The organism is Sphingomonas pseudosanguinis (genome assembly GCF_014196255.1).
Lineage (GTDB): Bacteria > Pseudomonadota > Alphaproteobacteria > Sphingomonadales > Sphingomonadaceae > Sphingomonas > Sphingomonas pseudosanguinis.
Genome location: NZ_JACIDH010000014.1, coordinates 1 through 55279 on the forward strand (window position 1 = coordinate 1; position 55279 = coordinate 55279).

The 55279-nt window shown below is 65.9% G+C and carries 57 protein-coding genes (1 of these 57 cut by a window edge); 41 read left to right on the forward strand and 16 right to left on the reverse strand.

Annotated features, from left to right (window positions below; genetic code table 11):
• Positions 1-470: 470 nt before the first annotated feature.
• From GGR48_RS13375 to GGR48_RS13390, 4 genes are read left to right on the forward strand one after another with little or no spacing between them, the layout of a single operon-like run.
• Complete coding sequence (locus GGR48_RS13375; protein WP_183952348.1) at positions 471-1007, forward strand: adenine phosphoribosyltransferase; 537 nt, start codon at positions 471-473, stop codon at positions 1005-1007.
• Positions 1007-1462 carry a tRNA (cytidine(34)-2'-O)-methyltransferase gene (locus tag GGR48_RS13380; RefSeq protein ID WP_183952349.1) on the forward strand — a complete coding sequence of 152 codons (456 nt, stop codon included), beginning with the start codon at positions 1007-1009 and terminating at the stop codon, positions 1460-1462. Before GGR48_RS13375 ends, GGR48_RS13380 begins: the two co-directional genes overlap by 1 nt.
• Before the next feature lie 35 nt (positions 1463-1497).
• Positions 1498-2358 carry an oxygen-dependent coproporphyrinogen oxidase gene (gene hemF, locus GGR48_RS13385; RefSeq protein ID WP_183952350.1) on the forward strand — a complete coding sequence of 287 codons (861 nt, stop codon included), beginning with the start codon at positions 1498-1500 and terminating at the stop codon, positions 2356-2358.
• A gap of 4 nt (positions 2359-2362) precedes the next feature.
• The gene (locus GGR48_RS13390) at positions 2363-2956 is read left to right on the forward strand and encodes a GNAT family N-acetyltransferase (RefSeq protein ID WP_183952351.1); all 594 of its coding nucleotides are present in this window, start codon (positions 2363-2365) and stop codon (positions 2954-2956) included.
• Here GGR48_RS13390 and GGR48_RS13395 read toward each other — a convergent pair.
• Both GGR48_RS13395 and GGR48_RS13400 read right to left on the reverse strand, forming a co-directional pair.
• Positions 2926-3663 (reverse strand): YciC family protein, encoded by a 738-nt coding sequence (locus GGR48_RS13395; RefSeq protein ID WP_206362461.1) that lies wholly within the window; start codon positions 3661-3663, stop codon positions 2926-2928. The genes GGR48_RS13390 and GGR48_RS13395 overlap by 31 nt on opposite strands.
• A gap of 23 nt (positions 3664-3686) precedes the next feature.
• On the reverse strand, positions 3687-4556 hold the full coding sequence (locus tag GGR48_RS13400; protein ID WP_183952353.1) for a DUF7847 domain-containing protein: 870 nt from the start codon (positions 4554-4556) through the stop codon (positions 3687-3689).
• Between the two features lie 164 nt (positions 4557-4720).
• Between GGR48_RS13400 and lipB the strand changes: the two genes are divergently transcribed.
• From lipB to GGR48_RS13420, 4 genes are all read left to right on the forward strand, one after another.
• Complete coding sequence (gene lipB / locus GGR48_RS13405; RefSeq protein WP_338110498.1) at positions 4721-5392, forward strand: lipoyl(octanoyl) transferase LipB; 672 nt, start codon at positions 4721-4723, stop codon at positions 5390-5392.
• A gap of 91 nt (positions 5393-5483) precedes the next feature.
• Entirely contained in the window at positions 5484-5753 is a 270-nt protein-coding gene (locus GGR48_RS13410) for a hypothetical protein (RefSeq protein WP_183952354.1), read from the forward strand.
• Between the two features lie 284 nt (positions 5754-6037).
• On the forward strand, positions 6038-6757 hold the full coding sequence (locus tag GGR48_RS13415; protein ID WP_183952355.1) for a hypothetical protein: 720 nt from the start codon (positions 6038-6040) through the stop codon (positions 6755-6757).
• Between the two features lie 199 nt (positions 6758-6956).
• On the forward strand, positions 6957-8819 hold the full coding sequence (locus tag GGR48_RS13420; RefSeq protein ID WP_183952356.1) for an ABC-F family ATP-binding cassette domain-containing protein: 1863 nt from the start codon (positions 6957-6959) through the stop codon (positions 8817-8819).
• A gap of 543 nt (positions 8820-9362) precedes the next feature.
• Here GGR48_RS13420 and GGR48_RS13425 read toward each other — a convergent pair.
• On the reverse strand, positions 9363-9641 hold the full coding sequence (locus tag GGR48_RS13425; RefSeq protein ID WP_183952357.1) for a DUF3297 family protein: 279 nt from the start codon (positions 9639-9641) through the stop codon (positions 9363-9365).
• Between the two features lie 93 nt (positions 9642-9734).
• Complete coding sequence (locus tag GGR48_RS13430) at positions 9735-10115, reverse strand: hypothetical protein (RefSeq protein WP_183952358.1); 381 nt, start codon at positions 10113-10115, stop codon at positions 9735-9737.
• A gap of 140 nt (positions 10116-10255) precedes the next feature.
• Between GGR48_RS13430 and GGR48_RS13435 the strand changes: the two genes are divergently transcribed.
• Positions 10256-10657 (forward strand): EVE domain-containing protein, encoded by a 402-nt coding sequence (locus GGR48_RS13435; RefSeq protein WP_183952359.1) that lies wholly within the window; start codon positions 10256-10258, stop codon positions 10655-10657.
• Here the strand turns inward: GGR48_RS13435 and GGR48_RS13440 are convergent.
• The 4 genes from GGR48_RS13440 to GGR48_RS13455 all read right to left on the reverse strand — a co-directional run bounded on the left by GGR48_RS13440 (position 10654) and on the right by GGR48_RS13455 (position 18189).
• Positions 10654-11472 carry a shikimate 5-dehydrogenase gene (locus tag GGR48_RS13440; RefSeq protein ID WP_183952360.1) on the reverse strand — a complete coding sequence of 273 codons (819 nt, stop codon included), beginning with the start codon at positions 11470-11472 and terminating at the stop codon, positions 10654-10656. The genes GGR48_RS13435 and GGR48_RS13440 overlap by 4 nt on opposite strands.
• 142 nt (positions 11473-11614) lie before the next feature.
• Positions 11615-12691, reverse strand: coding sequence for a sialidase family protein (locus GGR48_RS13445; RefSeq protein ID WP_183952361.1), 1077 nt, complete (start codon positions 12689-12691; stop codon positions 11615-11617).
• A 436-nt stretch (positions 12692-13127) separates the two neighbouring features.
• A complete protein-coding gene (typA, locus tag GGR48_RS13450; RefSeq protein WP_183952362.1) occupies positions 13128-14969 on the reverse strand; it encodes a translational GTPase TypA in 1842 nt (613 codons plus the stop codon).
• A gap of 259 nt (positions 14970-15228) precedes the next feature.
• Entirely contained in the window at positions 15229-18189 is a 2961-nt protein-coding gene (locus GGR48_RS13455; protein ID WP_183952363.1) for a M16 family metallopeptidase, read from the reverse strand.
• Between the two features lie 200 nt (positions 18190-18389).
• Here GGR48_RS13455 and GGR48_RS13460 point away from each other — a divergent pair, with 200 nt between their 5' ends.
• The 16 genes from GGR48_RS13460 (at position 18390) to GGR48_RS13535 (ending at position 31944) form a co-directional block, all read left to right on the forward strand.
• Positions 18390-19151: an aspartyl/asparaginyl beta-hydroxylase domain-containing protein gene (locus tag GGR48_RS13460; protein WP_183952364.1), complete on the forward strand. Its 762-nt coding sequence runs from the start codon at positions 18390-18392 to the stop codon at positions 19149-19151.
• 127 nt (positions 19152-19278) lie between these two features.
• Positions 19279-21075 carry a methyl-accepting chemotaxis protein gene (locus GGR48_RS13465; RefSeq protein WP_240456004.1) on the forward strand — a complete coding sequence of 599 codons (1797 nt, stop codon included), beginning with the start codon at positions 19279-19281 and terminating at the stop codon, positions 21073-21075.
• 106 nt (positions 21076-21181) lie between these two features.
• Positions 21182-21754 carry a NifU family protein gene (locus tag GGR48_RS13470; RefSeq protein ID WP_183952431.1) on the forward strand — a complete coding sequence of 191 codons (573 nt, stop codon included), beginning with the start codon at positions 21182-21184 and terminating at the stop codon, positions 21752-21754.
• Positions 21754-22344, forward strand: coding sequence for a malonic semialdehyde reductase (locus GGR48_RS13475; RefSeq protein WP_183952365.1), 591 nt, complete (start codon positions 21754-21756; stop codon positions 22342-22344). The genes GGR48_RS13470 and GGR48_RS13475 overlap by 1 nt, the downstream gene beginning before the upstream one ends.
• A gap of 7 nt (positions 22345-22351) precedes the next feature.
• Positions 22352-22993: a tRNA (adenosine(37)-N6)-threonylcarbamoyltransferase complex dimerization subunit type 1 TsaB gene (gene tsaB / locus GGR48_RS13480; protein WP_183952366.1), complete on the forward strand. Its 642-nt coding sequence runs from the start codon at positions 22352-22354 to the stop codon at positions 22991-22993.
• The gene (locus tag GGR48_RS13485) at positions 22993-23463 is read left to right on the forward strand and encodes a GNAT family N-acetyltransferase (protein ID WP_183952367.1); all 471 of its coding nucleotides are present in this window, start codon (positions 22993-22995) and stop codon (positions 23461-23463) included. The genes tsaB and GGR48_RS13485 overlap by 1 nt, the downstream gene beginning before the upstream one ends.
• Before the next feature lie 96 nt (positions 23464-23559).
• Positions 23560-23982 (forward strand): Fur family transcriptional regulator, encoded by a 423-nt coding sequence (locus GGR48_RS13490; protein WP_042489602.1) that lies wholly within the window; start codon positions 23560-23562, stop codon positions 23980-23982.
• On the forward strand, positions 23982-24728 hold the full coding sequence (locus GGR48_RS13495) for a lysophospholipid acyltransferase family protein (protein ID WP_183952368.1): 747 nt from the start codon (positions 23982-23984) through the stop codon (positions 24726-24728). The genes GGR48_RS13490 and GGR48_RS13495 overlap by 1 nt, the downstream gene beginning before the upstream one ends.
• A gap of 182 nt (positions 24729-24910) precedes the next feature.
• Entirely contained in the window at positions 24911-26233 is a 1323-nt protein-coding gene (gene miaB, locus GGR48_RS13500; protein ID WP_183952369.1) for a tRNA (N6-isopentenyl adenosine(37)-C2)-methylthiotransferase MiaB, read from the forward strand.
• Positions 26234-26658: 425 nt separating this feature from the next.
• On the forward strand, positions 26659-27657 hold the full coding sequence (locus GGR48_RS13505) for a PhoH family protein (protein WP_183952370.1): 999 nt from the start codon (positions 26659-26661) through the stop codon (positions 27655-27657).
• A 14-nt stretch (positions 27658-27671) separates the two neighbouring features.
• On the forward strand, positions 27672-27941 hold the full coding sequence (locus tag GGR48_RS13510) for a ribbon-helix-helix protein, CopG family (protein WP_183952371.1): 270 nt from the start codon (positions 27672-27674) through the stop codon (positions 27939-27941).
• Entirely contained in the window at positions 27938-28351 is a 414-nt protein-coding gene (locus tag GGR48_RS13515) for a PIN domain-containing protein (RefSeq protein WP_183952372.1), read from the forward strand. The genes GGR48_RS13510 and GGR48_RS13515 overlap by 4 nt, the downstream gene beginning before the upstream one ends.
• Entirely contained in the window at positions 28348-28863 is a 516-nt protein-coding gene (ybeY, locus tag GGR48_RS13520; RefSeq protein ID WP_183952373.1) for an rRNA maturation RNase YbeY, read from the forward strand. The genes GGR48_RS13515 and ybeY overlap by 4 nt, the downstream gene beginning before the upstream one ends.
• 9 nt (positions 28864-28872) lie before the next feature.
• Positions 28873-29778, forward strand: coding sequence for a hemolysin family protein (locus GGR48_RS13525; RefSeq protein WP_183952374.1), 906 nt, complete (start codon positions 28873-28875; stop codon positions 29776-29778).
• Positions 29775-30221, forward strand: coding sequence for a GNAT family N-acetyltransferase (locus GGR48_RS13530; RefSeq protein WP_183952375.1), 447 nt, complete (start codon positions 29775-29777; stop codon positions 30219-30221). The genes GGR48_RS13525 and GGR48_RS13530 overlap by 4 nt, the downstream gene beginning before the upstream one ends.
• A 394-nt stretch (positions 30222-30615) precedes the next feature.
• Positions 30616-31944 (forward strand): PQQ-dependent sugar dehydrogenase, encoded by a 1329-nt coding sequence (locus GGR48_RS13535; RefSeq protein ID WP_183952376.1) that lies wholly within the window; start codon positions 30616-30618, stop codon positions 31942-31944.
• A 16-nt stretch (positions 31945-31960) separates the two neighbouring features.
• Here GGR48_RS13535 and GGR48_RS13540 read toward each other — a convergent pair whose 3' ends face one another.
• From GGR48_RS13540 to GGR48_RS13550, 3 genes are all read right to left on the reverse strand, one after another.
• Positions 31961-32590, reverse strand: coding sequence for a LysE family translocator (locus tag GGR48_RS13540; RefSeq protein WP_183952377.1), 630 nt, complete (start codon positions 32588-32590; stop codon positions 31961-31963).
• A 186-nt stretch (positions 32591-32776) separates the two neighbouring features.
• Positions 32777-33079, reverse strand: a complete 303-nt coding sequence (locus GGR48_RS13545) for a polyhydroxyalkanoic acid system family protein (protein ID WP_183952378.1) — start codon at positions 33077-33079, stop codon at positions 32777-32779.
• Entirely contained in the window at positions 33076-33507 is a 432-nt protein-coding gene (locus GGR48_RS13550) for a VOC family protein (RefSeq protein WP_183952379.1), read from the reverse strand. Before GGR48_RS13550 ends, GGR48_RS13545 begins: the two co-directional genes overlap by 4 nt.
• 233 nt (positions 33508-33740) lie before the next feature.
• On the opposite strand from GGR48_RS13550, the gene lnt reads away from it, so the two are divergent.
• From lnt to GGR48_RS13565, 3 genes are all read left to right on the forward strand, one after another.
• Complete coding sequence (gene lnt, locus GGR48_RS13555) at positions 33741-35279, forward strand: apolipoprotein N-acyltransferase (RefSeq protein ID WP_183952380.1); 1539 nt, start codon at positions 33741-33743, stop codon at positions 35277-35279.
• Between the two features lie 41 nt (positions 35280-35320).
• Positions 35321-36520, forward strand: coding sequence for a methionine adenosyltransferase (gene metK / locus GGR48_RS13560; RefSeq protein ID WP_183952381.1), 1200 nt, complete (start codon positions 35321-35323; stop codon positions 36518-36520).
• Between the two features lie 323 nt (positions 36521-36843).
• On the forward strand, positions 36844-37992 hold the full coding sequence (locus GGR48_RS13565) for an acyltransferase family protein (protein ID WP_183952382.1): 1149 nt from the start codon (positions 36844-36846) through the stop codon (positions 37990-37992).
• Positions 37993-38015: 23 nt separating this feature from the next.
• On the opposite strand, the gene GGR48_RS13570 is transcribed toward GGR48_RS13565, so the two are convergent.
• Entirely contained in the window at positions 38016-38846 is an 831-nt protein-coding gene (locus GGR48_RS13570; RefSeq protein ID WP_183952383.1) for a formate/nitrite transporter family protein, read from the reverse strand.
• A gap of 64 nt (positions 38847-38910) precedes the next feature.
• Here GGR48_RS13570 and trmB point away from each other — a divergent pair, with 64 nt between their 5' ends.
• The 12 genes from trmB to GGR48_RS13630 all read left to right on the forward strand — a co-directional run bounded on the left by trmB (position 38911) and on the right by GGR48_RS13630 (position 51462).
• The gene (gene trmB, locus GGR48_RS13575; RefSeq protein WP_183952384.1) at positions 38911-39591 is read left to right on the forward strand and encodes a tRNA (guanine(46)-N(7))-methyltransferase TrmB; all 681 of its coding nucleotides are present in this window, start codon (positions 38911-38913) and stop codon (positions 39589-39591) included.
• 119 nt (positions 39592-39710) lie between these two features.
• Complete coding sequence (locus tag GGR48_RS13580; RefSeq protein ID WP_183952385.1) at positions 39711-40952, forward strand: tyrosine-type recombinase/integrase; 1242 nt, start codon at positions 39711-39713, stop codon at positions 40950-40952.
• A gap of 125 nt (positions 40953-41077) precedes the next feature.
• Entirely contained in the window at positions 41078-42073 is a 996-nt protein-coding gene (locus GGR48_RS13585) for a hypothetical protein (RefSeq protein WP_206362462.1), read from the forward strand.
• Positions 42074-42183: 110 nt separating this feature from the next.
• Positions 42184-42381, forward strand: coding sequence for a helix-turn-helix transcriptional regulator (locus GGR48_RS13590; protein WP_183952387.1), 198 nt, complete (start codon positions 42184-42186; stop codon positions 42379-42381).
• Positions 42382-42587: 206 nt separating this feature from the next.
• Positions 42588-42959: a hypothetical protein gene (locus tag GGR48_RS13595; protein ID WP_183952388.1), complete on the forward strand. Its 372-nt coding sequence runs from the start codon at positions 42588-42590 to the stop codon at positions 42957-42959.
• Complete coding sequence (locus GGR48_RS13600; protein ID WP_183952389.1) at positions 42956-43426, forward strand: hypothetical protein; 471 nt, start codon at positions 42956-42958, stop codon at positions 43424-43426. Before GGR48_RS13595 ends, GGR48_RS13600 begins: the two co-directional genes overlap by 4 nt.
• Positions 43423-45525, forward strand: a complete 2103-nt coding sequence (locus GGR48_RS13605) for an AAA family ATPase (RefSeq protein WP_183952390.1) — start codon at positions 43423-43425, stop codon at positions 45523-45525. Before GGR48_RS13600 ends, GGR48_RS13605 begins: the two co-directional genes overlap by 4 nt.
• Before the next feature lie 92 nt (positions 45526-45617).
• Positions 45618-45926: a hypothetical protein gene (locus tag GGR48_RS13610; protein ID WP_183952391.1), complete on the forward strand. Its 309-nt coding sequence runs from the start codon at positions 45618-45620 to the stop codon at positions 45924-45926.
• A gap of 620 nt (positions 45927-46546) precedes the next feature.
• Positions 46547-47365: a hypothetical protein gene (locus tag GGR48_RS13615; protein ID WP_183952392.1), complete on the forward strand. Its 819-nt coding sequence runs from the start codon at positions 46547-46549 to the stop codon at positions 47363-47365.
• A 71-nt stretch (positions 47366-47436) separates the two neighbouring features.
• Entirely contained in the window at positions 47437-48087 is a 651-nt protein-coding gene (locus GGR48_RS13620) for a hypothetical protein (protein WP_206362463.1), read from the forward strand.
• The gene (locus GGR48_RS13625; protein WP_338110499.1) at positions 48053-48343 is read left to right on the forward strand and encodes a D-Ala-D-Ala carboxypeptidase family metallohydrolase; all 291 of its coding nucleotides are present in this window, start codon (positions 48053-48055) and stop codon (positions 48341-48343) included. The genes GGR48_RS13620 and GGR48_RS13625 overlap by 35 nt, the downstream gene beginning before the upstream one ends.
• Positions 48343-51462: a hypothetical protein gene (locus tag GGR48_RS13630; RefSeq protein ID WP_183952395.1), complete on the forward strand. Its 3120-nt coding sequence runs from the start codon at positions 48343-48345 to the stop codon at positions 51460-51462. The genes GGR48_RS13625 and GGR48_RS13630 overlap by 1 nt, the downstream gene beginning before the upstream one ends.
• Positions 51463-51794: 332 nt before the next feature.
• On the opposite strand, the gene GGR48_RS13635 is transcribed toward GGR48_RS13630, so the two are convergent.
• From GGR48_RS13635 to GGR48_RS18460, 4 genes are all read right to left on the reverse strand, one after another.
• A complete protein-coding gene (locus tag GGR48_RS13635) occupies positions 51795-52952 on the reverse strand; it encodes a plasmid recombination protein (protein ID WP_183952396.1) in 1158 nt (385 codons plus the stop codon).
• Between the two features lie 164 nt (positions 52953-53116).
• The gene (locus tag GGR48_RS13640) at positions 53117-53356 is read right to left on the reverse strand and encodes a hypothetical protein (protein ID WP_183952397.1); all 240 of its coding nucleotides are present in this window, start codon (positions 53354-53356) and stop codon (positions 53117-53119) included.
• Between the two features lie 625 nt (positions 53357-53981).
• Positions 53982-54380: a VOC family protein gene (locus GGR48_RS13645; RefSeq protein ID WP_183952398.1), complete on the reverse strand. Its 399-nt coding sequence runs from the start codon at positions 54378-54380 to the stop codon at positions 53982-53984.
• A 256-nt stretch (positions 54381-54636) separates the two neighbouring features.
• Positions 54637-54885 carry a helix-turn-helix domain-containing protein gene (locus tag GGR48_RS18460; protein ID WP_183952399.1) on the reverse strand — a complete coding sequence of 83 codons (249 nt, stop codon included), beginning with the start codon at positions 54883-54885 and terminating at the stop codon, positions 54637-54639.
• Between the two features lie 159 nt (positions 54886-55044).
• Here GGR48_RS18460 and GGR48_RS13655 point away from each other — a divergent pair, with 159 nt between their 5' ends.
• Positions 55045-55279: the 5' portion of a hypothetical protein gene (locus GGR48_RS13655; RefSeq protein WP_183952400.1), read on the forward strand. Its footprint extends 41 nt past the window's final position; only the first 235 of its 276 coding nucleotides appear in the window; it begins with the start codon at positions 55045-55047; its stop codon lies off the right edge, out of view.

Consider the following 55279-nt stretch of genomic DNA (forward strand, 5'->3'; position numbering starts at 1 on the left):
GGCTCGCTACCCGCTTCGACCGCAACATCAAAAACTTCATGGCCGCCATCGCTCTCGCCGCAGCCGTCATCTGGTGGTTATGAGTCCGGACCCTAAATTGCCACCACCCTTCCTCCCTCCGTTCAGGCTGAGCGAAGTCGAAGCCCACGCTTCCGCCCGAGACGCAATCCCTTTTGGGAAAGGGATTCCCTTGGCCTTCGACTGCGCTCAGGCTGAACGGAGGTTGGGTATGGCGGGCCTTGCAATCGGCGCTTTTGAGAGGTGCCCCTATAAACGGCCGCCACCTCCCTCCCCTCCGTTCAGGCGGAGCGTAGTCGAAGCCTACGCCCGCTCCTGCGCCTCACGCCCATCCCTTGGCCCTCAACGCCGCCCAAGCAAACCGCAGGGCAAATACGGAAAGACCACGCAAAGGCCAGCGATCCTGCCCTACCCCCTTTACCCCCGCGCGCTGCCGGCCCATTAGGCCGCGCATGAGCGCCAATGACGATCTCAAAGCCCTGATCCGCACGATCCCGGACTTTCCCAAGCCCGGCATCCAGTTCCGCGACATCACCACCCTGCTGCTCGACCCCGGCGGCTTCGCCCTCACTATCGAGCGGATGGCCGCCGCGACGCGGGGGGACATCGACCTCGTCGCCGGGATCGAGGCGCGCGGTTTCCTGTTCGCCGCCGCGCTCGCCGCGCCACTCAAGGCCGGCGTGCTGCTGATCCGCAAGGACGGCAAGCTGCCCGGCGCGACCATCGCCGAGGATTATGCGCTTGAGTACGGCCAGGACCGGATCGCGATCCATGAGGATGCGCTGGTCCCCGGCGCGCGCGTGCTGCTGGTCGACGATCTGATCGCCACCGGCGGCACCGCGCGCGCCGCCGTCCGGCTGATCCGCAAGGCGGGCGGCGTGGTCGAACAGGCGCAGTTCCTGGTCGACCTGCCCGATCTCGGCGGCGCCGATGCCCTGCGCAAGGAAAACATCACCGTCGATGCGCTGGTGTCCTTTCCGGGGCACTGATGCGGCTCGCGCTCTATGAGCCGGACATTGCCGGCAATGTCGGTACGCTGATCCGCACCGCCGCCTGTTTCGGGGTGGCGGTCGATCTGATCGAGCCGATGGGCTTTCCCTATTCGGACCGGGCGCTGGCGCGATCGGCGATGGACTATGCCGACCGCGCCGAGGTCGTGCGGCACGCCGACTGGGCAGCCTTTCGCGCCGCGACGCGCGGCCGGATCGTGCTGGCGACCACGCTGGGCGCGATCCCCCTGCCCGAGATGCGGTTCCAACCCGACGACGTGATCCTGCTCGGCTCGGAGGGCGCCGGCGTGCCCGCCGCCGTGCATGACGCCGCCGACATCCGGGTCCGGGTGCCGATGCGCCCCGGAGTCCGATCGCTGAACGTTGCGATCACCGGCGGGATTTTGATGGCCGAGGCGCGGCGCCAGACCGGTTGGGACCAAATGCCCGGTTGACCACGTCCCCCGCCCCGGCTCAGGAACCGGGGATCATGACCAGCCGCACCCCCGACATCGCGCTCGACGCCGAGCAGGATTCCGCCCGCCTCTGGTTCGAAGCCTTACGCGACCGGATCTGCGCCGCGTTCGAGGCGATCGAGCGTGAAGCCGGGTCCGACGCCGCGTTCCAATACACCGCCTGGGACCGCACGGACCCCAGCGGCGAGGCCGGCGGCGGCGGCGTGCGCGGGGTGATGAAGGGCCGGGTCTTCGAAAAGGTCGGCGTCAATGTCTCGACCGTCGGCGGCACGTTCGAGGGGCCGTTCGCCCAGACCATTCATGGTGCGGGCGACGATCCGCGCTTCGTCGCGACCGGCATCAGCCTGGTGGCGCATATGGCCAACCCGCATGTGCCGGCGGTGCACATGAACACCCGCTTCCTGACCACGACCAAGCGCTGGTTCGGCGGCGGCGCCGACCTCAATCCGCCGCTGCCCATCGAAGAGGACACCGCCGACTTCCACGCCCGGCTGCAGGCGGCCTGCGACGCGCATGATCCGGAGCATTATCCGCGCTTCAAGGCATGGGCGGACGACTATTTCTACATTCCGCATCGCCAGGTGCATCGCGGCGTCGGCGGCATCTTCTACGATCATCTCGAAGGCGATTTCGACGCCAATTTCGCCTTCACCCGCGATGTGGGCGAGGCGTTCCTCGACATCTTCCCGCGCATCGTCCGGCGGCGCATGGGCCTGCCCTTCACCGAGGCCGATCGGGCGCAGATGCTGGCGTGGCGCGGGCGCTATGCCGAGTTCAACCTGGTCTATGATCGCGGCACACTGTTCGGGTTGAAGACCGGGGGCAATATCGATGCGATCCTGATGAGCCTGCCGCCGCTCGCCACCTGGGAGTAAGCCGGTGGCGCTGATCCCCGTCGAGTCCAGCGAGATCGCCACCATCGTCACCACGCTGGAGATGCGCGAACGGCCCCGGCCACGGCCGATGCCCGCCTCGCCGCTGTCGCTGGTCGCGTGGAAGACGCCCGATCTGGCCAAATATCGCGCGCTGTTCCAGCGGGTCGGCGCACCCTGGCTGTGGTTTTCGCGGCTGGTGATGGACGATGCGACGCTGGCGGCGATCGTCCATGATCCGGCCGTCGCGGTGTTCGCGGTGGTCGACCGCGCCGGGATCGAGGTCGGGATGCTCGAACTCGACCATCGCCAGCCGGGTCAGTGCGAGATCGGCTATTTCGGGCTGATCCCCGAGCTGGCCGGGCGGGGCCGTGGCCAATGGCTGATGGCGCAGGCGCTGATGCGCGCCTGGACCGCGCAGGTCGAGCGGGTGTGGGTGCATACCTGCACGCTGGATCACCCGGCCGCACTCGGCTTCTATCGCAAGCAGGGCTTCGTGCCGGTGTCGCGCGCGATCGAGACCTTTCCCGATCCCCGCGACCTGGGCGTGCTGCCCGAGGATGTCGCGCCTCAGATCCCCCGGCTGGCCAACCGGCGATAGGCCGCGACCGCGATCAACACCTGCGCCAGCCCGGCGGCCATGCCGGTGGCGGCCGCCCCGCCCTGCACCAGCGCCATTGCGACGGGATTGCCGCCGCTCGCCTCGATCCGGTCGCCCAGCAGCAGGAAGGGCTGCGCCGCGATCATCCCGCCCAGATAGGTGCAGCCCGCCAGCGCCGCCATCGACAGGCCCGTGCCGCGCGTCAGCACCACCGACCGCGCGATCGCCGCCAGCGCGGGCATCCGCCGCTCGGCGAACAGCACCGGGCCGACCAGCATCAGCCGGCCCGCGACATACAGCCCCGGCAGGATATAGAGCAGCATGCCCACTCCCGTGGGCAGCGCGACCAGGATCATCGCCAGCAAAAAGCGCGGCGCGACCCGCAGGCCCAGGCTCAGCGCCTGCCCCACGCTGAACCGCCCCCCGCTCAGGACCAGGGCGAACAGCGCCGCCGATCCGATCATGCCGATCGCATAGGCGGCGAAGTACCAGCCGCCATAATGGCCCGCCCAGGTGCCGACCGAATCGAACCACGCGATGGCGCGCGCGGTCGCTTCGCCCTGCCCCCCGCCCGGCGCGGGTTCGGCGGGCAGCGGCGGATCGGGCACCAGCAGGGCCACCGCCAGCGGCGGCCAGAACAGGAAGGGCGCCGCCAGGCGGATCAACAGATCGCGGTCCCGGCGGAACAGGCTCCACGCGTCCCGCAAGGTCGCAACGATAGGCAATGGCATCAGATCAGCGGTGAACCGTCCTCGGGGTGATGCGGCGCGGCCACCGGAACGCCGGCGGTCGCGACATAGAGCCGCGCGATGAACACATAGGCCATGGTCATGAAGCCGGCGGTCACGATCGATCCGACCAGACCGGTCAGCGCGAGCACCCAGGTGATCCGATCGGCCCCCAGGATCAGGCGGAAGATCAGGCCGGCCACGCCTTGCACCGCCGCCGCTGCGACGAAGAAGACGATACTGAACAGGATGGTGATGCCGATCAGCCGCCAGGTCATGCCCCTGGTCAGCGCGATCGAGCGACGAATGGCCCCCAGCCCGCGCCGTTCGTTGAGCACCACCGCATAGGTCAGCATCAACCGCGCCATCAGCCAGAAGCCCAGCACCACCAGGGTCAGCGCATACAGACCGATGAACAAGGCGGCGCCGGAGGGCAGCGGCGGCATCAGCGCGGGATTGCCCTGCGCCGCCACCGCCCGGGTGAAGTCGAAACCCGACAGGCCCAGCACGACGAGCGGCACGAACACCACCAGCGCGATGATCAGGCCCATCGCGAACGCCACGCCCAGCAGCGGCAGCAGGCGTCGGACGCCGGCGCGCGATGCCTCGGCCGAGGTCGTCGCCGGATGCGTCGCCAGCGCCATGATGGCCAGCTGCGCCCAGATGCCCAGCACGATCGCGATCAGCCCGACGAGCAAGCCCGTCGCGCTCGCGCTGGCGGACATCTGCGCCATGCTGGTCTGGGGGACCAGCAGGACCTGCAACATCGTAGGGAGGACGAAGCCGATCGCGGCAAAGGGCACGAGCATGCTTGCCCTGCCCGCCAGCACCTGTTGGGTGCTGTCCCATACCGATCCGATTCTGACGGTCATCCTTGGCCTCCCTGCCGCTTATGGCCACGACGGCGTGACCATCCCCTGTCCTGTGTCGTCGCCTTGCCTAGCCGATCCCCCCGCGCAACGCCATCACCGCCCCGGGCGACGAGCCGCGCCGCCCGCTTGCATCGCCGCCGCCCGAGGCGCAGATAGCGGGCATCGTGACCCAGCCCCCCGACATGCCCGATATCGAATGGCGCATCAGCGCCGGCCAGACCCCCTATGATCAGGCGCTTGCCGAAATGGAGGCGCGCGCCGCCGCCGTGGCGGCAGGCGAGGCGCGCGAGCTGGTCTGGCTGCTCGAACATCCGCCGGTCTATACGGCGGGGACCAGCGCCGATCCGGTCGAGCTGGTCGATCCGCGCTTTCCCGTGTTCCAGACCGGGCGCGGCGGCAAATACACCTATCACGGCCCCGGCCAGCGCACCGGCTATCTGGTGCTGGACCTCAGCAAGCGCGGGCGTGACGTGCGCCATTTCGTCCATAGCCTGGAGGCCTGGCTGATCGCCGCGCTCGCCCGGCTGGGCGTCCATGCGTTCCAGGCGGACGGGCGCGTCGGCATCTGGACGCGCGACGGCGGACCGGAGGCCAAGATCGGCGCGATCGGCGTGCGCGTGCGCCGCTGGGTGACGCTTCATGGCTTTGCGATCAACGTCGCGCCCGACCTGTCCCATTTCGGTGGGATCGTCCCGTGCGGCCTGCCCGAATTCCCGGTCACCAGCCTTTTTGCGTTAAACGGCGTCAAGTCGTTGGAAACCTTTGACGAGGCGCTGGCGTTCACCTTTCCGGCCTTTCTCGACAGCCTCCATCCGGTCGGACAAAACGAGGCTTGAGGACCGGGCGGTATCCGATTAATGTCCACCCCGATTTGGGTATTAAGGGCCAGCAAGCCGTTCCAAATCCTAAATATCAAGGGAGCTTCCAATGCGTGCAATCATCTCCAAGGTCCTGATGGGCTCGGTCATCGCCGGCGCGGCGCTCGCGGTTTCGGCTTGCGGCTCGAAGACCGAGAACACCACCGACGCGAACATGGTCACCGACATGAACGCGACCGAAGGCATGGACACCACCACCGACAACATGACCGCCGTCGACGGCACCATGAACGGTGGCATGATGGCCAACGACACCATGGGCAACGACATGATGATGTCGAACGACACCATGATGACCAACATGTCGAACGCCATGTAATCATCGTCGGGGTCATTCCCACGATGAAGGGGCCGTCCGGGCGACCGGGCGGCCCCTTTTTCTTGCGGCGCGGCCGGCCATGAATATCACCCAAGGGGGTCCTGATCCTGCGGCATCGGCCGATCCCTCCACCTCTTGCGAACGTCCTGATCTCGTTACTTTTCGAGAACGATGGCGCATGCGGAGATTGTAGAATCGGTGACGATTTTCATTGGGTCGCACCCCGAAAAGCGTTATGTTTCGGGACGCTTTTCGAAGCCCTACGGGGGAAGGATCACATAGAGATGAAGGTGGTGCGTACCGCGCTGGCGGCCGGCGTGGCGTTTTGGGGGATGGGTGCCGCCGCACCCGCATCGGCGCAATTCTTCCTGCAGCCCTATAACTTCCAGGGAAAGCCCGTTCGCGGCGACGAACCCGGCATCGGTCAGCCCCTGCCGGGCGCGACGCCGGCGGAGCTGCGCGCGGGCGTGCTGTGGAACATGCGCTCGGCGCTGAACGTCGCGGCGCTGCAATGCCAGTTCGAACCCATGCTGTCCTCGGTGGTGAACTATAACGCCATCCTGAAGGACCATGATTCCGAGCTGAAGGGCGCGTTCGACACGCTGGGCGCCTATTTCAAGCGGACCAGCAAGACGCCGCGCGAGGGCCAGATGGCCCTCGACCAATATGGCACGCGCACCTATTCCAGCTTCTCGTCGGTCGCGGGCCAGCTCGGCTTCTGCACGACGGCGGGTTCGATCGCGCATCAGGCGGTCTTCACCCCGCGCGGCCATCTGGGCGAGCTGGCGGTCGACCGGATGCAGGAACTGCGCAACAGCCTGGTCCCCTATGGCGAGCAGCGCTTCCCGCGTTATGTCGGCCGCGAACAGCGGTTCAACGTGACGATGCCGCGCCTGGATGCGCTGTGCTGGAACAAGAAGGCCGAATGGGTGCCCAAGAAGTGCGGCGCGCAGAACTGGCCGCCCGCCGGAACCGCCGCCGCGACCAGCATCGCGGCACGCTGAACGCCAATCCTCCCCAAGCTGTGCTTGGGGAGGGGGACCGCCGCGAAGCGGTGGTGGAGGGGCAGGAACGTCGGCGGGGGCATGAACCCCAGCGGCCGTGACACCCCTCCGTCAGGCCTGATGGCCTGCCACCTCCCCTTGCAGGGGAGGAAAATCCAGCCCCTCCCCTTTTCGCGCGGAATTTGCTAGGCGCGCGCCCATGCTCAATCTGAATGGCATCACCGTGCGCCTGGGCGGCCGCACGATCCTCGACGGCGCATCCGCCGCACTCCCCCCCGGTAGCCGGGTCGGCCTGATCGGCCGCAACGGTGCGGGCAAGTCGACGCTCGTCCGCGTGATCGCGGGCCAGCTGGAGGCCGATGACGGCGCCTGCGAAATGCCCAAGGGCGCCAAGCTCGGCTATATCGCGCAGGAAGCCCCCGACGGCACCGCCACCCCGTTCGAGACGGTGCTGGCCGCCGATATCGAGCGCGCCGAACTGATGGAGCGCAGCGAGACCGAGAGCGATCCCGAAAAGCTGGGCGACATCTATGAGCGCCTCATCGCGATCGACGCCTATACCGCCCCCGCGCGCGCCTCCAGCATCCTGCAGGGGCTCGGCTTCGACGAAGCGATGCAGGCGCGGCCGCTGTCCAGCTATTCGGGCGGCTGGAAGATGCGCGTGGCGCTCGCCGCCCTCCTGTTCTCCGCGCCCGACGTGCTGCTGCTCGACGAACCGTCGAACCACCTCGACCTCGAAGCGGTGATGTGGCTGGAGGATTTCCTGAAATCCTACCGCGCGACGATCCTGCTGGTCAGCCATGAGCGCGACTTCCTGAACAATGTCGTCGACCATATCCTGCATCTGCAGGGTGGCAAGGTGACGCTCTATCCGGGCGGTTACGACTCGTTCGAGCGCCAGCGCGCCGAGCGGATGGCGCAGCTCGCCGCCGCCAAGGCGAATCAGGACGCGCAGCGCGCCAAGTTGCAGGACTATATCGCGCGCAACTCGGCCCGCGCCTCGACCGCCAAGCAGGCGCAGAGCCGCGCCAAGATGCTGTCGAAGATGCAGCCGATCGCCGAGATGGCGAACGATCCGTCGCTGTCCTTCGACTTCCCCGATCCCGACCAGCTGCGCCCGCCGCTTATCACGCTGGACCTAGCGAGCGTGGGCTATGCCGAGACGCCGATCCTCAAGCGGCTGAACCTGCGCATCGACCCGGACGACCGGATTGCGCTGTTGGGTCGCAACGGCAACGGCAAGACGACGCTCGCCCGCCTGCTCGCCGCGCAGCTGACGCCGATGGAAGGCGACATGAACTCGTCGGGCAAGATGCGGGTCGGCTACTTCACCCAATATCAGGTCGAGGAGCTCGACACCGACGACACGCCGCTCGAGCATATGACGCGCATCATGCGCGGCGCGACCCCGGCAGCCGTGCGCGCGCAGCTGGGCCGGTTCGGCTTTTCGGGTGACAAGGCGACGACCAAGGTCGGCAAGCTGTCGGGCGGCGAACGCGCGCGCCTCGCGCTGGCGCTGATCACTCGCGACGCGCCACACATGCTGATCCTCGACGAGCCGACCAACCACCTCGACGTCGACGCGCGCGAGGCACTCGTCCAGGCGCTCAACATGTACAAGGGCACGGTCGTGCTGGTCAGCCACGATCGCCACATGCTGGAGATGACGGCGGATCGACTCGTCTTGGTCGACAACGGCACCGCCAAAGAATTCGACGGGTCGCTCGACGATTACATCGCCTTCGTCCTGAAGGGCGATGCGGGCCAGGGCGACGCCGCGTCCAAGGCGGACCGGGCGGCGAGCAAGAAGGCCTCGGCCGAGCAGCGCGAACGCTTCAACGCGATGAAGAAGACGCTGCGCGGTATCGAGGACGAAATGGCCAAGCTGACCCGCGAGCGCGACGCGCTGGACAAGGCGATGAACGATCCCGCGGCGGCCGAACCGCGCCATGCCAAGCTGTCGATGGGCGAACTCAACAAGCGTCGCGCGGAGGTGGTTGACAAGCTGGCCGAGGCGGAAACGCGCTGGATGGAAGCCGGCGAGGCGATGGAGGCGGCGTAAACCCGTTCCTCCCCTGCAAGGGGAGGTGGCAGGCCGAAGGCCTGACGGAGGGGTGTCGCGGTATGCGAGAGGGGGCCGCTCTTACGGTCGGGGACACTCCTTCTACCATGCGAAGCCTCTAGCCAACCGTCTGCACTGAGCGAAGTCGAAAGGGACTCCCATGGGCTTCGACTGCGCTCAGCCTGAACGGAGGTTTGGGGGCAGATGGCCCATAAAGCAGGCTGTTCCCCGGCGAAGGCCGGGGTCCAGTTGCCGGGCGCTTTCGAGGGGGCGGGGCTGTTGCCTCCCACGCACCGGATTGCGCGCCATAGCGTTCGCACTGAGCGAAGTCGAAAGGGCTTCCCGTGGGCTTCGACTTCGCTCAGCCTGAACGGAGGTTTGGGGGGCAGGTGGCCTATAAAGCAGGCTGTTCCCCGGCGAAGGCCGGGGCCCAGTTGTCGGGCGCTTTCGAGGGGGCGGGGCTGTTGCCTCCCACGCACCGGATTGCGCGCCATTGCGTTCGCAGAAACTCGCCCCCGTCCTTCGCCGGGGTACGCCAGGCAATTACGCTTCGGCTTCGTCCGAACCCTCTTCCGCACCATCGGCGGGATTCTCGATCCACGCCTCGACCTCGCCGTTCAGCTTCAGGGTCAGCGGGCGGCCGTGACGGTCGACCTTCTTGCCCAGCGCGACGCGAATCCAGCCTTCGGAAATGCAATATTCCTCGACGTCGCGGCGCTCATTGCCCTTGAAGCGGATGCCCACGCCCCGCGAGAGCAGGTCCTGGTCGAAATAGGGGCTGTCCGGGTTGGTGGACAGGCGATCGGGAACGGTATCGGTCATGCTCCGCGCCTTACCGCCGATCCCGGCACCCTGCCAAGCAGGGCACCTAAGAAAAAAGCGGCGCCGGGATCGCTCCCGACGCCGCCATGGGCCTTAGTTACAGACCTGGACCGGCACGTTGCGGCCCCAATAGGGGTCCCAGCGCCAGTCGTTCCAGCAGCGCGGCTGATAGCTGCGATACTGATAGGTGACCGCCGGTGGCGCGTAATAGGGATCATAGCCACGGTCGTAATAATAGCCGCGATCATAATAGCGCTGGCGGTTGTTGCTGCTTGCGATCGCCGCGCCGACACCCAGGCCCAGGATACCGCCCAGCACCGCGCCGGCGACCGCGTCACCGCCACGATCGCGGTGATAATAGCCGCCACCCCAGCCGCCACGGCCCCAACGCTGCGCCTCGGCCGGCGCGGCGGCGGTCAGCGCCGTCGCACCCAGCGCCAGGCCCAACCCCAACTTCTTGAACATCCCGTTCATTTCGAACCTCCAATACTGATACGCCCGGTCCGCTGTTCGCAAAAACGCGCATTGTGCGTCCGTGTTGCCTTTCCTGCCACGACGGGGCTGAATGGTGTTGGAATACCGCGTTTAGTCGCGGTTCAGGAGGAGAGCGGATCATGGCCTATTGGCTGCTGAAATCGGAGGCCGACAGCTATGGCTGGGACGATCTGGTCCGTGACGGCGCGACCGAATGGGACGGCGTTCGCAACGCCGCCGCCGCCAATCATTTGCGGGCGATGCGGCCAGGCGACTCGGCGCTCTTCTATCATAGCGGCAAGGACAAGGCGGCGGTCGGCATCGCGACGATCACCCGCGCCGCCCAGGCCGATGGCGACGACGGCCGCTGGGTCTCGGTCGCGATCGCGCCCGACCGGCCGCTCCTCCGCCCCGTCACGCTTGCGGCCATGAAGGCGGAGGTGCGGCTGACCGACCTGCCGATGCTGCGCCAGTCGCGGCTGTCGGTATCGCCGGTGGGGGATGGGGAATGGGCGACGCTGATGGCGATGGCGGGGCTTTAGCCCAGGCTATAGGCGTAGGCCGCCGCCTCGCGAACCTGCTCGGGCGTGGGCCGTACACCGGTATAGAGGACGAACTGCTCCAGCGCCTGGATCGTCGCCACCTCGGTGCCGGTGATGATCCGCTTGCCCAATGCTTTCGCCGTTTTCAGGAAGCGCGTTTCGGGCGGATATTGCACCACGTCGAACGCGATCTCGGCCTCCGCGATCATCGCCTCCGGAAAGGGTGACTGATCCGCATTGCCGCCGGTCATGCCGATCGGCGTGACGTTGATGAGCAGCGGCGCGCCCGCTTCCGGCTCGGCGGTCCAGTCGAAACCGTAAAGCGCGGCCAGACCCTGCCCCGCCGCCACGTTGCGCGCGACGATGGTGCCGTCGGTGAAGCCGGAGTCGCGCAAGGCCGCCGCCACCGCCTTGGCCATGCCGCCCGACCCGCGCAGCACGAAAGGCGTGGCCGGGTCGATTCGCGCGATCAGCTCGACCACGGCGGCATAATCGGTGTTATAGCCGGTCAGCCGCCGGTCATCGTTGACGATGGTGTTGACGCTGTCGATCGCCGCCGCCGACCCCGCCAGCCCGTCGAGCATCGGGATCACGGCTTCCTTGAACGGCATCGAGATCGCGCAGCCCCGGATGTTCAGCGCGCGGATACCGCCGACCGCACCCGCCAGATCGGTGGTGCTGAACGACTTGTAGACATAGTCGAGCCCGGTCAGCTCATAGAGCCGGTTATGGAAGCGCGAACCGAAATTGCCGGGCCGCGCCGACAGCGACATGCACAGCCGCGTATCGCGGCCGATGGGGGGCTTGGTGGTCATGGGCGTGGTGTAGCGGAGCGGACGGACGGGTGCACCCCCGTGGGCGGGATTCGCGTGGCCTTCGACTTCGCTCAGGCCGAACGGGGGTTTGACCCCAAGGCCCGTTCAGCCTGAGCGAAGTCGAAGCCCACGCCCCGCCCCCTCACCGCAACAGGCGCGGATCGATCACCACATGCCGGATACGCTGCCGGTTCCAGGTATAGGTCACATGCACCAACCCGTCGCGCGTTTGGATGACCGCCGGATAGGCATAGCCATCGGGCATCGGCCTGCTCTCCAGCGTCAGGACGTTGCGCCAGCGCACGCCGTCCTCCGACAGCCCGATATTCAGCGGCCAGCGCGGCCCGTCGCCGGGCGTCGTCGGCGCATGTCCGCTATGGTTGTAGACGATCAACTGCCGCCCATCGGCCAGCGTCACCGCATCGGTGCCGGCATTGGGATTGGGCAGGTCGATCGCCGCGATCGGCGACCAGGTGACGCCATTATCCCGCGACCAGCTTTGCGCCAGCGCCCCCTGCCGCGTGCGCGCGACCAGTTCCAGCGCACCGCCCGGATGGAACAGGATGCTGGGCTGAATCGCCTCGATATGCATCGGGCTGGCGATTCGCGGGCCGACCGTCCACGTCCTGCCCTTGTCGGCACTGCGCTCGATCCGCAGCGACCAGATATTGGTCTCGGCCGTCCCCTCCTCACGGCTGGAGGGAGAGAGCCAGGCGCCATCGGCGGCGACGACCGGCTTGTTCTTGATCGGGCCGAGCACGCCGTCGGGCAGCCGCTCGGGCCTGCCCCAGTGCCGCCCGCCATCGCTCGAGCGGATCACCATCCCCCACCAGGCGCGCGGATTGGGGCCGACCTTGTAGAACAGTTGCAGCGGCGCCCCCGGCGGCTGGAACAGCACCGGGTTCCAGGTCGGGTAACGCTGTCCATCGGCGCTGACGCCGTCCGCCACCGGCACCGGCTTTTCCCAGCCCCGCGCCCCATGCCGGGCGAACCAGATGCGGACATCGGGGCGGCTCTCCCCCGAACCGGCGAACCAGGCGGCGGCCAGCGTATCGTCGGGAAGCTGGACGATGGTCGAAGCATGCGCTTGCGGGTAAGGGGCGTCGGCGTCGATGAATTCGGACAGCAGGATCGGCGAGCGTGTCTTGCCGGCCGGCGCGGCGCTGTCTGGGGCCGACAGGGGCGCCAATGTCATGGCCAGCCAGGCTGCGATCCTCATGCCGTCATATCCTTCCGAAGCCTAGACCGTGATGACGTCGCACTGAATCGACGCGAGCCCCTCCCCTTCAGGGGAGGGGTTGGGGGTGGGGCGTCATGGCAAACTGCCGGCCAATGGAAGCGCCCCACCCCCGGCCCCTCCCCTAAAGGGGAGGGGGGAGTCCATCTCATGTCATCCGGCCATAAGAGCCCGCGAATAGGCAATATGAGCTAATAAGAAAATAGGGTTGGGCTGTGTTATCCTACCCCTCCGTTCAGCCTGAGCGAAGTCGAAGGCCACGCCCGCCCTTCCGTTCCGGGGCATTTGGCCAAGTGTTTCCCTTGGCCTTCGACTTCGCTCAGGCTGAACGGGGGTAGAGTGTGGGTCAGCGGCCGCGAAGGACATCACCCCACCCCAAAGAAAAAGGGCCGGACGTTTCCGCCCGGCCCTTGCCCCATTACGCCGCCTTCGAGCGCGCCGCGCGCTTGCGCTCGTTCGGGTCGAGGTAGCGCTTGCGCAGACGGATCGACTTCGGGGTTACTTCGACCATCTCGTCGTCGTCGATATAGGCGATCGCCTGCTCCAGCGTCATCTTCTTCGGCGGGGTCAGGCGGATGGCGTCATCCTTGCCGCCCGACGCGCGGAAGTTGGTCAGCTGCTTCGCCTTCATCGGGTTGACCTCAAGGTCATCCGTCTTGGCGTTCTCGCCGATGATCATGCCTTCATAGAGCGCCTCGCCGTGACCGACGAACAGGATGCCGCGCTCTTCGAGCGGACCCAGCGCGTACCCTTGCGCTTCGCCAGCGCCGTTCGAGATCAGAACGCCGTTCTTGCGGCCTTCGATCTTGCCCTTGTGGGGGCCGTAACGCTCGAACAGGCGGTTCATGATGCCGGTGCCGCGCGTGTCCGACAGGAACTCGCCGTGGTAGCCGATCATGCCGCGCGAGGGCGCCGAGAAGGTGATGCGGGTCTTGCCGCCGCCCGACGGGCGCATGTCGGTCATCTCGGCCTTGCGCAGGTTCATCTTCTCGACGACCGTGCCCGAATATTCCTCGTCCACGTCGATGATGACGGTTTCGTACGGCTCGGTCTTCTTGCCGTCCTCGTCCTCACCGAACAGCACGCGCGGGCGGCTGATGCCCAGCTCGAAGCCTTCGCGGCGCATCGTCTCGATCAGAACGCCCAGCTGGAGTTCGCCGCGACCGGCAACTTCGAAGCTGTCGCGGTCATCGCTCTCGGTGACCTTCACTGCGACGTTCGATTCCGCTTCGCGCATCAGGCGGTCGCGGATCATGCGGCTGGTGACCTTCGAACCCTCACGGCCCGCCATCGGCGAGTCGTTGACGGCAAAGCGCATCGACAGCGTCGGCGGATCGATCGGCTGCGCCTTCAGCGGCACGCTGACCGAGGTGTCGGCGATGGTGTTCGCCACGGTCGCGACGGCAAGCCCTGCCAGCGAGATGATGTCGCCCGCCTTGGCTTCGTCCACCGGCACGCGGTCCAGACCGCGGAACGACAGGATCTTCGACGCGCGGCCGGTTTCGATGACATTGCCATCGGCGTCGAGCGCGTGGATCGCCTGGTTCAGCTTGACCGTGCCCGAATTGACGCGGCCGGTCAGGATGCGACCCAGGAAGTTGTCGCGGTCGAGCAGCGTCACCAGGAAGGTGAAGGGCACGTCCTCGACCTCGACCTTGGGGGCGGGCACGTGGTTCACGATCGTCTCGAACATCGGGATCAGCGTGCCTTCGCGCGCGTCCATGTCGGTCGAGGCATAGCCGTTGCGGCCCGAGGCGTAGAGGACGGGGAAGTCGAGCTGCTCGTCATTCGCGTCGAGCGAGACGAACAGGTCGAACACTTCGTCCAGCACTTCCTGGATACGCGCGTCGGCGCGGTCGACCTTGTTGACGACGACGATCGGCTTCAGGCCCAGCGCCAGCGCCTTGCCGGTCACGAACTTCGTCTGCGGCATCGCGCCTTCCGACGAATCGACCAAGAGGACGACGCCGTCGACCATCGACAGGATGCGCTCCACCTCGCCGCCGAAGTCAGCGTGGCCGGGGGTGTCGACGATGTTGATGCGGATCGACTCGTCGCTGCCCGGCGGAGTCCAGTCGACCGAGGTCGGCTTGGCGAGAATGGTGATCCCGCGCTCCTTTTCCAGGTCGTTGGAGTCCATCGCGCGCTCTTCGACGCGCTGGTTGTCGCGGAAGGTGCCCGACTGGCGGAACAGCTGATCGACCAGGGTGGTTTTGCCATGGTCGACGTGCGCGATGATCGCCACGTTGCGGAGGCTCATGCAGGATTTCTCTTGTTCGGAGGGTATGTCGGCGCGCGCCATAGCCGAAATGCTCGGCAAACGAAAGGGCAGCGCGGATATTGCACCGCACAAAGCTGGATAACAGTTAAAACTCGCGAAAAACCGCCTGGTTCCTCCCCGGCACGGGGAGGTGGCAGCCCGCAGGGCTGACGGAGGGGGGGCTTCCCCACAGGACGTCCTTTGCGGCACGCCCCCTCCACCAGCCTGCGGCTGGTCCCCCTCCCCGTACCGGGGAGGATCATTTGGCCCTGGGCACGACCTTCAACGTCCAGTCGGTATCCGGCCGCAGGAAGCGCTGCGCCACCGCCTGAAGGTCGGCGGGACCGATCGAGACGAAATCCTCGGCCAGCCGCTTCGTCGCCTCGATCCGTTGCGGATCATAGGCCGCGCCGCCCAGTCGCTGCATCCAGAACTGGTTGCCCGACGACATGCGCAGCAGCCGCTGCGCCATCGGCCGCTTGATGCGTTGCAGCTCGTCGGTATCGATCGGCTTGGCGGCCAGATCGGCCGCGATCGAGCGCGCGGTGGCGAAGAACAGGTCGACCTTGTCGGGCGCGACATTGCCGATCGCGATCATGCGCCCGCCGCTGGGCAAGCCGATCGGCCACTGGCTGGCGACCTGCGGGCTGTAGCTCGCGCCCGCTTGCGACCGCAGCCGGTCGAACAGTCGGTCGGCGAACACCTGCGCCAGGACGTCGAGCCGGTTGCGGATGCGGTCGTCGGCCGAACCGCCGCCGGTCGGCCAGGCGATCACCGCCGAGGCCTGGTCCGCCGGGCCGCTATGCGTGCGCTCGACCGGGGTAGCGACGTGAGCTGGGAAGCGGATCGGCGGCACCGGGCCGGCGTCGGCCTTGCGTGCCGGGATCGCGCCCAGGCTGGCGGCGACCGCCTTGATCGCGTCATCGGCCTTCACATCGCCGAAGATCGAGACCTCGATCGGGCCGGAAGCGAGCAGCGGCGCCCATAGCGCCTTGAACGATTCCGGCGTCGTCGCCTCGACCACCGCGCGCGGCGGCGTGCCCCAGCGCGGGTCGCCATCGCGCAACAACCGCTCCAGGTCGCGGCCGAGCACGCCGTCGGGCGAGGAATCGAAGCCCTCATAGCCGGCCAGCATCGCCGCCTTGGCCCGGTTAATCGGCGCCGCGTCCCAGCGCGGGGCGACCAGCTTGGCGGCGATCAGCTTAAGGTTATCGGCATAATCGTCGGGCGAGCTGAGCGCGTTGAAGGCGAAGGCATCGTCGTCGATGTCGAAGTCCATGCCCATGCGCCGCCCGGCCGTCAGCCGGTCGAGATCACCCTGGTCGAACTTGCCGATGCCGCCCGCGACCAGCGCCATGTCGGCGGCCCAGGCCGCGCTCTCGCGCCCGGCGGGCAAGGCGTCATAGCCGCGTCCGAACCGGACCCGCAGATAAACGCGCCCCGTCTCGCCGTCATTGGCGAGCAGCAACAGGCGGGCGCCATTGGCGAAGACGATCTTTTCGACGCCCAGTTCGGGGAAACGCTCGCGGCTGACGACCTTGCCGGGCGTGCCCAGCTTGGGCAGCTGCGCGAAGGTAATGTTGCCCTGTCGGCGGCGATCCTCGGCGAGCGGACGGACATCGGCCTTCAGCGCGGCGGTCAGCTGCGCCACCGCATCGGGCTGCGGCGTGCGGGTGTTGACCAGCGCGCGGGTGGCGGTGCCCTGGAAGATCTTGCGGGTCGAGGCCAGCACCGTCTCCGGTGTGAACATCCTGGCTGCCACCGCCTGTTTCAGAATCTGATAGCTGGTGTCGGGCGCGGTCACCGTTTCACGAATGTCGAGCGCGCCGACCATGTCGTCGGCCTGCTTGGCACCGGCTTCGACGCGGGCGGTTTCGACCTGGGTGCGCATGATCGCGTCGTAATCGGCCAGTTCGCGGTCGATCTCGGCTTGCGTCGGCGGGGTCGCCATCGCGTCGGCGATGACCGCGCGCACGTCCTTCAGCGCGGCTTCCCAATTGTCGCCGATCGGCACGACATTGACCGTCGTCATATTGGCCGAGCGCGACACGTCGTCGAGCGACACAGCGGCCTGCAGGAAACTGCCCCCGGCCCGCGCGCGATTCTCTAGCCGCCGGCTGATCAGCCGTGCGGCGACCATGTCGACCATGCGCTTCTGGTTGAAGATCGCGGTGTCGCTTTGATATTGCCATGGCCGCAGCACCGCCATCGCGACCATCGGCGGCATCGACGGCTCGACCAGCGCGCCGACGGCGGGGGCATCGGCCTTGGGCTTGCCGAAATCGGGATCGGGCGGATTGGCGCCGACGCCCTTCCAGTCGCCGAAATTCTTGGTGACCAGCTTGGCCAGCAACAACGGGTCGAGGTCGCCTGAGATGATGACCACCGCACGTTCGGGGCGATACCAGCGATCGTGGAAGGCGCGCACGCTCTCGGGTGTCGCGGCCTCCAGCGTGGCGAGCTGGCCGATCGGCGAGCGCTCGGCGAGCGGCTGGCCGGCGAAGAAGGTCTCGCGCACCTTGTCCGAATAACGGACCTGCGGCCCCGGCTGCTCGCGCCGCTCGGCCAGCACGACCGGACGCTCGGCATTCAGCGCCTGCGCGGTCAGCGCGGGGGCGGCCATCATGCCGGCCAGGATCTTCAGGCTTTCGTCGAGCCCGCCCTCGGTCGCGCCGGGCAGGTCGAGCTGATAGACGGTCTGGGTCGGCGTGGTCGAGGCGTTGGAGTCCGACCCGAAGGTTGCGCCCAGCCGCTGCCAGATGCGCTTGGCCTCGCCATCGGGCACATATTGCGATCCTCGGAACGACAGATGCTCGATCAGATGGGCAAAGCCGCGCTCCGTGTCGCGCTCGTTGAGCGAACCCGCATCGATCCGCACGCGGACCGCCACCTGCCCCGGCGGCACGCCGTTGCGGCGCACGGCATAGCGCAGGCCGTTGGGCAGGGTGCCGAACTTCCACGCCTTGTCCTGCGGCAGGTCCGAATCGCGGTAGAGCCAGGCCGACTGGTCGACGCCCGGAATGGGCGGCAACGGCGCCAGCGGATCGCGCGCGCCCTCCGGCTTGGGCGCGGGGGCCACGGTCGCGGGGACGGGCATCCCCTGCGGCACCGAACGGGTGTCGGTCGGCGACGACTGGGGAGCCTGGCCGATGACGGGAAGCGCCAGTCCGAGAAGGACCGGCAGGGCAAGAACACGCATCACGCGGGACGAAAACGCCATGCCCCCTCTTATCGCGCCCGGCCCCGGACCGCCAGCCGCGCATCGTCGCCGCCCCATAATCGCCATGGTCGGGCCATGCGAAGCCGGTCCCGCGCCATCATTTGGACCCACATCACGCCTAGTCCGGATGGCGTCGGCGCAGCGGCACGGGACAGGAAAGCCCCGGTCGCAAGGGCCGGGCCGGGGATGTGCGGAGCGTTATGACCAAGTCGATGAATGCCGGTGTCCAGCGTCATGCGCCGGGCGCAATATGGCACAAATCGGGCGAACCCCTGCGGGCCGCCGCCCCATCCGCGTCCGCCCGCCCCGATCTGTCGCTGGTCACGCCGCCGCTCGCCGAAGCCCATGACGCGCCGCCGGCCGCCGGCCGCCTGGCCTGCGGCCTGCAGGGCTGGGCCGATCGGCTGATCGCCTCCTGCTCGCTGGTGTCGACGGCCCCGGTCCTCGACGTGCGGGAGTTCGACTGGACCGCGCCTCTGCGCGGACATTGGACCAGCGTGCGCGACGAGGCGCTGGCGATGGTCGGCGATCAGCGTGAGGCGATGCTGTGGCGGGGCGGGGCGGCCATGCCCGACGCGCTGGCCCGCTGTCCCGACACCGCGACCCTGCTGGACCATATCCCCGCCCTGGAATCGGCGGCGTTCGTCACCCTGCCCGCCGCGACCCATTGTCCGGCGCGGCGCGGCGTCACCAAGGCACTCATCACCTGCGATCTGGCGCTGGCGGTGCCGCGCAGCGGCGATGTGCGGATGCGTGTCCATGACCGCATCGTCCGCTGGGCCGAGGGCGAGACGTTGATGTTCGACGACAGCGTCTCGCACGAATCATGGAACGAGGCGAACGGCCCCCGGCTGATCCTGCGCGTCCGCTTCGCCCGGCCGCTGCGCCGCCCCGGCCCCTGGCTGGCGCGGCCCATCCTGACGCTGTTGCGACGTCATTCGGCCGCCCGAGGCCGCTTCTGACGTCTTGATCGGCATCAAATCCACACGAAACGGCACGGTGCGACGACCGCGTTAACTTTTCGATAACCCGGCAAAGACAAAGGCGCAAATCACTCTAATATATAGGGTTTTGTGTCATGGAACTGTCATGTTTCTGAAAAGTGTCGCCGCACGCCTGATCGCGCCGGTGCTCGTGTCGATGCTGTTGCTGGGCGTCCTGTCCGCCGTCACGCTGCGGATCGAGGCGCGGGTGGCCACCGCCAATGCGGCGGCGACCGATGCCGAGACGGCGATGTTCCGCCTGGCCGAACTGCGCTCGGTCAGCCGCTCGCTGCAACGCGACGCGCTCAACCTGGCGACCGAGGACGATGCTGCCGAACGACAGGTGATCCTGGGCAAGTTCACCAAGCGGCTGGGGACGTTCGGCGATGCGCTGACGGCGCTGCGCGACGACCCCACCGGCCGCGCGGCGACGCCCGACTATCTCGTATCGCAGGCGCGGGTGCGCGACGAACTGGCGATCGTGGGGCGGCTGGCCAATACCGGGGATCGTGTCGGCGCGATGGCGCATTTCCGGCAGCGGGTGCGCCCGGCCGAGCGTCGCGCCTCGAAGATCGCCGATGCCAGGATCGATGCCCTCAAAGAGGCAGTCGCCACGCTCCACACCCGCGCCGATGCGATCGCCGGAGAGGGCCGCCGGGTCCTGATCGGCGCGACCCTGTTGCTCGCCATCGCCGGGCTGGCGACCGGCTTGTTCATGGCGCTGCGCACCGTGGTGCGCCCGCTGCACGAGTTGCGCGCCGCGATGGTCGCGCTGGCCGAGGGGCGGGCCGATGCCGTCATTCCGCATGGCGGCCGCGCCGACGAGGTGGGAGAGATGGCACGGTCGATGGCGGCCTTTCGCGACCAGCTCGCCCAGGCCGAACAGGCCAAGGCGGCTCAGACCGCACTGATCGTCGACAGCATCGGCGAAGGCCTGTCGGCGCTGGCGAAAGGCGATCTGACCGCGCGGATCGATGCCGAACTCGATGCGCCGTTCGCGCGGCTGAAGGCCGATTTCAACCGCGCGATGGATGCGCTGGAGGCGGCGATGGCCTCGGTCGCGGCGGCGGCGGGCGGCATCCATGCGGGGGCGATGGACATCCGCCAGGCCTCGGACGACCTGTCGCAGCGCACCGAACAACAGGCGGCGGGGCTCGAGGAAACCGCCGCCGCCGTCGATGAGATCACCGCCACCGTCCGCCATGCCGCCGCCAGCGCCACCGAGGCGGCGCGGGCGGTCGAACGCACCCGGACCGACGCCAGCGAGGGCGGCGCGGTGGTCGACCGCGCCCGCGCCGCGATGGGCGGGATCGAACTGGCCTCAACCGAGATCGCCGAGATCATCGGCGTGATCGACGGCATCGCCTTCCAGACCAACCTTCTCGCGCTGAACGCCGGGGTCGAGGCGGCGCGCGCCGGCGATGCGGGCAAGGGCTTCGCGGTCGTCGCCTCCGAAGTCCGTGCGCTCGCCCAGCGTTCGGCGGAGGCGGCGCACAGCGTCAAGGCGCGGATTCTCGCCAGCTCCGAACAGGTCCGCGCCGGCGTCGCGCTAGTCGGCCAGACCGGCGAGGCGCTCGACCGGATCAACCAGGGCATGGGCCAGATCGGCACGCTGATGACCGGCATCGCCGACGATACCGCGCGCCAGGCCGATGGCATGGGCCAGATCAACACCGCCCTGTCCGAGATGGATTCGGTCACCCAGCAGAATGCCGCCATGGTCGAGGAGGCGACCGCCGCCGCGCGCAGTCTGGCGCAGGAGGCTGAACAGCTGAACCAGGCGGTGTCGCGCTTCCGCCTCGCCGCGATGCCGCCGGCCGCCCCCGTCCGATCGGTATCGGCCACCCCGATGCAGGCGGTACGGCGGCGCGCGGCCAATGACGGCGGGTGGTCGGCCTTTTGACCGCCACTCGCATCATGGCCCACCCGCATCATGACTTGGCGTCGCGAAACGCATCCTTTCCGCCTGCCCGCTTGATCCCCGACGCCGGGCGGGCCACATGGCGGTCATGCTGATCGAGACCGAACCGACGCCCAACCCGGCGACGCTGAAATTCCTGCCCGGCCGCAAGGTCATGGACAGCGGCACCCGCGACTTCGCCTCGCCCGAGGAAGCCGCCGCCAGCCCGCTGGCCGAGGCGATCTTCAACTTGGGGGATGTGACCGGCGTGTTCTTCGGCCGCGACTTCGTCTCGGTCACGGTCGCCCCCGGCACCGACTGGTCGGAGGTAAAGCCCGATGTACTCGGCATCCTGCTCGACCATTTCTCGGCGCAGATGCCGCTGTTCAAACAGGGCGCGGCCGATTTTGCGGTGCCGGGCGAGGAAGAGGCGTTCAGCGACGATCCCGCCGATGCCGACATCGTCGCGCAGATTCGCGAACTGATCGACACGCGGGTGCGGCCGGCCGTCGCCAATGACGGTGGCGACATCGTCTATCGCGGGTTCGACAAGGGCAAGGTCTATCTCAAGATGCAGGGCGCCTGCGCCGGTTGCCCCTCCTCGACCGCGACGCTGAAGAACGGCATCGAGCAGCTGCTGCGTCACTATGTTCCCGAAGTCACCGAAGTCAGGGCGGTCTGATGAACCCGATCGACGACGCCAGCCTCGACCGGCTGTTCCGCGAAGGCCGCACCTTCAACCATTATCTCGACACGCCCGTCGGCGAGGATGAGATTCGGGCGATCTGGGATCTGATGAAGATGCCGCCGACCTCGACCAACCAGAGCCCGGCGCGCATGGTCTGGTGCCTGAGCCAGGAGGCCAAGGACAAGCTGGCCGATTGCGCGACGGGCAGCAACCCGGACAAGATCCGCGCCGCGCCCGCCGCCGTCATCATCGGCATGGACGTGGACTTCCACGAGAATTTGCCGCAGCTCTTCCCGCATGTGGATGCCAAGAGCTGGTTCGACGGCAATACCGAACTGCGCGAGGCGTCGGCCTTCCGCAACAGCTCGCTCCAGGGGGCCTATCTGATCCTCGCCGCGCGGGCGCTGGGGCTGGATACGGGCGCGATGTCGGGCTTTGATCAGGGCGCGGTCGACAAGGCGTTCTTCGCCGACCAGCCGGGCGTGCGGTCGAACTTCATCGCGACCATCGGCTATGGCGATCGCAGCACGCTGCACCCGCGCAATCCCCGGCTCGCGTTCGAGCAGGCCAATCGGATCGCCTGAGCCGCACTTGCGCACGCTGGTCATCGATACCGCCACCGCCGCCTGCTCGGTCGCCCTTCTCGACGGCGACCGGGTGATCGCGCGCGCCCATGACGTGGTCGGGCGCGGCCATGCCGAAAAGCTGGTGCCGATGATCGCCGCGCTGCCGGATGGCGGCCGGGCGGAGCGCATCTGGGTCGATTGCGGCCCCGGCAGTTTCACCGGCATCCGCGTCGGCATCGCGGCGGCGCGCGGGCTGGCGCTGGGCTGGGGCGTGACCGCGACCGGGTATAACTCGCTCGCGCTGGTCGCGGCCGCCGCCTTCGCCGCCTGCGATGACGACGCCGTGTCGGTCGTGCTGGAGGGCGGGCATGGCGAGGTCTTCGTCCAGGCCTTCGCGCGCGACCTGACGCCGCTGACCGGCTTCGCCTCGATGAAGCCCGACGCGGCGCTGGCCGCGCTGGATGGCCGGGTCGCGGTGGGTAACGGCGTGCGGTGGCTGACCGCGCTGTCACCCGATCTGCCGGCCATCGAGGCGCTGCCCGATGCGGCCGAAGCATGGCGCCTGCCCCCCGAGCTGACCGCGCTGCCCCCGCGCCCGGTCTATGGCCGCGCGCCCGATGCCAAGCTGCCCGGCGGCATCACACCGCCCGAGGCCGGCGCCACCTGATGGCCAGCCTCAGCCTCTCGTTGCGTCCCGGTGACGCGCGCGACGCCGGGGCGGTCGAGGCGGTGATGGCCGCCGCCTTCGACCCGCAATGGGGCGAAGCCTGGACGCGTTCGCAGCTGCTGGGCGTGATGGCGCTGCCCGGCATCCAGCTGATCCTGGCGGAGATGGGCCAGGAACCCGCCGGCTTCGCGCTGGTGCGCTCGGTGATGGATGAGGCCGAATTGCTGCTGCTCGGCGTCGTGCCCGACCATCGGCGCAGCGGCGTCGCCAGCGCTTTGGTCGAACGCGTGATGCACGACTGCGCCGCCGCCGGGGTGGTGACGCTGCATCTCGAGGTCCGCGCCAATAACCCCGCCGTGCACTTCTATACCCGCCACGGCTTCGCCAAATGCGGCGAGCGGCGCAACTATTACAAGGGCGCGGACGGGCGCCATTACGACGCGCATACCTATCAGCGGGCCATCGGCTGAGCCGATCACGCTATCCGAGTTATTGCGAGTCGCTATCCTCTTTTCGCAATTAGCCTTTGCGCGTAGAGAGGGGCCAGCCCGAGGAGTTTGAATATCATGGCCCGCAAGATCGATCTCGAAGCGCTGTGCGCACAAAAGGGACTGCGCATTACCGAACAGCGTCGCGTGATCGCCCGCGTCCTGTCGGAGGCGGAGGACCATCCGGACGTGGAAAAGGTCTATGAGCGCGCCGCCAAGATCGATCCCGGCATCTCGATCGCGACCGTATACCGCACCGTCCGCCTGTTCGAAGAAGCGGGCATCCTGGACCGCCACGATTTCGGCGACGGCCGCGCCCGCTACGAGCCCTCGCCCGAGGCGCATCACGACCATCTGATCGATGTCGAGACCGGCCGCGTGATCGAGTTCGTCGACCCGGAACTGGAACAGCTGCAAAAGGCGATCGCCGAGAAGCTGGGCTTCCGCCTGGTCGACCACCGCATGGAACTCTACGGCGTCAGCCTCGACCGCAAGAGTTGATGGCCGTCATCGCCCATCGCGATGCCGACAGCAAAGGCGGCCTGCGTGCAGCGGGTCGCCTTTCGTGTATCGTCGCCGCGCTGCTGATCGCGCTGCCGCTGCACGGCGCGTGGCGGCTGGTGGGGCGCGCCTCGCCCTGGCCGCGCCGTTTCCTGCGGCGGGTCGCGGTGATCCTGGGCGCGGACATCCGGGTCGTCGGGCAGCCGCTTCACCGCGACGTGATGATCGCGGCCAACCATCTCAGCTGGTTCGACATATTGCTGCTGGCGGGTACGGCGGGAACGCGGTTCGTCGCCAAGGCCGAGGTCGCCGCGCTGCCGCTGATCGGATGGCTGGCGGGGCTGAACCGGACGGTCTTCGTCGCGCGCGGCGACCGGCTGGGCGTCGGCGATCAGGTGGCGAGCATCCGCGCAGCACTGGCCGAGCATCAGCCGATCGCGATCTTTCCCGAGGGGACCACCGGCGACGATCTGGACCTCCTGCCCTTCAAGCCCGCCCTGTTCGCCGCGCTGGTGCCGCCGGTGCCGGGCATCCGCATCCAGCCGGTCAGGATCGATTACGGCGCGGCAGCTGGCGACCTCGCCTGGCTGGGCACCGATCCCGGCGACGCCCATGCCCGGCGCGTGCTGCGCCGGCCGGGGCGGTTCAGCGTGACGCTGCACTATCTGGACCCGTTCGATCCCGCCGATCATCCCGATCGCAAAGCCCTGGCCGCCGAGGCCCGCGCACGGATCGCCAACGCCTGATTTTAAAGCCGTTCACATTCCTCCCCTGCAAGGGGAGAGGGACCAGCGAAGCTGGTGGAGGGGTATCACCCCTATCGAGAGCGTGACACCCCTCCGTCAGGGCTTCGCCCTGCCACCTCCCCTTGCAGGGGAGGAATAGGGGAACGCTGGCGAGCATGACCGTTTTGCGATAAGGGGCGCGGATGCCCGCATCCCCCAAGACCTTTCACGTCAAGTCCTTCGGCTGTCAGATGAACGTCTATGACGGCGAGCGCATGGCCGAGCTGATGGCCGCGCAAGGCCTGACGACGACCGACGATGCCAGTGCCGCCGATCTGGTGGTGCTCAACACCTGCCACATTCGTGAGCGCGCGACTGAGCGGGTCTATTCGGAGATCGGCCGGCTGCGCAAGGACGCGGGCGAACAGGGCCGCAAGCCGATGATCGCGGTCGCCGGCTGCGTCGCGCAGGCGGAAGGCGAGGAAATCGTCCGCCGCGCCAAGGTCGATGTGGTTGTCGGCCCGCAGGCCTATCACAACCTGCCCGATCTGGTTGCCAAGGCGGCGGCAGGCGAGGCCGCGCTCGACACCGACATGCCGGTCGAGTCGAAGTTCGCGCATCTGCCGGGCCGCCGCAAGGTGAACCCCTCGGCGTTCCTGACGGTGCAGGAAGGCTGCGACAAATTCTGCACCTATTGCGTCGTGCCCTATACGCGCGGCGCGGAGGTCAGCCGCTCCTATTCGGCGATCATGGACGAGGCGCGGTCGCTGGTCGATGCCGGTGCGCGCGAGATCACGCTGCTGGGTCAGAACGTCAATGCCTGGAACGACGCCGACGATCGCGGCCTGCATGGCCTGATCCGCGAGATGGACCGGATTCCGGGGCTGCACCGCATCCGCTATACGACCAGCCACCCCAACGACATGACGCAGGGGTTGATCGATGCGCACCGCGATGTCGAAAGCCTGATGCCGTTCCTCCATCTGCCGGTCCAGTCGGGGAGCGACCGCATCCTGAAGGCGATGAACCGCCAGCATAGCCGCGACAGCTATATGCGGCTGATGGACCGGGTGCGCGCGGTACGGCCCGACATCGCGCTGTCGGGCGACTTCATCGTCGGTTTCCCCGGAGAAACCGAACAAGACTTCGCCGACACGCTGAGCCTGGTCGACGCGATGGGCTATGCCCAGGCGTTCAGCTTCAAATACTCGCCCCGCCCCGGCACGCCCGCCGCCTCCATGGACGATCAGGTGCCGGCCGAAGTGATGGACGAGCGGCTCCAGCGGCTGCAGGCGTCGCTCAACCGCGACCAGCACGCCTTCAACATGGCGAGCGTCGGCCGGAGCTGCACCGTCCTGATCGAACGGCGCGGCAAGCTGCCCGGCCAGATGCTCGGTAAGTCGCCCTGGCTCCAGTCGGTCCACCTGATCGGCGACCATCAGATCGGTGACCTGGTCGAAGTCGAACTGGTCGCCGCCGGCCCCAACTCGCTGACCGGACAAGCGAAGGTGAAGGCTGCGGCGTAACTCCGCCCCGTCCGCATCCTCGACCGCCGTTCAGGCTGAGCGAAGCCCACGCTCGCACTTCCGCGATTTTGTTCGCGCGGAGACGCGGAGATGTCTCGCCCGCTGATAGTGTATCCAGCACTCGTAGTTGGAAGACATTTTTCGAACGCCTGACGCAGACAGGCCAAGATTGCGGCTGGATACACCCTCTCCGCGCCTCCGCGTCTCCGCGCGAACCAAAATCTTCTCAATCGCGCAGAGGCGCAGAGGAAGAAGAATGTCTTCCGACTGAAACGGAGGGCTCTTCTTCTCCGCTTCCTCCGCGCCCTCCGCGCCGCTGCGCGCAAAAAACTGTCTTCCCGTCACACCCATGTCACGCAATTTCGCTGGCGTTCCGATCCTCGCCACCCCATCTTGGGGGAACCTACTGACGGTGAAAGGACCGCATGAGCCGCAAGCCCCTCCCCGCCCAGGCCGGTGAACGCAGCCGGGCGGAACTCAGCTTCGACAAGCCGCAAGTGCTGGCGCAGCTGTTCGGCCAATATGACCGCAATCTGGTCGCATTGGAGAATCGATTGGGCGTCTACATCACCGCGCGCGGCAACCGCGTCGGGCTGGAGGGGACCGCCGAGCAGGTCGCGCTGGCCCGCGACGTGCTGAACGACCTGTACGCGCGTATCCAGCGCGGCGAGGAGGTCGATACCGGGCTGGTCGACGCCGCGATCGCGATGGCCTCCGAACCGACGCTCGACGGCATACTCAGCGCCGAACGCACCTCCGCCCCGCCGATCATGATCCGCACGCGCAAGAAGACGATCGTGCCGCGCACCCCCGCCCAGGCGCATTATATGAAGGAGCTCGTGTCCAACGACATGATCTTCGCGCTGGGACCGGCGGGCACCGGCAAGACCTATCTGGCGGTGGCGCAGGCGGTGGCGCAGCTCATCACCGGATCGGTCCAACGGCTGATCCTGTCGCGCCCGGCGGTCGAGGCGGGCGAGAAGCTGGGCTTCCTGCCCGGCGACATGAAGGAGAAGGTCGATCCCTATCTCCGCCCGCTCTACGACGCGCTGCATGACTGCCTGCCCGCCGAGCAGGTGGAACGGCGGATCGCCAGCGGCGAGATCGAGATCGCGCCGATCGCCTTCATGCGCGGCCGGACGCTGGCCGACGCCTTCGTCATCCTCGACGAGGCGCAGAACACCACGCCGGCGCAGATGAAGATGTTCCTGACCCGCTTCGGCCAGAACAGCCGTATGGTCATCTGCGGCGACCCCAACCAGGTCGACCTGCCCGGCGGCGTGCCCGCCTCCGGCCTGGCCGATGCGGTGCGTCGCCTGGAGGGGATCGAGGGGATCGCCATGAGCCGCTTCACCGCCGCCGACGTCGTCCGCCACCCGATCGTCGGGCGCATCGTCGACGCCTATGAAGGGCCGAACGCCTGAGATAGGATGCGCGCATGGCCGAACGCGATCCCTATCCCCCGCTGACGCTGGGCACCGACACGCGCGAGCAGGTCGCGCGCGCGGCCCGGCGTCTGGGCGTCAGCGAGGAGGAGGCGATTCGGCGGGCGCTCGCGGAACTGCTGGTCAAGGCCGAGCCTGACCAAATGGAGCGACGCCCCTTGCGCGACGTCATTGCGGAACTGCACCGCACCTCGGCGTTGCCGCCACCGACCGGCATCGTCATCGACAAGGCATTTTACGACGATCTTTCAGGCGGCCTGTGAGTATTTTTGTCGACGCCTCGGCGCTGGTCGCGATCATCCTGAAGGAAACCGAGGTCGACAGGCTCGCCGAGCGGCTGGAGAATCATGACGAGCGTCTGACCAGCGCCGTCGCGCTTTGGGAAACGATGGCAGCCGTACGGCGGGCGCGTGACACGAGTGTCGAACTGGCATGGGCGGAAGTCGAGCGATTTCGCCTAGCGCTCGACCTCCGGCTCCTTCCGATCGGCGCCGAGGAAGCCGAACAGGCCGTCATCGCCTATGCCCGCTACGGCAAGGGCCATCACCCCGCCCGCCTCAACATGGGCGATTGTTTTGCCTATGCCTGCGCGCATGGCCAAGACGCGGAACTCTTGTACAAGGGCGACGATTTTGCCCTGACTGACCTGGCCGATCCTGAAAGGCTCCAATGATCGAGATTGCGCTGATCCATGAAGAGCCCTGGTCGGGCGACGAGCAGAGTTGGGAGGCGCTAGCCACCCGCGCCGCGCGCGCCGCGATCGAGCGGACGCCGCATGGCCCCTTGCTGACCACGCCCGCGCTGATCGAGATTTCGGTGCGGCTGACCAGCGATGACGAGGTGCACGCGCTCAACCGCCAGTACCGACAGAAGGACAAGCCGACCAACGTCCTGTCCTTCCCGATGGTGCAGCCCGATCTGATCGCGACGGTGACGCAGAATTCGGACGATGGCGAAGTGCTGCTCGGCGACATCGTGCTGGCCCACGGTGTCTGCGTCGCCGAAGCGGCCGAACGCGGGATCGCGACCGAAACCCATGCCACGCATCTGCTGGTGCATGGCGTGCTGCATCTGCTAGGCTATGACCATATGCAGGATGACGAGGCCGAAGCGATGGAAGCGATCGAGCGCGACGCGCTGGCCAGCCTCGGCATCGATGACCCCTATCTAGTGCGCGAGGACTGACACCCCCCGATGGCCGACGGCCCCAGTAGCAGCACCGGCAACGGTGACTCCAACGAGAATGGTATCTGGCGCGGGCTGAAAAGCCTGATCTTCGGCGAGGAGCAGGAAGAATCGCTACGCGACCAGCTCGAAGAGGCGATCGACCGGCATGAGGGCGATCCCGGCCCCGATGCCAAGGGCGACCTGACCCCGCTGGAGCGGCAGATGGTGCGCAACCTCCTCCATTTCGGCGAGCGCGATGCCGGCGATGTGGGCGTGCCTCGCGCCGACATCATCGCGATCGAAGAGCGGACGACCTTCGACCATATGGTCCAGATCTTCGCGGAGGCCGGGCACAGCCGCCTGCCCGTCTATCGCGAGACGCTGGATGCGATCATCGGCATGGTCCATATCAAGGACGTGTTCAACATCCTGGCGACCGGCGCGGAACATCCCGCCAGCATCGCCGGGCTGATCCGCGATCCGCTTTACGTCCCCATGTCGCGCGGCGCGCTCGATCTGCTGGCCGATATGCGCCAGAAGCGGGTGCACCTGGCGGTCGTGCTCGACGAATATTCGGGTACCGAGGGCCTCGTCACCATCGAGGACCTGATCGAGGAGATCGTCGGCGAGATCGAGGACGAGCATGACGAGGCGCCGCAGGCGATGCTGGTGCCGCTCGATGGCGGGGCCTGGGACGCCGATGCCCGCGTCGGGCTGGAAGAGGTCGGCCGCGCGGTCGATCCGGTGCTCGAGGAAGCCGAGGACGATGTCGACACGCTGGGCGGCCTGACCGCCGTGCTGGCGGGGCAGGTGCCACCGGTCGGCACCTGCATCGACCATCCCAGCGGCTGGCGGATCGAGGTGACCGAGGCGGACGAGCGCCGCATCCATCGCCTGCGCCTGCACCCGGCGGTGGCCACCGTCGACGAATGATCCGCGCCTATCGGGCGGACGACCGCGACGCTTGCCTGGCGCTGTTCGACGGCAACAGCGCCCCCTATTTCGCGCCCTCCGAGCGGGCCGATTTCGCCCATTTCCTTGACCACGAGGCCGCAGCATGGGGCTTTCAGGTGGCCGAGCAGGACGGGCGGATCGTCGGCTGTGGCGGCATGGCGATCGACGCGGAGGAGAGAACCGCGCATCTGTGCTGGGGCATGGTCGAGCGCCACTTGCATCGGCAGGGCATCGGCACCGCGCTGGTCCGCACGCGGCTGGATCGGGCGGCTGAGGCGGGGGCCCGCGCGGTGCGGCTGGACACCAGTCAGCATAGCCGGGCCTTTTACGAGCGGCTCGGCTTTGTCAGCGAGGGCGTGACGGCGAATGGCTATGGGCCGGGGCTGGACCGCGTCGACATGGTGCTGATCATCGGCGGTTGAATGGCGGGGTTGGGGCGTGGCCTTCGACTTCGCTCAGGCTGAATGGGGCAAGGGGCAATGAGCCTTTTACCAACGTCTGTTCAGCCTGAGCGAAGTCGAAGGCCACGCCCTCCACGACCGTTCCCAAGTCACACACTCGATCACTGACGATGGTTTAATCCATTATCGCGATAAAAATTCGCCCGCTAAAAGCGAATCAACAGGTTAAGTATGTCGGGCTCGTGGCATTGCATCGCCCCCCGACGCTTCCCGGTTCGAGGGCGCGAAATAACTCCCTGACCTTCGCGCCTTCGATGGCCGCCGGTGCGCTCCCTAAACACCGGCGGCCACCCTTCGTGCAAGGGCCCGTGCACACCCCCTTCCCCCCATGCCGCGCTGCGCGTATCTCTGGCATATGCGTAAACACGTCCTGATCGTCTCCGGCATCATCGTCCTGATCGGTATCGCCGTCATTGCCTGGCTGGCCTGGCCTGATACGGCGCGGTTGAGCGTCGATCAGGTGGCCGGCAAGCAGCCGACGATCAGCGCACCGCGCGAGCAGGTGATCCCCACCGTCAATATCGCCAAGCCGGTCGGCTGGGCGCAGGGGGCCAAGCCGCAGGTAGCACCGGGTCTGGCGATTCAAGCCTTCGCCACCAGCCTCGACCATCCCCGCTGGCTGTACGAACTGCCCAATGGCGACGTGCTGGTGGCCGAGACCAACTCGCCGCCGCGCCCTGCCGCCGGCATCACGCAGCGGGTGATGAACTTCTTCCTCGGCCGCGCCGGCGCGGCGGTGCCGTCGGCCAATCGCATCACGCTGCTGCGCGACACCAATGGCGACGGCAAGGCCGATATGAAGACCGCCTTCATGACCGGGCTGAACTCGCCCTTCGGCATGGTGTTCTTCGACGGCTATCTCTACATCGCCAACACCGATGCGCTGGTGCGCGTGCCGTACCGCGAGGGCGAGACGCAGATCACCGCCAAGCCCGAAAAGGTCGTGCCGTTGCGCGGCGGGGGCAATCACTGGGCGCGCAACGTGATCGCGGCGGAGGATGGCAAGACCCTCTATGTCTCGGTCGGCTCGGCCAGCAACATCGCCGAGAACGGCATGGATGCCGAGAAATTCCGCGCGACGATCCTGCAGGTCTGGCCGAACGACAAGAACTGGCGCGTCTATGCCGGCGGCCTGCGCAATCCGGTCGGCATGGCGCTCAACCCGATCAGCAACCGGCTGTGGACGGTGGTCAATGAGCGCGACATGCTCGGCTCCGACCTCGCGCCCGACTATCTGACCCAGGTCGAGTTCGGCGACCATTTCGGCTGGCCCTGGTATTATTGGGGTGGCTATCCCGATGATCGGGTCGAGCCGGCCAATCCCGCGCTCCAGCAATATGTGAAGCGCCCCGATTATGCGCTGGGGCCGCATGTCGCCGCGCTGGGCCTGACCTTCTCGCAAAATGCCAGGCTCGGCGACCGCTTCGCGCGCGGCGCGTTCGTCGGCGAGCATGGGTCGTGGAACCGCAAGCCTGCCTCGGGCTACAAGGTCGTGTTCGTGCCGTTCGGCGCGAACGGGTTCCCCGTGGCGGGCGCCAAGCCGGTCGACGTGGTCGGCGGCTTCCTAGACGGCAAGGGCGAGGCGCAGGGCCGGCCGGTCGGCGTGATCGTCGACAAGGCGGGCGGTCTGCTGGTCGCCGATGACGTCGGCAATGTCGTGTGGCGGGTCAGCGCAGCAAAGTGACGCGCGGGCTTGCGGGTCAGGCCGGCTTGACCCGCAGCAGCGCCAGACCGAAGCCGACGAAGATCGCGCCGGTCATCCGGTTGAAGGCGCGCTTCACCGCCGGTTTGGCGAGGTAGCGCGACAGCGAACGACCGCCGAGCGCATAGACGCCGTACCAAAAGGCCTCGATCACCGCGAAGGTCGCGACCAGCGTCGCGAACTGTGGGACCTGCGCGCGGGCGGGATTGATGAACTGCGGCAGGAAGGCGACCGCGAACAGGATCAGCTTGGGATTGCTGATACCGATGAGGAAGCCGCCGCGGAACAGCGCGGTGCGCGACAGGCTGCGCGGCAGCACGGCCTCGCTGACGTCGAGCGGTGCGATGTCCGCCCGCCATGCCTTGATGCCCAGATACAGAAGATAGGCGACGCCGGCATAGCGGATCACCTCGAACGCGCCGGGCAGCGCGAGCAGCAACGTGGTCAGCCCGGCAGCGGAGGCGGCGAGCACCAGCACGACGGCGGACAGGCATCCCGCCATGGCGGCGACGCTGCGCTTCAGCCCCATATCGACCGATCGGGTCAGGATGTGCAGCATGTTGGGGCCGGGCGTACCCGACAGCAGGAAGACGGCCCCGACGAAGAGCCACCATGTGTGCAGCGCCATGTGCGTTTCCCCTTGCAGATGGCGTGGCATTAGGGACGGTTGAACCGAACCGCAAATATCCGCCCCGGTACGGGGCGGGCGTGCGAAACACGGTGGAAGGGGCGTCTCACGAGTGGCGTCCGTTTCGGAAGCCCCCCTCCGTCAGCGCTGCGCGCTGCCACCTCCCCGTACCGGGGAGGATGGGGGTTATTTGAGCAGCTTGGGTGCTTCGGAGCGGATCACCGATTCGATCTGCCCCGAGAACAGCGACAGGAAACCCGGCAGACTGACGACGGCGTGCACCTTGTCGTCGAACACCGTCGCCTGCGCCGCCACCGACTGTCCCATCGCGCCGACGGTGAAGTGCATCGTATCCCCCTCCCAGCGATGCTCGACGGTGGCGCCGCCCGGGATCAGCCGGCCGATCTTGCCGACGCCGCCGTCCAGGCGTTCGCGCACCGCCGCCTTGCCCAGCTTATGGGGAATATCGAGCGAGATCGGGGCACTCATGCGGTCATCTCCGTGGCAAAGAGCATCGCGTCATCGGCGAAGGCCTTGAATTCCAGCGCGTTGCCGCTGGGGTCGCGGAAGAACATCGTCGCCTGCTCGCCCGGCTGGCCCTTGAAGCGGACATAGGGCGCGATGCCGAAGGCCACCCCCGCCGCCTCCACGCGCGCGGCCAGCGCCTCCCAATCGGCCATGGTCAGGACGACGCCGAAATGCGGCACCGGCACCTGATGGCCATCGACCGCATTCTCCACCGCCACCGGCTTCGCCGCCGGGTCGAGATGGGCGACGATCTGATGCCCGAACAGATCGAAATCGATCCAGTGATCGCTCGACCGCCCCTCGGCACAGCCAAGGATCGAGCCGTAAAAGTCGCGCGCGGCGGCAAGGTCGTGGACCGGAAAGGCGAGATGGAAGGGGCGCAGGGTCATGGAGGGAAGCTAGGGTGTCCGGGCGGGGTTTTCCACCTCTGGCGGGGATGCCCCTCCACCATGCTACGCATGGTCCCCCTCCCCAAGCACAGCTTGGGGAGGAATGGTCAGCCCAAGTCCTCCCCAAGCTGTGCTTGGGGGAGGGGGACCGCCCGGCAAAGCCGGGTGATGGAGGGGCATCCCCCCACATCCCGCATTGCTCCTGTCATGCGCAGGCGTCATATCCTGCCGCCGTGACCCGCTACCCCGCCCTTGTCGCCCTGATCGCAGGCGCCGTCGCCGCCTGCGGCTTCGCCCCGCTCGACCTCTGGCCGCTGCTGCTCGGCGGGCTGATCGTCCTGCTCGTCCTGGTGCAGGATGCGCCCAGCATGCGCGCCGCGTTGTGGCGCGGCTGGGCGTTCGGGGTCGGGCATTTCACCGTCAACAACAACTGGTTCCAGCACGCCTTCGACTTTCAGAACAAAATGCCGCCCGTGCTGGGCTATTTCGCGGCGGTCGGCCTTGCCCTGTACCTCGCCGTCTTTCCGATGGCGGCGGCGGGCGTGGCATGGCGGTTTCGCGGGCGGCGGGCCGATGTCGCCTATGTGCTGATCTTCGGCGCGGCGTGGATCGCGACCGAATATCTACGTGCCCGGCTGTTCACCGGCTATGCCTGGGACCCGTTGTCGGTCGCGTGGCTGCCGGTGATCGGCGTCGCGCGGATGAGCGCGTTCGTCGGCACCTATGCGCTGTCGGGGCTGACCGTGGTGCTGGCCGGCGCGATCTGGCTGGCCTTGCGCAAGGACTGGCGCCTGGCCGCCGTCATGGTGCCCGTCACCGGCGCCGCCGCGCTGTCCGCCCCGCTGACCCGCGCGCCCGAGCCGGCCGCGAACGCGCCGCTGGTCCGCGTGGTCCAGCCCAATGTCAGCCAGGACCAGCGCGGCGAGAGCGACGGACCGCTGCTGTTGAAGCGGTTGACCGAATTGTCGGGACGCCCCGGCCCCCGCCCCCGTCTGGTCGTCTGGCCCGAGGGGGTGGTGCGCGACATGATCGAGGACGGCTATCCTGACTGGGCCTATTTCGGGTTCAACTATGCCCCGCCCTTCTGGACGCGCCGCCAGATCGCCAGCGTGCTGGGGCCGCGCGACACCGCGCTCGTCGGCGGCACCGCGTTGTATTTCTCGCCCGACCGTGCGCGCGTGGCGAGCGCCGCCAACAGCGTCTTCGCAATCGGGCGGGGCGCGCAGATCATCGGCCGCTATGACAAGGCGCATCTGGTGCCTTATGGCGAGTATCTGCCGATGCCTTGGCTGTTGAAGCCGCTGGGGCTGGCGCGACTGGTGCCCGGCGACATGGACTTCAGCCCTGGCGCCGGCCCGCGCAACCTGCGCATCCCCGGCTTCGGGCCGGTGGGTGTCCAGCTTTGTTATGAGATCATTTTTTCGGGTCAGGTCGTCGACCGCGCGCGTCGCCCGCGCCTGCTCTTCAACCCCTCCAACGATGCCTGGTTCGGCCGTTGGGGTCCGCCGCAGCATCTGGCGCAGGCGCGGCTGCGCGCGATCGAGGAGGGGCTGCCGATCATCCGCGCGACGCCCAACGGCATCTCCGCGATCATCGCCGCCGATGGCCGGCTGGTCTCGACCGTCCCGCATCTGACCGCCGGCGCGGCCGAAGCCCCCCTGCCCGCCGCCCTTCCGCCGACGGTCTTTTCACGGGTCGGCAACATGCTGGCGCTGGCCGTGGCCGCCGGCCTGGCCGCGATCGGCGTTGCCATCCGCCGCCGCCGCCGCTAGGACCGATATAAAGCTATCTTTATATCCTTATGAGGACGGGAATGCGGAACTCGTACATCTTCACCTCGGAATCGGTTTCCGAAGGTCACCCCGACAAGGTCGCAGACCAGATCAGCGACTCGATCGTCGACCTGTTCCTGTCCAAGGATTCGGAAGCGCGCATCGCGTGCGAGACGCTGACCACCACCAACAAGGTCGTGCTGGCGGGTGAAATCCGCTGCAAGGGCGTGTTCGAGAACGACCAGTGGGCCGAGGGCGCGCTGGAGGAGATCGAGCGGACCGTGCGCGACACCGTCAAGCGGATCGGCTATGAGCAGTCGGGCTTCCACTGGCAGACCTTCGATTTCTCGAACAACCTGCACGCCCAGTCGGCGCACATCGCGATGGGCGTGGACGAGAGCGGCAACAAGGACGAAGGCGCCGGCGACCAGGGCATCATGTTCGGTTACGCGACCGACGAGACGCCCGGCCTGATGCCCGCCACCCTCTATTACAGCCACAAGATCCTGGAAAAGATGGCGGCCGACCGTCACTCCGGCGCGGCCCCCTTCCTGGAGCCCGACGCCAAGAGCCAGGTCACGCTGCAGTACGAGAACGGCGTGCCGGTCCGCGCGACGGCGATCGTCGTGTCGACCCAGCATTCGGCCGAACTGTCGAACGAAGCGGGCCAGGCCAAGCTTCGCGATTATGTGACGTCGGTCCTCACCGACGTGCTGCCCGAGGGCTGGCTGCCCGAGGAGAAGCAGATCTACGTCAACCCGACCGGCCTGTTCGAGATCGGCGGCCCGGATGGTGACGCAGGGCTCACCGGCCGCAAGATCATCGTCGACACGTATGGCGGTGCGGCCCCGCATGGCGGCGGCGCGTTCAGCGGCAAGGACCCGACCAAGGTCGACCGCTCGGCCGCCTATGTCGCGCGCTATCTCGCCAAGAACGTCGTCGCGGCGGGCCTGGCCAAGCGCTGCACCATCCAGCTGTCCTACGCGATCGGCGTCGCCGAGCCGCTGTCGGTCTATGTCGACCTGCACGGCACCGGCCAGGTCGAGGAGGCCAAGCTGGAAGCGGCTCTCCCCAAGCTGGTTCGCCTGACGCCCAAGGGTATCCGCGAGCATCTGAAGCTGAACGCGCCGATCTATTCGAAGACCGCCGCCTATGGTCACTTCGGCCGTGAGGCGGAGGGCGCGCTGTTCACCTGGGAAAAGACCGACCTGGTCGAACAGATCAAGGCCGCCGTCGCCTGATCCCGGCTCAGGATTGAGGAAAAGACGCCCGTGCGGGGATGACCCGCGCGGGCGTTTTGTTTTGGGGGCGGGCACGATCTGTGCCGTATTGATCCGCTGCTTCCTTGATCTGTACGCCCACGCCCTTTTTGACGCTCACCCCGACCTGTAAAGATTGTCGCGAATAGCGGCGGGGACGATCGACGGCGTCCGAAGGCCGATGCGACCTGGTTAGACAGCCACATAGGCCGCATTCGCCGGCGGGTCGTTCATCGAACCGCGCCCCTAATGGACACGCCTGCGCCGGGGGGCGCGTGCCTGTCCACTATCATGCCGGGGGGCATATGGAATTTTTGCCGTCGACACCTGCCTGGGTCAATGAGCAGGGACATGTCAAAGCGGTCGGACACAAGGGGCGCGGCTATCCAGCTCTGGATGCGTTTCGCGGTTTGGCGGCGATGATCGTGGTCTTGTATCATGTGAAGGGCGTGGCGACCGATTATAAGGGAGACGGCCTCGGCAACGGCTATCTGGCGGTCGACCTGTTCTTCGCGCTGAGCGGTTTCGTCCTGTTTCACGCTTATTTCGATCGCTTCCGCCGGGACTTGTCGACCAGCGCATTCATGATGCTTCGCCTGATCCGGTTTTATCCGCTGTATCTGGTCGGACTTGTCATCAGCATCGCGGCAAACGCCATCGTCCTGCTGGTCGAACCGGGCCGCGCTATACCACCGCTGCCATTCGTGGCGAATATCGTGACAGGTGCCGCGATCGTGCCGGCCTATCCCATCCGGGGCCAGTTGTTTCCGCTCAACAGCCCATGCTGGTCGCTGATGTTCGAACTGGTCGCCAACGCCCTGATGGCTATGTTGTGGCGTTACATCACGCCTCGCCGGATCATGATGGTGTGCGCCATTCTCGCCACGACGATGACCCTTTACGTCATGGGGCATGGTCATGCTTCCGTCGGCAACACCTGGGACAGTTTTGTCTTCGGCTTCGTCCGGTGCGCCCTGTCGTTCTGCATCGGCATCCTGATCTACATGGCGACCAAGGGGCGATCGGTCGTCATCGCCGCGCCCAATGTCCTGTTCGTGGCCCTCTGCCTGATCATTGCCGGCTCGCTTCTATGGTCGCCATCCCGCCAGGTAACGCCGACCTATGACATGGCCTTCATCCTATTGATCTCCCCCATGTGTATCCTGCTGGGCTCGATCATCATGCTCGAAGGATGGGTGGTTCGAATGTGCACGGTACTCGGCGTGACGTCCTATGCCCTGTACGTCACCCATTATCCCATGATCAAAGTGTCGGTCATTCTGCTCGATCGGATCGACGGCATCGCGTATCGTGAGCATCTGACGCTGATCGCGATCTGTTATACGCTGATATTCGCCAGCATCTCTTACGCACTGGACTATTTCTACGATTTCCCGGTGCGACGCTGGTTGGGACGCGCGTTTCAAAAGGCACGCGCCAAGCCGGCGGCCTGACGGCCGCTCGGGGCACCGTGCCGCTACGCTCGCGCCTCGCCCTGCACCTGGCCGTGCGCAAGCAGGGTGAACAGCCCCGCGCCGCCGGCCAGATTGCCCAGGATTGCCGGGATCAGCAGCCCGAACAGCGCGCGCATCCCGTCGATTTTGCCGGTGAACAGCAGCAGGAAAGTCTCGTCCGCGCCGACGATCGAATGGCTGAACCCGGCGATGGCGATGACATAGGTGATCGCCAGGATGATCCAGAAGGCCTGGGTCCGGCCATTGGGCAAGATCCAGGCGACCACCGCGATCAGGAAGCCCGCCGGGATCGCGTTGACGAAGGTCTCCCAGCCGCCCAGCGCCAGAATCCGCTCGGACACCGCCAGCATCGACTCGCGGATCTCGGCATTGCCCAGCGCCCCGCCCGCGACCATGCCGGCGGCAAGCGCGGTGCCGATCAGGTTGGCGAGCAGCACGATGGCCCATAGCCGCAGCGTCCGTCGCAACGCCCAGCCCGAGGGTTTGGTCACCAGCGGCAGCATCGCCGTGATCGTGCTTTCGGTGAAGAGCTGCATCCGCCCCAGGATGACGACCAGGAACCCGACCGGATAGCCGAGCGACGCCACCAGTTCGCGCCACGGTGCCTCAGGCAGGCCGGCATGCAACGCCCCCTCGGCGATCAGCGACGAATGGATGGCGATACCCGCCGCCAGTCCCGACCAGAACAGCGCGCCCGCCGGCCGGTCGAGCTCGGCCTCGCCCGCCTCGCGCACGGTACGATGCAGTTCCTTGGCGTCGGCGGCCTTCTGCGCCTCGCCCTCCTGCCCGTCATGAGGCGGGCCATCGTTTTCCGGTTTGTCATCATGCGCCATATCGCACGCCAACGAGCGGACACACCCTTGGCTCCCACCCCCTGCCCACGCTAAGGGCCCGGCGATGAACGATCCCACGACGATCCGCCGCCTCTATGGCCGGCGACAGGGCCACAAGCTGCGCCAGGGCCAGACCGCGCTGGTCGAAGACATGCTGCCGACGCTCAGCGTGCCCGAGGACGGTCCGCTCGACGCGATGCGCCTGTTCGGCGACGACCGTCCGCTCCAAGTCGAGATCGGCTTTGGCGCGGGCGAGCATCTGGCGGGGCAGGCCGAGGCGACGCCGGGCACGGGTTTCATCGGCTGCGAGCCGTTCCTGAACGGCGTCGTCGGCGCGCTAGGGCATATCCGCGACCGTGCGCTCACCAATGTCCGCCTGCACATGGGCGACGCGCTGGAGGTGATCGAGCGGCTGCCCGATGCCAGTCTGGAACGCGTCTACCTTCTCCACCCCGATCCCTGGCCCAAGGCGCGTCATGCCAAGCGGCGGATGATGAACCACGGCCCGCTCGACACGATCGCGCGCAAGCTGAAATCGGGCGGCGAGTTCCGGCTGGGCACCGACGACCCGACCTATTGCCACTGGTCGATGATGATCATGAACGCGCGGGAGGATTTCACCTGGCAGGCCCGCACGCCCCAGGACTTCCTGACCCGCCCCGCCGACTGGCCCGAGACGCGCTACGAACGCAAGGCGCGCCGTCAGGGGCATGAGGTGTGGTATTTCAGGTATATCCGCCGCTAGGCCTCCTGTTCCAGCTTCGTTCGCCCCCTTCCCTCTCGTAAGCTCATCCCGGCGTTTCCTTGATGTTCCCCCTACTTCCCGCTACGGTGATTGCCAGGTGATTGCTGGCGGGGCACGAAATGCCGACGGGAAAGGTCAATAAAAGGACGATCGACGCGCTCCGCCCGGGGCCCTCTGCCGCCTTCCTGTGGGATGAGGACCTGAAAGGGTTCGGGGTGAAGATCACCCCGGCCGGGGCGCTGTCCTATGTCCTGCAATACCGGATGGGCGGACGCGAGGCGAAGACCCAGCGGTTCACGATCGGGGGCCATGGTTCGCCCTGGACGCCCACCACGGCCCGCACCGAGGCGGAGCGGCTGTCGGTCCTGATCGCACAGGGCATCGATCCAGCCGAGGCGGAGAAGAAGCGCCGCCGGGAAGCGGTTGACCTGGCGTTCAACGTCTATGCCGATAGCTTCCTGAAGTCGTGCAAGGGCGATGGCTGGCGCGCCCTCGTCGAGCGGTCACTGCGCATCCATGTGAAGCCGGTGCTGGCCAAGAAGGCCCTGCCCCTCATCACGCGCGCGGACATCGTCATGGTGTTCGACGCCATGCCCGCCGATCAGCAGGCCGGACGCCGCAATGCGTTCGCCATTCTCCGGCGCCTGTTCAAATGGGCCATCTGGCGTGGCGACATTTCCATATCGCCGATGGAAGGCATGGAGACGCCGCCGCCGGTCAAGGCCCGGGATCGCGTGCTGACCGACGACGAGCTGCGCCGCGTCTGGCTTGCGGCACCCGGTTGCCACCGCTGTTTCGGGCCGATCATTCGCCTATTGATCGTCACAGGCCAGCGCCGCGAAGAAGTAACCGGCATGGCATGGACCGAACTGGACCGCGCGAAGGCCCTGTGGCGCATCCCAGGCGAGCGGACCAAAAATGCCGAACCCCACAGCGTGCCGCTTAGCCGACTGGCGATCGAGACGATCGACAGGATGGCCAGGGGGGACAAATGGCCCCGCAAGGGACTGGTGTTCACGACGAAGGCCAACGGCCCGTTCACAGCCCATTCCAAGGGAAAGCAAAAGATCGACGCGCTGTTGGCCAAGGACGGTGGCGAACCGATCCCCGGCTGGCGACTGCACGACCTACGCCGCACCTTGGCGACCGGGTTCCAGCGGCTGGGCATCCGCTTCGAGGTGACCGAGGCCGTGCTCAATCACCTGTCCGGTGCGAGATCCGGCGTTGCTGGCGTGTACCAGCGGCACGAGTGGACCGACGAAAAGCGGGCCGCGCTCGACGCCTGGGCAACGCATATTGAACAGATCTTGACCGAGACCGACGAAACCAACGTGATTGCGCTCGCCGAGAGGCGGGCGTGATGCTGGGGCGGCTAGGGTAGCTCCCGAACGGCTGGCTTCCGCCCAGCCTGCCGCCCCTTCCATTATGCGGACGCTCTGCGGAGGGCGATGTGTTTAATTGGAATGATCGTTCGACTTGGCCATTCGTGCCGCCCGGCTATTACTTTTTGCCCGAGGTTTTCGAGGCGGTTGGTCGCAAGGTGTTCGACGACGAATGGACGGGGCTGGAACGCAATCCAGGGCACGTCGAAGCTCTACCGCATCCGTCGGTAATCTACGACCCCACCGCTTACGTTTTCGTCGATCCTGAAGAGGACGAGGTGACGAATGCGACGCTGTATTTTCAGCATGAGAAGCGAGCAGCCCTCCTCGCTGGCTTAGACCCCGAAACTTGCGAATCCTTGACTTTCGCTCAGTGGGCTCGGGCGTACGAACGCTCCCTTGCGGAAGTTTCGAAAGCCGAAGAGAGCAAACAGCGCAGAATTGAAACTTTTAGAATTCTCCAGCGGCTGGCTAGCGGAGGACATCTTCGATTTGAAATGCGAGATGATCAGAACGGGATGATGCGTCCTGTCGCATCGCACATTTGGAACTGCCGCTTCGAGATTGCGCTTCCAAGATTTGAACGAGCCGCACTTAGCTCAAACATTACGTACGCAATGGCGCTGCCGCCTTCCGGCTCAGCATTAGAGGAATTTTGGGAAACCTTCATCATTGATCTGTTTGTTCACGAATCAAATATCGCAGAAGTTCTCGCCAATATTTATTACCAGCCGTTCACGGAGACGGATGACAAGAACGATATAACCAAAATCCGCGCAAGCGAGCTTCTTGCCTTAGCCGAGCGCAAGGCCGCTCCAGCACAGACGACACAGTCAATTACGGCAAACCCGCCTGAGTCTTCTGGCCCGCCTTCTGAAAAAGCCTTCAAGGCTGTGTTCACCGATGATATTCGCGCGATCGTTCGAGAATGTGTCATGCAGCGGAAAGGCGCTGTTCCAACTAAGAAGGCCATTGATGTGGCGTTGCCGGGCAACAATATCACAAGGCCTCGCGTAAGAGCGCTCCATGCCGAAATTTGGGATGAAGTTTACGGCGAAAAGCCTACTGTTGGAGCAAATTCGCGTAGTGTGCCCGGCTAATTCGCCGCAGCGAATTACGGCGCATTACGGCGAAATAGTCAGCGAATTCGACTTCCTCGAAACACCTTCCTGTCCCCGACGCATTCCGCAGTCGGGCAGGAGGACAGCAAATGCAGAAGCTGCTCACCACCGTCGAGGCTGCGCCGTTGATCGGCGTCGCGCCCAAGACGGCTGAGAATTGGAGGTCGCTAGGATTCGGCCCCAAGTTCGTTCGTGCCGGGCGCCGGATCGTTTACGATCCCGTCGACATCGAAACGTGGAAGGCGTCGCGCCGCGTCGCATCGACCTCGCAGCCGGTCGCCGCGTGAGCGATGCCGGACATCTCGGCACGGGCGCCGAAGCCCAATAAGCGAAAGGGTCGCGCGGTTGCCGCCGCACGACCCGATCTGAACATTCATCACATCAGCAACGAGGTAGATACCACCGCTGTCCTCCGCCTGCAACGGCTGGCGGCGTTCGGGATGTCCCAGTCCCGCGCGTACCTGATCGCCTCCCTCGCGTGGGGAGCCGCCGCATGACCCGCCGTCAGACCGACACCAGCGCAGCAGCGTACGGCAGCATCGCCGATGCATCGGAACGGCTGCGTGCCGTCGTGTACCGCACGCTCCACGCCCACCCCGCCGGACTCACGGTCGATGAGACCTGCGCTATCGCGAAATACCCCAGGTACAGCCTCCAGCCGCGCTTCACCGAGCTACGGGATCGGAAGGCCATCTTCGATACGGGCCTGCGCCGCCGCAATGTCAGCGGCGCAAAGGCGATCGTCTGGCGCATCACCGAGCAACAGGAAAAGGGCGCGATGACGTCTGAAATGGTCCAGCGGGCCATGGAAGCCCCCACGGCAGCAGCCCCGACCAACCTGTCCGTCAAGGGAGGTGCAGAATGAGCGCCACCGTCATTCCCATCGCCTCCAGGCAGGCACCCGAGGTGCCCGGCAAGGCCGCTGCGGCGGTCGAGGCGTTCCGTAGGCAGATCAACAGCCCGAGTGACCTCAATGGGGTCCTCGGTATCGATCGCGGGATCGTCGCCTATCCGACGCTCGACGCCTGGTATCGTGCTCAGCCCGTCCCAAAGGGGCGGCTGGGTGCGCGCCTGCGCCTCTCCCCCGATGAGAAGCGGTTGTACGGCCTGCGTCCGTCTGCCGAACTGATCGAACTGCGCGGCCTGGGTGAAGAGTCGGAACGCTGGTCGGTCTGCATCTTCCCCGTCGCAGGCGGTTACACCGTCGGGGTGAAGGCCCCCATGGGCGGCGGCGGCGTGGGCGTGCGCTTCGCCAAGTCGCATGAGGCATCAGATTATGCCCACCGTCTGTCGGTTGAGCATGATCTGCCGATCGTGGAGCGGTACGCATGAGCGCGGTATCCTACGCCGAACCGCAGGAGACGACGTCGTTCGGCTCGCTGATCGGGGCGGTTGCGCAGCGTGTCTGGGGTGAGCCCAACAAGCGGCTGTCCAAGCCTGGCGAGATGCGCTGGGGCAATCAGGGAGCCCGCATCGTCTATTCCAACACGGGCGCCTTCAAGGACACCGAGGCGGACCAGTCGGGCGGCACGCTCGAACTGCTGCGGCACGCGTACGGTCTCGACAAAGCCGAAGCCGTGGCGTGGATGGTCCGCGAGGGTCTGATCCCCGACCGGGCGCGGGCGCATGCGATCAAGCTCCATCCGGGGCAGCGCATCGTCGCGACCTTTGCGTTTACTGATGCGACGGGCAAGGTGCTGTATCGCAAGCACCGCATCCAGCCGGGCCGTGGCGATCGCAGCAAGGAATTCGCTTACGATCATCCGGACGGCGCAGGCGGCTGGCGCTGGGGCCGTGGCGACAATCAGGTACCCTATCGCCTGAAGGATCTGGCGAACGCCCCGAAGGACGCCCCGATCTATATGGCAGAAGGAGAGGCCAAGGCCGATCGTCTGGCATCTTGGGGGCTCATCGCCACTTCGAGCAAGGATTGGCGGGGCTATGACTTCTCCGGGTACGTGAAAGGCCGGTCGGTCATCATCCTGCCCGATAACGACAACACCGGCGCGAAGCTCGCGGACAAGGTGAAGGCGGACGTTGAGCGAGCGGAGGGACGCCCAGTCATCGTTCATCTGCCCCGCCTGCCGGACAAGGGTGACGTGCTCAACTGGGACGGCGATGTAGCCGAACTGACCGCGCTGGTTGACGCGGCACCCGCCGCCACTTCGTCTGAAATTCGGACCAAGCCCGACATCGCCCTTTTGCCCGTCGTCGACGCCAGCGAGTTTGCGGGGAAGACCGTGCCGGATCGTGAATGGGGCCTGGAGGGCTGGGAGCCTTGGCGTAGCATGGTTTTCGTGACCGGCATGGGCGCGACTGGCAAGTCGTTGCTGACCCAGCAGCGCATGACCTGCTCCGCCGCCGGACTGCCCTTCCTGGGTGTGCCCGTCCGTCAGGGGGTGTCGCTCTACATCACCTGCGAAGATCCGATCGACGAAATGCATCGTCGGCAGGAGTCGATCAACAAGGCGCTGGGCATCACCTGGCAGGACCTGCGCGGGAAGCTGCTGCTCGTGTCCCTCAAGGGGATGCTGAACAAGGAGCTGTGCACGTTCGACGCGGAAGGTCGGATGAGCACGACCGAGCGGTGGGCCAGCCTGAAGGCGACGATTGCCGCAACCGGCGCGACGCATGTCACGCTCGACAATGTCGCGCACTTCTTCACCGGGAACGAAAACATACGCAATCAGGTGGCGGCGTTCGCTGGCCTGGTCGACGGCTTGGCGGAGGAGATCGACGGCGTCGTCATCCTGATCGGCCATCCCAACAAGGCCGGGGACGAGTTCAGCGGCTCGACGGCGTGGGAAAATCAGGTTCGTTCGCGGATCTTCCTGGGTCTGGAGAGCACTCGAGAAGGCGAGGTGCATGATCCGGCAGCGCGCGTGCTGACCAACAGCAAGCCGAACTATTCGGAGCGCGGCAAGTCGGTTCGCTTCCTATGGCACAACTGGGCATTCGTCCGCCACGAGGACGTGCCCGAGGATGCCATGCGGGAACATCGGGCGATTGCAGAGGCCGCGTACGACAATGAGGTGTTCCTGAAGTGCCTGGCGGAGCGCGATCGGCAGCGGCGTGCCGTGTCCGACAGCTCGGGTCCGAACTACGCCCCCGCTGTGTTCGAGGGGCTGCCGCACTCCCAGGGAATCGGCAAGGCACGGCTCAAGCGGGCAATGGAACGCCTGTTCGTGGCGCGCCGGATCGAGAAGGGCTTCCTGTGGCGTGACAGCGGCAAGGGGCGCGATGTGACGGGCATCCGGGAGGTTGATCTGGGTTCCCCAAACGCCACCCCAAACGGCCCCCAAACACATTCCCCGGACACCCCCAACCAGTCCCCCCAAACACCCCCCCCAACACACCTCCCCCCTATAGGGGGGAATGGCGCGGCCCATGAGGTGCCCGCGCCACCCCACGAGAACGAAGCGAAAAGGTGATGGATGACGCCCATTCCCCTTCGCTCCGGGCCCCCCGCGCGGCAACGCGCGGCGGCGGCGCAACCCACCCCAATCGACCCTAGGAGCACATGATGGCCTCGCCGAACCTGCCGGTCATTTCCGGCGGCACGAATACCGAAACCAAAGAGCAAAGGGCGCGCCGGATGTTCGACCGGATGGCGCGCAGCATCGGTCGTGAGGCCGTCAACCACCTCAAGACGATGTACCCGGATCACCTCACCGAACGAGCGCACGCCTCGAAGTCCTGGGAGACCAGCCTGACCAACAGCGTCCGCAATGACATCAACTGGCACATGCGCCCGTTGCTGATGGCACTGATCGCCATGCACCGTGAATGGGACGAGGAAGCGACCGGGGGTAAAGAACCTGTCAAAACCTGACATTGCGGATGCGATTGCAAAAGCTCGGGCAGACTGCTCGGCCCGAGCTTGGCGGTCCATCCTTTAGGGCCTCCGAAAATTCGTCAGGCCTTGCCGGTCATATCCCCAGCTGTTTCCGGACACTGTAAAAACGTCGAACGGGGACGACCTCCGCCGTGCGAATGGTGCATTTGCGCAGCAATACGCGCGCGCACGCGAGAGCCGGGCGGGCGGTGGCCAGCACCATGCAAGTGGATAGCGATGATCTATCGAGAGAGGCGCCGAGCTTCATCCAGTAAACTACAGGCAATTTACTGGATGATCGATGTGACAATAACCGTTTTAATAACCTGAAATAACGCGGCGCATGGTGCTGGGCGACCGATCATTCACCCAGACACTCCCTCTGTTTTAACAGAGTGGAAACAGGGAGAATCGGTGGTCCATGCCCATAGAATACGGGTAAATACGGATTGGCGGACGAATGCTTCGGACGGCCCGCACAGCGCATTTATGTGACGCAACTCCTCACCCCTCTTGCCTTCTGCCGTTGCCAATCCCTTCCCGTTCGGCTATGAAAATCGAACGTGCCCATCTGCTATATGCAGAAGCCGTTTCCACTAATTTGGAGACTGCCCGGCATGCAAATCAAGACATCTTCGACCAACGTCTACCCCTCGGATATGGCAGCTGCGGCGGCTGGTGATCTCGATGGGTATCGCAGGTTGCGTGACTTCGCGATCGAGCAGGCCGCCGGGGACACCTATCCCCTTCTGGAATCGCTCATCGCAGCCGAATGCTATGCACGGTTTGCGTCCGCCATTGGCGATGCAGACGATCGCAAGGCGCTGGCCTTGATACTCCAGGCTCGGAGCGATGAACGCGAGACGCGTGGGTATTCGAGTGAACCCTATCTAGTCGAAGTCGCGCACCATTTTCAGCTGTTGGCGGATGCTGGCGACGCGGATGCCACCGACCAACTGGCCAAGTTGGGGATCGGGCCGGTCTGGCAGGCAGATGAGGAAGTCGTGCAGGGCATTCGTGATAGCGAGGCCGAGTTTTCCAGGGCCGCGTATGGAAACACCCAAGCGCTAACCCGTCTGCTCAACGTCGTCGTGTCGGATAAGACGCCAGGCACGATTAGCTTTGGCGACTTAATTTACATCGAACACATCGCCCGCGTCGGAAGCGAAAGCGGTGATCCAGAACTCCTTGAACGACTTGCCACGATTCTGTGTCTGCGTCGCAAGTTCGAACTTCATCAAGGCACGAACCCAGGGCTTGTTGATAGCCTCGGCGTCGAGGCCGTTTCAATCATGGTCGATCTGGCATTGCGAGACTGCGGCAAGAACAACCTGTTAAATCAGGCATTGCCAGAAATGACGTGGCGTGACGTCAAGTTTTATGCTGCGGCTGTTCCAGCCCTCCTCGCGTTCATCGCTCCGATGGGAGGCGCCTGATGCCCCCCGGTATCATGCCCCCCTTCAATTTGGGCACCGTGTCTAACGCACTTGGGCAGCAGCCGAGTGGCATGTTCTTCCGGGGCTTCGGTCAACGCGAAATTCCCGGTCAGACGCCGGGGTATGGCGGTCCGATTGGGGGCGCGCAGGCCCCCGTCATGCCGCAGCTACCGGCGGACAAAGGCTTCTTCTCGCGCGGCGGGATGGCCGTTCAGCTTCTCGGCTCAATCGGTGACGCGGTTTCGTCAGCTTATGGCGGGGGTACGCCCTATGCCGCAGCCCAGAACCAGTTCCGCCAGCGTCAGCAGCAGCTTCAGGATTACCGCATGAAGCAGGCCGACGAGATGGCGCAGTGGACCGCGCAACAGGAGTGGGAGCGGGCGCATCCGAAGCCGGTCAACAACGACACGGTGAACGATTACAAATTTATCGCGCAAATGCTCGGTGAGGATGAGGCCAAGCGTTATTTGAGCAACGTCGCAGCGGGACCGGTGACGGCTGTTGACGGCTTCGACGCGCAGGGCAACCCGACCAAGACGTTCTTGCCGCGTGGGTCGTTCAACCAGAAGCCAGCAGCGTCTACGCCTCCGGCTGGCGCAGTTGATTACCTGCGCAAGAACCCGGACTTGGCGGCGCAGTTCGACCAGAAGTACGGCGCAGGCGCGGCGCAGCGCATCTTGCAAGGAGGTGCGGCCCCGATCGGGTCGCAGACCTTTCCCTGACCCGTTCAAGGCGCCTGGCACGATGACCAGCGGGCGCCGCACCGTTGAAGGCAACCGTCTGGTTGGCGGCGTGCCAAACAGCAGCCACCTGTCGGGCGATGGCGTCGACTATGCGGGCACGAACATGGCCGCCCTGCGCGCCTATTATGGCCCTGGCGCTCGCCTGCTGAACGAGGGCGATCATATCCACGTGACGCTGCCCGGCTATGGTCGCGTCCCCTATTTTGGCCGTCGCGGAACGGTTGGAGCGCGTTGATGCAGAAGAATCCTTTCGACCAGTTCGATGACGCGGGCGCCAGCAACCCGTTCAACACGTTCACGACCAACCGTGACCCGCTGGCGGTGCGGCGGGATGAGCGGGCTGACCGAGCCGACGCGCGCGCCTCGGAAGCTGCAATGCGTGCGGCGGCGGCGGCGGATCGGGCGGCCGCGAATGAGAACGAGCGGCTCCGTCTGGCCAATCTGGAATACGGTCAGCGCGAGCGCAATTCCAGAAAATCCCAGGCCGCAGAGCTTCGCAACAGCTACGAGACGCTGCCTTCGTACAAGGCCTATGCTCAGGCGCTTCCGAGCTATGCGGCGGGATTAGGTTCCAAGCCGGATTCCGCAGGCGATTTGGATCTGATTTATGCCTACGCCAAGGTAATGGACCCGAACAGCGTGGTTCGTGAAGGCGAGCAGGCATCGGTTGCAGGGGCGGACACCTGGGCAAATCAGACGATCGCCCATCTGCAAAAGCAAACGGGTAACGGTGGCACGTTTCGCCCTGAGTTCCGCCATCGCCTTCGTGAAGAAATGGCGAACCGGATGGCGCAGCTTAACCAGTCGCTGATCGCCGATCGCGTGCGCTACAAGGGGATCGCTGATCGCAACGGCTTGAACCCCATGGATGTGGTTGGGGAACATCCGGGCGCACGGTTTCAGGAACTGTCGGAACGCGTTCTCGGTCGCAAGCAACAGCAGCTAGATTATAACGGCAATCCGATCCCGCACGACACGACGCCAGAGCGCCCCGAACTGGTCGGGGCTCCGTCCCTTGGCACTCCACAGCTCGCCTCGGGCGGCCAGAAAACCGAGCGGAATCCCGCGCTGGAACAGTCGCTGACCGAGCTGCTGCGCAAAGGCGCAGACATCGAGACGCTTAACACGCTGTCGCGCGCCGCCGGATATGGCGAGCTTGATCCTGCCCGTGTGGCCCAAGCCGGGCAGTGGCTCCGTGCACATCCTCAGTACAAGGGTTCGCTGTTCGACAGCGCGCGCGACGTGCCCACCAGTGGATGGGAGGACATCGCAACATCGCCCGTGGGCATCGGTGCCATGGCCGCAATTGACGGTGTGCTGGGCGGGACCTCCGACGAGATTACCAGCTTGCTCGGGGGTGGCGATATGGCGGACTTGAACGCCCGCAAGCAGGGCGCATTTGCAGCGCACCCTTACGCAGCCCTCGCGGGGCAAGGATTGGGCACGTTCGGCGCAATGTACGGTCTGGGAATGGCTAGCCGCGCGACGGGCCTGGCGTCGCGGTTCGCGTCCCCCGGCCTTGCCGGTGACATCGCATTCGGCACCCTGTCTGGTGCAGGCCAGAATAATGACAATCGCTTCCTGGGAGCAGGCATCGGTGCGGTTGGCGGGTTGGCTGGCAATCTGGCAGGCCGAGGAATTTCCTCCGGCATCGGCGCCACAATCCGCACTCAGCCTGGGCAGGCTGCGACCAATGCCGTCCGCGCCTATTTCGGACGCGCGCCCCTCCCCTCTGCCGCGCCTCTCAACGCCGCTGACACTATCGCTGCGAACGCGATTAATCGCATTGGCGCGGACAACATCCGCACACCACTCACGGAAGCTGCTGACCTCGGCATTCCCATGGCGCTGGTCGACACGAACCCCGCCTTGCGCGAGCTTGGCGGGGCTGCGGTCCGTCGTTCGCCTGCCGCGTCCCAAATCGCGGAAGATGCACTGATCCCGCGTAACCGTGGACAGTATGACCGCTTCGTCAGCTCGGTGGAGCGCGACCTGGGGCCGTCCGCCAATATCCCGCAGATGAGCGACGATCTCACACGACAGGCACAGACGGCAGCAGCGCCGCTGTACGAACAGGCTTATCGCCAGCCGGTCACGTCGACGCCGGAACTGGAAAGCCTGCTGAACACGCCGTTTGGTCGCAGCGCAACGGGCCGTGCTCGCACGATCGCCGCCAACGAGCGCCGCAACCCGATGGAAATGGGGTTCGTGCAGGATGCGGACGGGACTGTTCGACTGAATCCTGCCCCGACGCAGCAGATCGAGGCCGTTGCCCGTGCCCGCGCTGACCTTGACGCGGCACAGGCGGCGTATCGGGACGCGCGCAATAGTCCGTCTGGGAACTTGGACAGCGCACGCACCCGCGTTGAGAACGCCCGTGAGGGCTTGCGGCAGGCAGAGGCGTCGTTTGATGCCGCCCCGCGCGCCGGGGAAGCGATGCGTCAGCCTGGGTATACCACCCAGACGCTCGACTATGTGAAACGCGGCATGGACGACGTGCTGGAGCAGTACCGCAACCCGATCACGAACCGGCTGGTCCTTGATGAGGCCGGGCGCGCGCAGAACGGCGTGAAGAACAATCTGCTGTTCGAACTGGACCGCCTGAACCCGACCTATGCCCGGGCGCGCGGCGTATATCAGGGGCCGGTCGCATCGCGTGACGCCCTCATTCGCGGGCAGGAAGCTTATATGCTCCCCACCGATCAGCTTGCGGTGCAGGTTGGCCAGCAGACGCCGGAGCACTTGAGCCAGATGCGGCTGGGTTTTCAGGACTCGCTTTTGAAGCGAGCGGCCGGTGTGCGCGACAATGCCAGCCCGTTTGAAGCAACGCTGGGCACGCCCGCCATGCGTGCGCGGCTGGATACGCTGTACGACAGCAACGCGAATGTGCCGCGCCTCCTACGCACTCGCGACATCGAGGGTGGCTTGCAGCAGACGACGAACGCGATTTTGGGCAACTCGCGTACCGCCCGCAACCAGATCGCGGATGCTAACTTCTCGACCAATCCGCTGCTTGAAGGCTCGCTGCACGCAGGTGCCGCACTGGCGACTGGCGGTGCGTCACTGCCGGGCACCGCTGCCCGTGTCGCTGGGACCTGGGCGCGCGATCGCTTGGCGCTGGGGCTGGGAAAGCAGGCAGAGGCGAAGGCGGAAGCGTTGGCGCCGATCCTGTTCGATACCAATCCCCGTGCGGCATTGTCGTCTTTGGACGATGTAATGGGTCGATATGCGGACTGGCAGGCGCTGGTCGAAGCGTCGCGACCGAAGCGGCTGGGGATGATGTTCAACGCTCCTTGGGTCAGCACCGTCAACCAAGCGGGCAACTACCTAACCAGTCCGAAGCAAGGGCAATAAGCCGCATCGACCTTCTATCAGCGCCAAGTTTACCCGGGCCGAACCATAACGGTCCAGCAGACCGCCACGCCAAAAAGGACAACCCCCACAACAAGGGCGACGCACAGACGTTCAATCCGCTTGATGGTGAGGTCAGGGACGTAAACACCTCGCCAATTCCGACGAGCGGTCCTGACGCGGGGACCGTCCCGCCACGCTCGATATTTCGAAATGCTCGGGGCCGCCACGCCCCTGTATAGCGCGATACTGATCGAGGTGACGATGATGGGGGTGAGATTCACGCCCTCACAATATGGCAACTCGCCCCCGCGTCCAACACCTCTGTTCGACGTTCAGCGCCCACGCGGCCGGATGCGGTCCAGAAGCGCAAACTGATTGCCGAGATCCGCATCCTCCAGCGCGTCGTCCACACAATCGGCCTGAGCCCGCACAGCGTCACGCGCCTGGATCAGACGGGCAGTTTCCAGATCGTTAGCCATAGCCATCAGCGTGTCGGCATGCGCACGAACCTTCAGCGCTGACGCCAATGCCCGCTGTGCCTCCGCCTTGATCCGATCGGCTTCCACCAGCACGACGGCAGCTTTATCGCGCGATGCGTCCAACTGCGTCGACCGCTTGGACAGATTTGCCTCCTTCGACGCCAGCGCCCGCCTCGTCACCTCCTGGCGGAGCATATCGGCACGAACCTTGGCCTGTTCGACCTTCAACAGGCGCTGCCCCTCCTCCAGTTCGAGCCGATCGCGCTTCAGCCGGTCGAACTCTTCTGCCCAGTGTGCCGCGCGGGCCTGCTCAGCCTTTTCCGACTCTTCCCTCGCCTTCACGGTGTCGGCCTCTGCCGCCGCCGCCCGTTTGCACTGCTCGTCCATCTCAGCGGCCTTTTCCGCGAACGGCCGATACTTACGCCCGCTGCCCGACACGCCGCGCTGCAATCCCAGCGCCGCCATCTCGATGGCGTATTCATCGTGCGCCCGCTGGAACTCGCCAGGACCGGTGATCTCGCGCCCGTTCAGCGTCCATCGCTCGCCATCGTCCGGCCGCCGCGCGAACACCTTCTTGACCAGCGGCATGAGGACGACGTGGATGTGCGGCGTGTATTCGTCGAGGTGGAGGACCATCTGCACGATGGTCACTTTTCGCCAGATTTTGATCGCCGCCAGATAGGCGCGGGCGACCCAATGCCACAGGCGCCGGTCTCGCTCCGCTTCGTCGCCCTGCACGAAATACTCGTGCGATGCGGTCAGGATCACCTCATGGGCGATGACGCCGTTGGCCCGAAGAGCGGACGGGTCAAGTCCATGCAAGCGCAATTCGCGTTGCGCATCCTTAACCAGGCTCGCTGAACCCTTGAGGAACTCAGGCTCGGGTGCTGCCGGATCGCAATGCGGCAGTTCCTCTGTCCGCGCGTTGTGCCGCTGAACAAGCATCATCCGCTCCCACGACTTGATGGGACCGCGATTGTCGAACGTCAGAACGCCATAGTGCTTTGCCATGCCACATACCCCGATGTGGCATTATGGTCGCTGACGTCGCGGAAATATGCCATACCCCCCTTGATGACTTGACGAAATAAACTTTGGGCATGCCAATTCGCTAAGCCTAGTAGCGAATACGGCTCGGCCAATTCGTCCGGCTTGGTTGGATTGCGGGCATTGAATCAGCTGGCACCTGGCCGCTCGACGATCATTTCGCGGAAAGCGAGCGCGGGTTCATCGGGACTGTCGAAGACTTCGATAGTAAGACGGATCGGCCCATCTGCTTCCGCCGCCCACTCATAGCTATCGCTGACATCGAGCAGGCCGATCTTCGTTGGAAGCGAAGTAGTTTCGCCACATTGCAGCGGCGCACGCCGACGAATAGCAATGGCGAGATCGTGCCAAGGGAGTTTGCCCATCATTGCCAGCCACTCGTCGGCCAGCCTGCCCGCAATGCATTCTCGTGACGTCATCGCAATTTTATAGGCGGTCGCTCCTGACGTCCGCTAGTGGGCGGGAGCGGAACGGCCGCTTCCGAGCATCTCAACGGAGCCGTCCCATTGCCGCTGATTGAAACCCCTGAATCGAAAAGGAGTATAGGATCAAACCTCGCTCATCCATCAGGTCAAAGTTCCAGAAAAGTGGATCGCCAGCCTTTCCTTGGGTGTGACCAATAAGGCTTTCTCCAGCGACTCGAACTAGCATCGCAAGCGCATGTTCGAAGTCAGGCGCTTCGAAAGCATCGGGTTGCTCCGGCCGGTTATCACGTATTTCGATGGAATATGTCGGCATTGCCATCAAACAGAATGCCGGACGAACATATCCGCAGATTGATCTAGGTTGACTTGATTCAACGCAGGACTGCTGGCCTTTGGCGGGCACCTTCCATGGTTGCAGTAACGAAGGGTTCGCCGAGAGCCATCGCTAGCCCCCTCGGCACGCCGCCATCCATCGCGATGAAATGTCCGCTATGAGGGGGAAGCGGACTTTCGCGGGATCGCATGGTCGGGGTCCGCTATGATCATAAGCGGACCCCGGTCGAACGGATCAGGCAGGAAAATGAATTCCACACAATTTGTTGCCGTCGGGGTCACGAAAATAGGCCAGTTCGATGGTGCCCATCGAGGCAGTTTCTCGCGGTCCGGGCGGAGCTTCGATCGATGTCCCGCCAGCAGCAACGGCGGTATCGTGAAGCTGCTTTACCTGTTCGGGCGAGTCGCAGGAAAAGGCGACGGTGCTACCGTTGGCGACGGTCGCCGGTTCGTCGTTGATCGGCTGGCTGACGATGAAGTTGGTTCCGTTGCCGTTATTGTAGATCAGACGTGTATGGCCGCTGTCGGCAATATTCCGCGTCCCTTCCCCTGCACCCAAGGTGCCGAGCACCGTGTCGTAGAAGCGCTTGGACCGTTCAATGTCATTCGATCCGACCATGGTGTGAAAAAGCACAGACACTCTCCTGAAGGCTGATCGAAACCCGATCGCTATTAGCAGTCTCACATAACCGGCGCGTAACCCGCGGTCACCCCGGCCCGTGGAATGTCCGAAATTGGGCGTGAGCTGACGCAGCCTTACCAGCAGCGAGCCCCATGAGCGGGACTCGAACCCGCCAAACAAACTCTCCGTCGAGGCTTGCCCACACCGACCGTGTCAGGGGCCGGGGTTAGGATAGGCGGGGGACGTAGGTCGGCAAGTGGCTGATCGCTCAGGCCCCCACGCCTTTCACCAAGCGGACACCGACACCGCCGGATGTCGTATCCCCGTCCGCCAGGAACTGCACGCCAGCAGCTTCGAGCACGCCCTGCATAGCCCCTAAGTTATTTGCGATCGGCGTGGACCGCTTCGCCTCGAAGTTTCGAACCGTTGACGGTCCTAGATTCGCAGCTGCCGCTAACTCTTCCTGAGACATACCGACAAGCGCCCTTCCGGCGCGACACGTTTCAGGGGTCAACATATTGGTGGAATACCGGAATAACGAAAAATACGCAAGATAACGGTTTCCGTTTGACCATAACGATGAGCCGTGTATAACGGTTTTCGTTACTCGACGAGCCGAGCGGAGGATTAGGTCCCTCCACCCGGCTCTGACCACAACCGTTCTGGAGGAACGACTATGGCTACTTCCCCCCTACCGGACGCCGTGCGTCCGGCCAAGATCACCTGTGCCTCAAACGGACTGAGCAAATCGACCGGACGCGCCGTCGATCTTGCCCGCCAACATCTGCGCACCGGCAACCCCGGCGCCTATGCCCGTTCGCTGGCCGGTGAACACCGCGCCACCAATGCCCGGCAGCAGCGCGCGATCGAAGCTGTGATCGCTGCCGACGCCTGCGAGCGCCTTTTCACCC

Bases quoted from the DNA above. Each gene is read 5' to 3' on its own strand.
- GGR48_RS13375 (WP_183952348.1), top strand. From the start codon at position 471: ATGAGCGCCAATGACGATCTCAAAGCCCTGATCCGCACGATCCCGGAC.
- GGR48_RS13380 (WP_183952349.1), top strand. From the start codon at position 1,007: ATGCGGCTCGCGCTCTATGAGCCGGACATTGCCGGCAATGTCGGTACG.
- hemF (WP_183952350.1), top strand. From the start codon at position 1,498: ATGACCAGCCGCACCCCCGACATCGCGCTCGACGCCGAGCAGGATTCC.
- GGR48_RS13400 (WP_183952353.1), bottom strand. From the start codon at position 4,556: ATGACCGTCAGAATCGGATCGGTATGGGACAGCACCCAACAGGTGCTG.
- GGR48_RS13410 (WP_183952354.1), top strand. From the start codon at position 5,484: ATGCGTGCAATCATCTCCAAGGTCCTGATGGGCTCGGTCATCGCCGGC.
- GGR48_RS13415 (WP_183952355.1), top strand. From the start codon at position 6,038: ATGAAGGTGGTGCGTACCGCGCTGGCGGCCGGCGTGGCGTTTTGGGGG.
- GGR48_RS13420 (WP_183952356.1), top strand. From the start codon at position 6,957: ATGCTCAATCTGAATGGCATCACCGTGCGCCTGGGCGGCCGCACGATC.
- GGR48_RS13425 (WP_183952357.1), bottom strand. From the start codon at position 9,641: ATGACCGATACCGTTCCCGATCGCCTGTCCACCAACCCGGACAGCCCC.
- GGR48_RS13430 (WP_183952358.1), bottom strand. From the start codon at position 10,115: ATGAACGGGATGTTCAAGAAGTTGGGGTTGGGCCTGGCGCTGGGTGCG.
- GGR48_RS13435 (WP_183952359.1), top strand. From the start codon at position 10,256: ATGGCCTATTGGCTGCTGAAATCGGAGGCCGACAGCTATGGCTGGGAC.
- GGR48_RS13440 (WP_183952360.1), bottom strand. From the start codon at position 11,472: ATGACCACCAAGCCCCCCATCGGCCGCGATACGCGGCTGTGCATGTCG.
- GGR48_RS13445 (WP_183952361.1), bottom strand. From the start codon at position 12,691: ATGAGGATCGCAGCCTGGCTGGCCATGACATTGGCGCCCCTGTCGGCC.
- typA (WP_183952362.1), bottom strand. From the start codon at position 14,969: ATGAGCCTCCGCAACGTGGCGATCATCGCGCACGTCGACCATGGCAAA.
- GGR48_RS13455 (WP_183952363.1), bottom strand. From the start codon at position 18,189: ATGGCGTTTTCGTCCCGCGTGATGCGTGTTCTTGCCCTGCCGGTCCTT.
- GGR48_RS13460 (WP_183952364.1), top strand. From the start codon at position 18,390: ATGACCAAGTCGATGAATGCCGGTGTCCAGCGTCATGCGCCGGGCGCA.
- GGR48_RS13465 (WP_240456004.1), top strand. From the start codon at position 19,279: ATGTTTCTGAAAAGTGTCGCCGCACGCCTGATCGCGCCGGTGCTCGTG.
- GGR48_RS13470 (WP_183952431.1), top strand. From the start codon at position 21,182: ATGCTGATCGAGACCGAACCGACGCCCAACCCGGCGACGCTGAAATTC.
- GGR48_RS13475 (WP_183952365.1), top strand. From the start codon at position 21,754: ATGAACCCGATCGACGACGCCAGCCTCGACCGGCTGTTCCGCGAAGGC.
- GGR48_RS13485 (WP_183952367.1), top strand. From the start codon at position 22,993: ATGGCCAGCCTCAGCCTCTCGTTGCGTCCCGGTGACGCGCGCGACGCC.
- GGR48_RS13490 (WP_042489602.1), top strand. From the start codon at position 23,560: ATGGCCCGCAAGATCGATCTCGAAGCGCTGTGCGCACAAAAGGGACTG.
- GGR48_RS13495 (WP_183952368.1), top strand. From the start codon at position 23,982: ATGGCCGTCATCGCCCATCGCGATGCCGACAGCAAAGGCGGCCTGCGT.
- miaB (WP_183952369.1), top strand. From the start codon at position 24,911: ATGCCCGCATCCCCCAAGACCTTTCACGTCAAGTCCTTCGGCTGTCAG.
- GGR48_RS13505 (WP_183952370.1), top strand. From the start codon at position 26,659: ATGAGCCGCAAGCCCCTCCCCGCCCAGGCCGGTGAACGCAGCCGGGCG.
- GGR48_RS13510 (WP_183952371.1), top strand. From the start codon at position 27,672: ATGGCCGAACGCGATCCCTATCCCCCGCTGACGCTGGGCACCGACACG.
- ybeY (WP_183952373.1), top strand. From the start codon at position 28,348: ATGATCGAGATTGCGCTGATCCATGAAGAGCCCTGGTCGGGCGACGAG.
- GGR48_RS13525 (WP_183952374.1), top strand. From the start codon at position 28,873: ATGGCCGACGGCCCCAGTAGCAGCACCGGCAACGGTGACTCCAACGAG.
- GGR48_RS13530 (WP_183952375.1), top strand. From the start codon at position 29,775: ATGATCCGCGCCTATCGGGCGGACGACCGCGACGCTTGCCTGGCGCTG.
- GGR48_RS13535 (WP_183952376.1), top strand. From the start codon at position 30,616: ATGCGTAAACACGTCCTGATCGTCTCCGGCATCATCGTCCTGATCGGT.
- GGR48_RS13540 (WP_183952377.1), bottom strand. From the start codon at position 32,590: ATGGCGCTGCACACATGGTGGCTCTTCGTCGGGGCCGTCTTCCTGCTG.
- GGR48_RS13545 (WP_183952378.1), bottom strand. From the start codon at position 33,079: ATGAGTGCCCCGATCTCGCTCGATATTCCCCATAAGCTGGGCAAGGCG.
- GGR48_RS13550 (WP_183952379.1), bottom strand. From the start codon at position 33,507: ATGACCCTGCGCCCCTTCCATCTCGCCTTTCCGGTCCACGACCTTGCC.
- metK (WP_183952381.1), top strand. From the start codon at position 35,321: ATGCGGAACTCGTACATCTTCACCTCGGAATCGGTTTCCGAAGGTCAC.
- GGR48_RS13565 (WP_183952382.1), top strand. From the start codon at position 36,844: ATGGAATTTTTGCCGTCGACACCTGCCTGGGTCAATGAGCAGGGACAT.
- GGR48_RS13570 (WP_183952383.1), bottom strand. From the start codon at position 38,846: ATGGCGCATGATGACAAACCGGAAAACGATGGCCCGCCTCATGACGGG.
- trmB (WP_183952384.1), top strand. From the start codon at position 38,911: ATGAACGATCCCACGACGATCCGCCGCCTCTATGGCCGGCGACAGGGC.
- GGR48_RS13580 (WP_183952385.1), top strand. From the start codon at position 39,711: ATGCCGACGGGAAAGGTCAATAAAAGGACGATCGACGCGCTCCGCCCG.
- GGR48_RS13590 (WP_183952387.1), top strand. From the start codon at position 42,184: ATGCAGAAGCTGCTCACCACCGTCGAGGCTGCGCCGTTGATCGGCGTC.
- GGR48_RS13595 (WP_183952388.1), top strand. From the start codon at position 42,588: ATGACCCGCCGTCAGACCGACACCAGCGCAGCAGCGTACGGCAGCATC.
- GGR48_RS13600 (WP_183952389.1), top strand. From the start codon at position 42,956: ATGAGCGCCACCGTCATTCCCATCGCCTCCAGGCAGGCACCCGAGGTG.
- GGR48_RS13605 (WP_183952390.1), top strand. From the start codon at position 43,423: ATGAGCGCGGTATCCTACGCCGAACCGCAGGAGACGACGTCGTTCGGC.
- GGR48_RS13610 (WP_183952391.1), top strand. From the start codon at position 45,618: ATGGCCTCGCCGAACCTGCCGGTCATTTCCGGCGGCACGAATACCGAA.
- GGR48_RS13615 (WP_183952392.1), top strand. From the start codon at position 46,547: ATGCAAATCAAGACATCTTCGACCAACGTCTACCCCTCGGATATGGCA.
- GGR48_RS13620 (WP_206362463.1), top strand. From the start codon at position 47,437: ATGTTCTTCCGGGGCTTCGGTCAACGCGAAATTCCCGGTCAGACGCCG.
- GGR48_RS13630 (WP_183952395.1), top strand. From the start codon at position 48,343: ATGCAGAAGAATCCTTTCGACCAGTTCGATGACGCGGGCGCCAGCAAC.
- GGR48_RS13635 (WP_183952396.1), bottom strand. From the start codon at position 52,952: ATGGCAAAGCACTATGGCGTTCTGACGTTCGACAATCGCGGTCCCATC.
- GGR48_RS13640 (WP_183952397.1), bottom strand. From the start codon at position 53,356: ATGATGGGCAAACTCCCTTGGCACGATCTCGCCATTGCTATTCGTCGG.
- GGR48_RS18460 (WP_183952399.1), bottom strand. From the start codon at position 54,885: ATGTTGACCCCTGAAACGTGTCGCGCCGGAAGGGCGCTTGTCGGTATG.